This window comes from Streptomyces atratus (genome assembly GCF_040655115.1).
Taxonomy (GTDB): domain Bacteria; phylum Actinomycetota; class Actinomycetes; order Streptomycetales; family Streptomycetaceae; genus Streptomyces; species Streptomyces atratus_D.
In genome coordinates this window covers 1-53464 of record NZ_JBFAJH010000019.1, presented here as the reverse complement: position 1 = coordinate 53464, position 53464 = coordinate 1, and the positions used below count along the sequence as shown (strand labels likewise).

Genomic DNA, 53464 nt, shown 5'->3' with positions numbered 1-53464 from the left:
TGGCCACCCGCGACGCTGCGCAGCCGGGCGAGAAGGCAGACCACCTCGCCGACATTGTCGCCGTCCTCGGCGACGCCCCGCGGATGCGCACCCAGGAGGTCATCCAGCTCCTCGCCCAGCGCAACCAGGTCGAATACCGGGCGTGGACGTTCCAGAACCTCAAGGCCGTCCTGCAGCCTCTCGGGGCCGAGCCGTACAAGTCCGACGGAGTCATGACCGTCAGCCGCGACCGCGTCCTTGAGGCCATCGAAGAGCGCGCCCGCCAAGCCGAAATGGACGACAGCGAGTAGAGGGAGACGCCAGGGAGGAAGGGAGTTCTCCCTAACCGCCTCCCTAGCCCCTCACACCGCCCTTGATCAGCTAAAACGACGATTCAGGGAGGCAGGGAGCCCGCATCAGGGGCAGCCGGAAGAGGCCCGAAACGGCCCCTCCCGGCCCCCTGTACGGCCTCCCTGCCTCCAACCCGCACCGACCCGCTCAAGGAGTCTTCTGTGACCGCTATCGCCCCGCCAGAGCCTGACTCGCTAGCCGGGCACGTCGCCCGCCTGGTCGCCATTGAGACGGCGGCCGACGTGATCCAGGCATGGCACCCGACGCTCATGCCCGGGATGCTGCAGAGCGCCGCCTACGCCCGAGCAGCCATCGCCGCCTCGGCCCCGGCGCTGCCGCCGCACGACGTCACGGCCATCGCCGAGGCGCGCCTCACCCGCATCGACACCCTCGGCCAATCCGCCGGCCACCGTGCCCGGTTCGTCATCGCCGAGGAAGTCCTCACCAAGCCCGTGGGCGGCCCGGTCGTCCTCGCCGAGCAGCTCGCCCACCTCTTGGACCTTGTCGCCCTCCGGCCATCCCTGGAGGTGCGGGTCCTCCCCGCAAGCGACGACACGCACGCCGGGCTGGCAGGCGAGTTCACGATGTACACCGCGGCTGGCCGCCGGTCTGTGTTCATCGAGACGCTGATGGGCGGAACGATTCTCGATCGCCCGGAACGCACCCTGGTGTACGCGCACGCTTGCGATCATTTGGAGGAGCGGGCCGCGTCCCCTGCGGCGTCGCTGGAACTGATCGACGCCGCGAGGAGCCGACTTGAAGCAGCATGACGACGGCTTGGTCTGGCAGCTGTCCAGTTACACGAACTCCGGCAGCTGTGTCGAGGTGGCCCGCCCGCCGGGCGCCATCCTGGTCCGCGACTCGAAGCGGCGGGACGGGCCGCGGGTACGGCTGCAGCCGGCCGCGTTCGCCGCCCTGGTCGACTGGGCCAAAACGCACCCCGCGTAATCCCGTTCACCGGCGCCTCCTGTACCGGCCTTCACCGGCTGGGCAGGGGGCGCCTTCGTGCGTTCAGGATCAGGTGACGCAGCCCACAGAAAGGGCCTTGCCCCATACCCTGACAGTGACGAGCTGTTCAGAGAGGGGCAAGGCCATGCCAGTTGATGCTACCCCGGACCCATACGCCGACCCGATGGCATTCGGTCAGCGCATGCAGATCCTCCGCACCAAGCGCGGCATCAGCCGCCCCGTTGCCGCCGGCCTGCTCGGCATGTCGCCGTCCTGGGTGAAGCAAGTTGAGACAGGACAGATCGGTATGCCAAAGCTGCCCATCGTGCTGCGCATCGCCGAGCTCCTGCGCGTCCGCGACCTCTCCGACCTCACCGGCGACCAGTCCGCACCAGTGGACCTGTTCATCGGACCGGGCCACTCCCGGCTGCCCGCGGTGCGGGATGCCGTCAATGCCCTGACGCTGGGCGGGGACCGCGAAGCCCCGTCTGCCGAGCACCTGGCGGCCCGGCTCGCGAAGGCGTGGACGGCCCGGCACCAGGCGCCCAACCACCGGGAGGTCATCGGCGAGCTGCTGCCCGGCCTGATCCGGGATGCACAGCTGGCAGTGCGGCAGGCCGACACCGCGTCGGACCGGCGGGCAGCACAGGCGGTGCTGTCCGAGGTGTACAGCCTCAGCCAGTTCTTCGTGGCGTACCAGCCGGACAGTGCCCTGCTGTGGCGGGTCGCCGAGCGGGGCATGGTCGCGGCGCAGGAGTCCGAGGACCCGCACGCGATCGGCGTAGCCGCATGGCTGGCCGCGCAGGCACACCGCGACAGTGGTCCGTCACACTTCGACGCCGCGGACGCCATGACGACGGAAGCCCTCGGCTACCTCGAACGCTTCCTGCCCGAGGCGGACGACCGCACGGTGGCAATCGCCGGAGCCCTGCAGTTCGAGGCCGGGTACACCGCTGCTCGCCGCGGGGAGAACGGCACGGCGTGGGGGTGGTGGGACAAGGCGCAGGCCACCGCCCGCCGCCTGGGCCCTGGCTACTACCACCCGATCACGTCGTTTTCTCAGGCCATCATGGGCGCGCACGCCGTGACGGTGGCGGTCGAGCTGCGAGCCGGCGGGGAGTCTGTACGCCAGGCCGTTGCCGCGGACTCCGTGGCAATCCCTTCCCGGCCTCGGCTGGCCCGGCACCGCATCGAGGAGGCCCGCGCGTACCAGCTGGACGGGCAGCCGGAGACGGCGCTCGCCACGCTGGAGAAGGCGCACAAGGCCGCGCCGGAAACGATCCGCTATAACGGCTACGCGAGGCGCATCGTGTTGGAGGAGACCGAGTCCCGGTTCCCTGCCCGTCGGCAGCGGGCTGCCGTGCTGGCTGATCAGCTCGGACTGCTCGCCGCCTAATTCGAACGATTGAACGAGGGGCAGGAATCCTGCCCCTCGTTCGCTGTGCCCGCTCCTACGGTCTGATCACCGACTTCGACGACCGGGGGGACGAGCGCCCGTGATGACAATCAAGGTGTACGAGGTAGACCGGAACGGCACAACGCGCGTCTTACGGCCAGAGACTGCGGTCGTGCCCGCGACCACGGTGGATGCGGGGTCTGCGTTCCCCGACTGCCAGTGCCCGCGGTGCCGGAAAGCGGGCACGGCCGATACCTCGTACCGCGTGCTGCTAAGCCACACAACCACCTGCCCCGCGTGTCTCGATGGGTCGCCGTGTGTGACCGCGGGCGCGCTCGGCCGGGCCTGGCGTCGGGGGCGAGCGTGATCTGTGCGCGCTGCGACCAGCCGATGACGCCGGAAGAAGCGAAGCCCTACAACATCCCCGGGGCGACCGGGCCCGGCGTCACGATCCACTTCCACAAGGAGCCCTGCAAAGCCCCACCGGCGAACCAGCCCCGGACGTACCTGCAGGACCCTCACTGATCTCCTGTCCGTTCTGGTGCCGACGGCGGCCCAAGACAGACAGGGTCACCTGCGCCCGCGTACCCCCTGGGCGGGATGCAGATGACACGGAGCTCCGGCCGCACCCGAGCGGTCGGGGCTCCGTCACGCCTACTGCAGGGTCGGTGGCCAGCCGGGAACGGGGGGCGTCGTTCCCACCAAGTTGAGGACCCGCCAGCCCTCCCCTTCCTCGTACCGCATCAGCAGCGCCTGCGTTGCGTAGCGCTCCCCGGGCTGTATCGCCCCGCTGGCCGGCTTCGGCAGCAGGTGAAGCAGCTCGACGTCCAGCGCGATCGGCTCCGGGTTCACCTTCAACCCCCACGTCTCGGTGTCGACTGGCAGGTCGGCGCCCTTGATCTGCGTGCGAGCAAAGACCGGCCACAGCTCATGCCGCGGTTCGTCCTGAACCAGCGCCTCGACGACTTCCTCCGGGTCGTAGCCGTCGGCGCGCAGCTGGTCGAGGAGCGGGTAGAGCCAGGTCTGCACCCAGCAGCGCCGCATCAGCGGGTCGGTACATAGCCACGTCTCGCCCATGTCGTGGTCAACCCAGAACGCCTTAGCGAACGCCCACGCGTTCTGCATGATCGGCGCCTGCGCGGCGTACTGCTCGTCATCCTCTGGGGAAGTCATCCCGCGATTCTGCCCGTTCACCGGGTGCGGCTCCTGTTGTAGTTGCGGAGTTCCTCGTTCATTTCCCGGGCCAGCTGCTGCGCCGCACGCTTCTGGTCAGCCGGCTCGGAGAAGTCGAAGGTGCCGCTGACGGTGACGTTCAGGTTCTGGATCGTGGTGCCGCCACCGGTTGCGGCACTGTCGAGGATGGCGTCGAGCTTCGCGGTGTGGTTGGCGTCGAGGACCCGTTCGGGGCGCTTGGTGCCGTTGAACAGGCCAGGCGGCAGGATCCCGCCCTGGTCGTACTTGGTGGCGGGCTGGAACCCGTACCGGTCGGTGAACAGGGAGTCGTTGTAGCCGCGTGCCCGGGAGCCGACGAGGACGCCGGCCCCGCCACCCCGGCTCTCGACGTTGACTCCGCCGATGGTTCCCGCGGTGTGACCGACCCCGGCGTTCGTGATGCCGATCATGTAGGGGCTGTTGAGACCACGGACCCAGCCGCCTGGGGCGTTGGAGCCGGAGAATGCGCCGGTCGCCCAGCGGCGGTGAGGGGACTCGCCGCGGATGACGGACTCGATCGCGGACACGAAGCCGGAACAGTCCCAGCTGGGGTTTCCGTTGCCGCCCCACTGGTACGCCTTGCCCGCCTGTGTGCGCGCCCAGGACAGGCCTCGCTGGACCGCCGGCCCGCCAACGGCCTTCTTGTCCTCCTTGCCGAGGAAACCAAGCATCTTGTCGAGGACCGAGTTCGGTACACCCTTGGCGAGCTGCCCGTACTGGCTGCCACCGTTCGGGATGGCGTTGATCAGCGGGCGGACGATGCTGCTGATCGCGGACTGGGCGGCGGACTTGAGGCCGCCGATGACGAGGTCTTTTGCCCAGCCGATGCCGTTGCTGATGGCGCCGCCGATGCCGGAGAGGGCGCCGACGATCCCGCCCTTCGCGTAGCGCTGCATGCCCTGCGCTTGCCGGTTGTCGGGGTTGCCGCCGGTACTCCCGGAGGAGCGGTCTTTGCCGAGCATGGCGTCGATGGCGCGGTGGCCGCCGAGCTTGGATACCTGGTCGAGTGAGAGGACGCGCTCGTTGGGGGTGAGCATGGCGGGGACGGTGTCGCCGGTTCCCGTACCGGGGACGACGCCGCCCTTCGCGAACTTCAACCCGATCGAAGGCAGCGTGATCTTCGACGAGATCTTGCCTGCGATGGTGTTCCACATCTTGCGGATGCCGTCGTTGTAGACGTTGCCCACGACCCACTTGATGGGGGTCGACAGCTTCGACTTGATGCCGTCCCAGATCCTGCCGACGCCGTCACGCAGCAGTGTGAAGGCGCTGATGACCCCGGCCTTGAAGTCGCCGATCTTCGTCCGGATCGTGGTGAAGATCCCGACGGCCTTGTCGCGGGCGCCACCCCACAGGGTGTTCCAGGCGTTCGTGACGCTGGTCTTCAGTGAACCGACCTGGTCTTTGATCCACTTCCAGGCGTTGCTGAGAGCCGTCCGGAGGCCGCTGTAGAAGTTGTCCCACTTGGTACGGAGGGACGCCCACAGGTCGTTCCAGACCTTGACGACACCGTTCTTCAGGTCAACAAAGATCTTCTTGGTTCGGTCCCACAGATCCGTGAACCACTTGACGATCGCCTTTACCAGATCCGGAATGATCGAGTGCCCGACCAACACATCGAACAGCCACTGGAACTGCTCGACGATCCACTTCACCCCGGTCGTAACCAGGTCAACGAACTGGGTAATCCAGCCGATGACCGTCGTGAGGACTGGCACGAGGACACCCAGGGCGGCAGCGAACCCGCTAACAAGGACGCCGGCCAGGCTGACGAGCAGCGGCATGAGTGGCGTGATCACTTCCATCGCCAGCTTGATCAGCGACAGGATCAGGTCGCTGATCGGCGGCAGCAGAGGCAGCAGCGCCCCGATCAACATCGGGAAGATGGGCAGGAGCTGATTGAGCGCGCCCATGATCGTCCCGATGACTGGGACAAGCGCCGCCAGGATCGGCGTCAGTGCGGCTGCCAGTGCGTCGACCAGCATCACGACAACCTTCATCGTCATGTCGATCACCGGCTGCAGGGAGGTCATGAACACCTGTGCCAGCTGCAGCACCACGTCAATGATGGGGGTCAGCGACTTCATCAACTGCCCCAGGATCGGCGCCAGCGCCACCACAACACCCAGCACCGGGTTGAACGCGAACAGCAGCGCACCCAGGACTGGCAGCAGGGAGTCCGACCCGGACAGCATTTGCGTGATGACGTCCGCGATGGGGGCAAGGGCTGGGATCAGCGCCTGCAGGGCCGTACCAAGCGCTCCGGCCACTACGCCTGCGATGGCGTTGAGGGCCCGGAAGATGGACGTGAGAGCCGCCTGCATCTCCGGCATCGCGGTGATCCGGCGGAGCTCCTTGAAGACCGCGCCGATCGTCCCCAGCGCGTCCCCACCACCGGCGCTCGCGGCCTTCATGACGTTGCCGACGGTCCCGAAGATGTCGCCCAGCAGCTGCCCGAACTGCTTCGCGATGTCGATGGCGTTGTCGATGAGCTTCTCAAGGTGGCCCGACTCGAACGCCTTGGTCAGCTGCTGACTGATGCGGGTCATCGCCCCGCCAGCCGCGGTGGTAAGGCGTGTGAACGCGGGCCCGGCAGCAACCCCCAGCTGCACAAAGGCCTGGGCAAGCTGGCCCGGCACCTTCTCCAGCGGCTTCATCCCGGCGGTGAAGCCGTCGAACATCCGCTTCAGCGTGCCCTGATTACCGAGGCGGGTGAAAGTGTCCATGAGCCCGGTGCCCATGCGGTTCAGGACCCCGCCCATACCGACCAGACCGCCGCGCACGGCAGGAAGAACCGAGGTCGACATGCGGGTCAACGTTCCGCTAAGCCCACGGAACAGGGCGTCCTGTACATCCATGCGGACCGCGGACCAGGCCGGCGCGATGTCCTTCACCGCGTCCACGAAGCTGCGGGCGTTCGGCGACAGCTTGCTCATCGCGTCGCTGAACTTCGTCGCCTCCGTGCTGCCCTGCGCCATCGCTGCGGCCACGGCCCGGTTCGCATCGGCGAGAACTTCCTGGGCGCTGCGCACCTGCCGGGAAGCGGCGACCTGCGCGTCCGCCACGCCCTGCTGGGCGGCAGCTAGCGCCTCCTGCGCTTCGCGGACCTGGTCGGCGCCGGCCTTGGCTACGGCGGCAGCATTCGCCTGTGCCTCGCCCACGCCGCGGGCCTTGTCGCCCACATTGCGCTGTGCGTCAGCCACCCGCTCCTGCGCCTGCTTGACCGCATCCGAGCCCTCGACCCCGGCCTTTGCCGCCGCGGCGTTGTCCTCCTGCAGGCGCTGCGTTTCGAGCTGCTGTTCCTTCAGCCGCTGTACGGCCTTGTCGTAGGTGAGCTGGGCGCGGGCCAGGTCTTCCGCGTTGGCCGCCGCGCCCTGGGCCTTGAGGGCGTTGAGCGCGGTCTCGGCGTCGGCGACGTCCATGACCGCGTCGCGCTGGTCGAGCTCGGCGGACGCCAGCCGGTTCCCGAGGTCTTCCAGCTGGTCGGCTGCCGTCTTCCGTGCCTCGTTCAGGTCTTCCTGCGCCTGGGTGGCGTCCTTCTGTGCGTCGGCCAGATCCCGTTCGGCGTCCGCCACCCGCTGCAGGGCTGCCTTCCGGTCCGCGGCAGCCTTCACCTCGGCGTCACGAACGTCCTCGGCAGCGCCCTTCACACGCTTCTGGGCATCCACGATCTGCCGGGCCGCGTCCGTCTGCGCCTCGCGCAGCGCCCTCGCGGACCGGGCCACGTTGATCTGTGCCGACTCCACGGCACGGGCCGCAGAGACAGCCGCAGGAGCGGATGAAGCGCCGCTCTCGAAAGCCGACTTGAACGCCTCACCGACACCGTGCAGACCGACGGCCAGGGCGCCACCCATGGTGATGAGGGATCCGAGGGCGGGAACCGCTACAGCGGCAGCAGGGCCCATCTGGATCAGGCTTGACCCAAGGGACGCCACCGCAGGCAGGGCGCTCAGTGCAGCCGCGGCCATCGCGGCAAACCGGCTGCTGAGCATGCCGGCCGATGAGGCTGCCGATCCGAGGCTGCCGCCCAGGTTGCCCAGGCCGCCGCCGCTCATGTTGGTGCGGATGTGGACCGTGCGCGGGCGGGTCAGGATGGCGAGGCGAGCGGCTGCGCCGCCGGTGTCGGCGTCGGCCGTGATCCTGGCTGTGCGGGGGCGGGTCAGGATGGCGAGGTCGTCGGCGGCGCTGCGGGTGTCCGCGTCCGCTGTCAGGTGGACAGTCAGAGGGCGAACGAGGGCGTCCAGTCTGGCCCGTGCCGCCACGTCGTCAAGCTCGACGAGCAGCTTCACCGTGCGGTCCGTCGTGAGCGATGTCAGCGTTCCGCTCGTCGTCCCCTGGTTCAGCTGCAGGTCGATATTGATGCGGCGCCGCCGCGTCAGGTTGTCGATCTCGTCGGCAGCAACCCGGGTGTCGACATCGATACCAACGCTCATGCGCCGGTCCTTGATCAGCTTCGCGATCCGCTGATCAGCCTCAGTGACGTCAAGGTCTGCCTTGACCTTGAGGTCGACCTGCTTCTTTTCGAGCTTCGCGATGTCCGCATCCAGCTTGGTGCGGTCCATCCGAGCTTCCACATACGCGCCTGCCAGCCTGAACTCGCCCATCAGGCAGCCACCTTCGAATCGTCGGCGAGGAGCGCCACAAGGGGCTGGCCCACCGCGTCAGCGAGGGCATCAGCTACGGGGATGGGTGGCTGGGCCGCGCCGCGTTCGTAGGCGTACAGGGACCAGCAGGTGCGCCCGACGCGGGCGGCAACGTCGTGAACGCTCAGGCCGGCAGCGCGGCGGGCTGCGCGGAAGCGGTGACCGGAGAACGTTCGCGGCACGGTGGGGATCCCTTGCGTCGGCGGCGATCGGGCAAGGGCGTGTCCGCGGGCCCGAGTCGGCCCGCACCTCTCGCTGGCATTCGCATCACGCGATGGCACGCAGCCCGGCTCCGCTGCTCGTTCGCCTGCCTCGCCGGCCGCTTCTGGTCCGTGTGGGCATCTCGCCCTTGGCATCTCGCCTACGAATCCATGACTGCCGACTGCGCTCGGTTCGTCCTCATTGGAAGGATACTCCAATGGACCTACGATTCGAAGGTCTAGAGATCGGAATAGCCATGGAATCAAAGGCAGTCATACGGATTCGTCGCACTCCCCCACCCGAACTCGGCCCGATGCTGCGGAAAGCCCGCGAGCGGGCCGGGACTGGGCTTCGAGAACTCGCACGCCAAGCCGGCGTGGACCCGGGCTACCTCGCGCACCTCGAAGCGGGTCGCCGCTGCCCGTCCTGCACAGTGGCCCACCGCTTCGCCGAGCTGCTGCCACTCGGCGAGGACGAGCGGACGCAGCTGCTCGCCGCGTCGGTCGACGACGCTGGCCACGACCACCCCGGCCGCAGGCGGACATAACGAAGGGGTGCACGCCGACGTGCACCCCTTTGCGGACCAGCGAGCCTAGCGAGCAGTCCCCTTGCTGGGGCAGCCCTCGGGCTGGCCCGGAGCGTCGACGTGACGGACACGCGCCGCCTGGCCGTGACGGGCAGGAGAGACGGCGATGGTGCCGCCGCACTTCGAGCAGACGGTGATGGCGTCAGCCTCAGACATGGAACGACCTCTCTGGTTGGGTACTCACGCCCCTTAGCTCACCCAACAGGCACGGGACAGCAGAGCTCTACAAGGATGTTCAGCGTGTCGCGGCAGCGCCCTGCTCATCGCTGGTTGAGTAGCCGGGCGGCACGCTCCCGGCGCTGCTGCTCCTTGCGAGCGAGGCGTGCGGCTGCAGACTGCTGCCGGGCCTTCTCCCTCGCTTCAGGAGAGAGCAGCCGGGCAACCGTGGTCGGGTGCCACTTCCCCCCGCGCTTCGACGGAATCCCCTGCTCGTTCAGTCGGGCGACGATGGCACGGATGCCCAGCCCTTCCTCGTCGCGCCACCGCTCCATCAGCTGGACGTTCTGCTCTTCGGCCTCGTTCGGGGTGAGCGTCTTGTCCACGGACTGCTGCCCGTACCGCGGTGCACCGTAGGCGTAGCCGCCCTTGCTCCCCTTGGCCGTGCGTCCCTCGGTGAGGCGCTTGACGATGAGTCCACGGTCCAGCTGGTGGAAGACGCCGCGCATCTGCCGCATGGCGGTCCGCATCGGGTCGGACGCGTCGTCCTCCAAGTGCTCACCGTGGTCGGCGGTGAAGACACGGCCACCGAGCGCCCACACGTAGGACAACACCGCCTCCTGCACGGTGAGCTCACGAGCGAGCCGGTCAAGGTTCGGGGCAAGGATTCCGTCTGCCCGGCCGTCCGCGATCCACTCGACCGCTTCCATGAGCCCGGGGCGCTCGTCGAGCAGCGTGGTCCCCGACTTGCCGCCCTTCTCGTCTCCGTCGCTGACCATGTGCACGATGCGGACGCGCGGCACGGTCTGCCGCTTCGCCCACTGCCGGCCGTCCGCTTCCTGCGCGGGGAGGCCGTAGCCGTCCACGGCCTGTACGGCGGTCGAGACTCGGCGGACAAGGACCAGGCGCAGCACGGCGGTTCGCGGTGTCGTCATGGATCCAGCGTACACATCTATGTCCATAGATGTGACAGCGCAGGTCAAAGAGTTTTGGGCCTGCGAGCGGGTGTTGCCCTAGGGCAACGGAGCAGAAGCGCCCGAATTGAGCAGTCACCCTGCCAACTTCCGCCGATCTGTACGCTCATGAGATGAATCATGCAGAGATGGTACGAAGAGTCATCGGGGTACTCACCGCCGGCGAAGAGTGGGCGCGCATAGCCGAGGCCGAACCCGACCGTGCGGACGTCCGGACGCCCGACACGATGAACGTCCTCAACGAGATGATCGTCGACACGCTCCCCGCCATGGAGTTCGACGCCGACGCAACAGCCGACGAAATCACCACCCAGCTGAGCGCCGCACTCGGGCCGGCCATCACCCAGATCTGCTCAGCCTTCATGTGCGTCCACAGTGAGCTCGCCCGCGTCTACGACGACACCGACCCGGACCGCTCGTCCGGTGACGTGCTGCGCGAACTGGCCCTGGACGCGGACCGAATCTGGCCGCCCGGCAACTGACGTCGGAATTCACCGTGCGAGGAATTTCTATGCGCGGAGCCTCAACTGATCAGCGACCCCGCCCGACTCCGCTCGGCCTCGAACCAGCGGCCCACATCCTCGACCACGTCCTGCACTGCCTCTCCCTGTATCCGTGCCACGTAGCAGGCCTCACCCTTCTTGTCTTGGTGCCCACGATCGGCCGGCGGCAGGGATGCCGCGTCAACCCAACGGATCACCACCGGGAGCAGAGTGAAGGGGAGAGTGAGAGGCAGCTGGATCCCACCCGTCGCCTGCACCACCAGCGGCAACTGATGGGCGGCCCGGTTGCGGACGAACCGAAGGGCTCGCATCAGCTCGGGCCCGTCCCCGGCAAGTTGCAGGTACGACGGATCGTCGGCGCGCATCCTCAGGTCGAGGGCGTTCGCCCAGTAGGCCGCCTCCATGGCGGATATCAGTGCCAGGCCCGGATCGTGGTGGTCGGCCAGGCCTTGGTGGAGGCGAGACTTCGCGTCATGAAAGGCGGACAGTGCGAGGTGATACAGGGGCGGAGTCGGCATCCCGCGACCTTACGGGGCAACCACGCGCGTAGCGAAGGCAGTTGCGGCCGCACCTGCGCCGTTCCGCACCCGTGGGGGGCGGCAGGGCAAGGACCGAGCGGGCAGCCCCTTACGGGTGACGCGGCACCTTCCAGACCTGCACCGCGACTTCCCGGTGGGCCCGGCAGGCGCTGGGTCCCCCGAAGCTCGTCGCATGCCTCTGCAGAAAGCCCCACGCAAGCTCTGGCACTGGATCATCACCATCAGCTGGCATGACGCCACAGGAGACCGTCTTGAGACCTTCGACGGGACAGTGAACCTTCTCGCTGGAGAGAGCCGGCAGCGCCTCTTCAGCCACCTGCGCTGCACCGCCATACGAAAGGCGGCGGTAAAGGGGGACGACGCTGCTGTCGTGTTCTTCGGCCTCGAACCTGACGAGCTCTAACCGCACATGGCTGCGCCCGGCCGTCTGGTGACTGGCCGGGCGCCGGTACGCCGGGGGTCAGGCAACGTCGGGGCTGTCGCCCTCCTGCTGCTGCCCGCTGCGGGCCCTGTAGCGCTGCAGGTGGAATTCTCCTGTGTCCATGCCCTTCGGCACCCGCCGCTCCGGGGCGCTGATGCCCAGCCGTTCGGCGTGCAGCGCGGCGCTCGACCGGGTGGGCAGGTCGACCTCGGACGGCTCCTCCTTGCCAAGAGCTCGGGCCGCCAGGCGTTCCGCGGCGGTGGCCGGCCGGGTCTTCGGCTTCGGCTGCGGCTGCGGCTTGCTGGTCATACAGTGCCTCCTGCTATCAGTTCGGCTTCGTCGGCCACGACGCGGGCCTTGGCCTCAGTGAGGAGCGCGCTGTATTCGCGCTTCATCTCCTCGCGCTGTTCCGGGGGCGCGGCCTGGTGCTCGTCCAGCGGGGGGCAGTCGATGCCTTGCCGCTGCTTGGCCTCGATGATCATTCGGTAGAGCTCGGACAGGGGTTGGGCGCCCATGTCGCAGGCGTCCCCGTGATGGATGCACCACGTCTTGGGCCCGGCTGTCGGGGCGATGTGGCCAGCGAGCTTGTCGAGACGGACCTTGAGGCCACGGCTCATCCTGCTGTCTCCTTGGATTCGGCGACGGCGGCCTCAAGGGCCGTGATCCGTGCGTTGAGTTCGGCGTGTTCGGCGAAGCTGGGCAGTGCGCTGATGAGGATGCTGGCGGCCCTGATGCGGAGGGCGACGCTGTCGTCGGTGAGTGCGGAGTGCAGTACGGCTACGGCGTCCCGGGTGGCTGCTCCGAGGGCGGCGACGGATTCGCCGAGCAGGGCGGCTCGGGCGGCGGTGACGTCGGCGGTGAAGGCCGGGTCTTCCGTCCATCTGCGGACGGTTCGGCCGGTCACTCCGATGCGCTCTCCGACCTGTTCAGAGGGCATGCCGCGGGCGAGGAGCGGGACGGCTTCCTCTTTCTTTTCCGGGTCAGTTTTGGACATTGGCGGTGGCCCCCTCGTGGGTCGCAGCGGTGCCGGCCGGGCCCCGTGATGGAGCCCGGCCAGGGGCGGTTAGTCGTCGATGTTGGGTACGGCGACGCGGTCGGTGAGCTGCCCGGCGAGGAGCCGCAGCGTTGCGACGGACTTCGCCCGGGTGTCGGGGGCGAGGCCGACGCCGACGGGGTTGACGTACTGGGAGGCGTGGTCGAGGAGGAGCTGTAGGGCAGCGTCAGCCTCTTCAAGTGCCCTGTTGAGCTTGCTGGCCGCGTAGAGGTAGCCCTCTTCGTGATACTGGCGGCGGCTGACGCCGGTAGCCGCAGCCGTGTCGTACAAGTCGTTGAGCGCGGCTCGGGTGGCGTCCACAGCCGCCTGCTTGCCCTTCCGATCGTTCGGCTTTGTGTCCAGCTCGGCCTTGTACGCGGCCTCAAGGGCGTCGAAGGCTGCGCTGATCTTCGGGGGCATGGTGGCCCGGTTGCGAGGGATGGCAAAGACGTGGCCGCGGTCGCCGGGGATGACGACCTGGTAGGGCTGTCCCTTGTGATCCATGATTTCTCCTGTGGTGTTAGGCCGCGGATGCGGCGGGGGTGGCGTTGTCGAGCTGGTCGAGGTAGGCGAGCTTGACCCTGTATCGGTGGGCGAGCCCGCGCTTACGTGCGGCGGCAAGCTCTTCGCGGATTCGCTTGCGGTCGGCTACCTGTCGGCGAGCGGCCTCGATCTTGGCCGCGACGATGTCGTCGACGTTCACGGGTGTTCCTCCTATCCGAACTGCATGGCCGGGTGGCAACGGGCGCAGAGGCTCATCTCCGGGCCGTTGAACCCGTCTCGCATGCGGGTGCGGCTGTATTCGTCGCACTCGGCATCTCCGCAGTGGGGGATCCGATCGGCGCCGTCGGGGCGGGTGCCGTTGGCGACCTGCTGATTGATCGCGTCCCAGCCCGCACCGCTGTACGGCTTGTGGCCGCCCGGGTTGGTTCTGGCGTCGTGCGCGGCCTGCATGCGCCGGCCCGCCTCAATGGACTGGTGCACCCGCTGGTCGGTGAGCGACGGCTTGGGAAGCCAGGCGGTCGGCATGTGCTCGGCCTCCTGCCGCCCCAGGTTCTTGCTGAGCGCCATCCATCCGGCGACCGTGGCGTCTGTGCCCGTGAGACCCATGGCGCGGTCCCACATGCCCTCGTTGCTGCTGTCTTTTGTGCCGACGACGGACGGGTGGCAGTCAGGGCAGGGCTGGCCGTCGCGCATCCGCAGGCGCAGGTTGGTCTGTGCGGCCTCGCGGTACGTCTCGAAGCACTGAGCGCAGGGGGGCGGCAAGGGCCGTCCGCCGGCGATGATCGCAGGAGGATCCGGCAGTTCGTCCTCACCGAGCCTGTGCAGGTATAGGGCTGCAGCGGAGTTCACGGCGGCGCCGCCGAGGTCGAGGTAGTCGCCAAGGGTCTGCTCGGTCCATCCGGCCGTGAAGGCGGCAGCAACGAGAGCGACGAGCTTGAGGCGCTGCTTCTTGCTGGGCACCTTGCCGCGGAAGTCGAGGCTGTCCAGGAACGGCGAGACGCGTTCGCCGTTCTTGTTGATCTCCTGAAAAGAATCAGATCCGCCCCCGCCTCCGCCTTCTTCGATCACCACGCCTTCGAGGGCTTCTGACTCGACCTCAACCAGGGAGGTGGTGGAGGTACTTGATGAATTACTACGTGATGAAAGAACTACGTGATGGGGGAGCGTCTGGGCGCTCCCTTCAAAACTCGGATCGCTCCCTTCAAAAACTGGATCGCTCCCTTCAAAACTTCCGGACGCTCCCTTCATAGACTCGGGAAGGGAGTCCCCAGGCGCTCCCTTCGTAGGGGCGGCTGGACCGTTGAAGGGAGCACTAGGCGCTCCCTTCAAAGAGTCGGCATCCGGAAAGGAGTCCCCAGGCGCTCCCTTCGACTCGTCGGGGGAGCCCTTGGGCGCTCCCTTCAAAGGATCCGAGGCGTCCGCACCGCTCCCTTCAAAGCCCGCAGCGCGGAACGGTGGCGCCCCGAGGATCTCCATACGGCGCTCCCATACCTGCTGCGGCACGGCTGCGGCGTACACCGACGCCCGCTTGACCGTCGTCCCTCCGGGGCCACGCCGCGCGCCTCCCCGCTCGACGAGGACGAGCCATTCCTCCTCGACCGCCCATCGAAGCAACTTCGCCCAGGTCTTCTCGTGGGGTCCGAAAAGGGCCAGGCCGGCGTTGCCGGGGCGAACCCTGCCGCCGTCAGCACTCATGAAGATGCCGATGGGCAGCAACTTGAAGTTCTGCGGGTGGGGAACGCTCAGCATCATGAGCCGCTCCCACTCGAAGCGGCCGACCCGTACCGGATCTCCTGGCGTGCTCATAGGGCAGCGCCTCCGTTTTGTGGTGCGTCCTGTGCAGCGCCGGATGTGGCACGCACCTCACGGCCGTGCTCCGGCTGTGGGATGGTGGGCGCGGACCCGCCCGCCGCGAGGTTCTGGTGGTCCCTGGCAGGTACGAACTGCCAGGGACCATTTGCGTTGGCCGTCATGCCGCCTGGGGCTCCTTCTTGCGGGCCTTGTACCGGGCGACAGCGTCGGAGTTGCAGGCCCGGCACTGCCGCACTCCGTCTGAAGCAGGGGTTCGGAAGTACGTGTTGGCCGGGGTGAACTCGTGGCCGCGAATGCAGTGGGTACGTTTCGCTGGCTCGCTGCGGCGGGTGTTCTCCGCGGGCGTGACCGGCTCCAGGTGGTCCGGGTTGACGCACCCCGGGTTGCGGCACAGGTGGTCGAGGACGAGGCCGGGCGGTATCTGTCCGACGAGCTGGCTGTAGGCGTACCGGTGGGCCATGTAGGTGCGGCCCTGGACGCTGAAGCGCCCGTAGCCGTCACGGTCCCGGTAGCCGGTCCATGTCCAGCAGGGCCCGACCATCGGGGCGAGCGTTCCAACCTTGTTCACGTGCGACCAGAAGCGCCCAGCAGGCGTTGTGGTGCTCTTACGCCTCCGTTGTGCGCGACCCTGAACGTGCACTTCTTCTGCGGTCTGCGGAGCCAGTGGACGCTTGCGCTCATCCCCCTGGAGGGGGGTGTCGATCAGTGCCATGTTGATACCTCGATGGTCGTGCGCCCTGGTACCGGTCGCCGGGAGAGCGCGGTGGTGGTGACCCCGGGGTGCGGCCAGGGGGTGCTGTTCGGGGTGTTAGGCGGCTTCGAGGAGCCGCAAGAGGGATGCGGTGATCACTCGGTGCCTGTTGGGCCCGCAGGGGAGCGTCCGCACGGGGGATTCGCCGTTGCGGATCAACTGGTGCAGGTAGGACTTCGAGATGCCCATGGCCTTGGCGGCGTCGGGGACGCTGATGGTGGCCGGCCAGGCGCGGATGTCTGCGAGCGTCGGCTCGTCAGCGGTGGCCATCAGGCGGCCTCTCCGATCTGCTCGCCGTTCAGCCAGGCCATGACGTCGCCTCGGCGGTAGCGGATGCGACCCCCGCGGCCGGGCGACAGCTTGGTGAACCTCGGTCCGGTGCCACGCCAGCGCTTGTCCTTCAGCGTCGACTCGGTGAGCTTCGTCAGGCGGCCGACCTCAGCCGGGGTCAGGAGTTCGTTCGGGTCATGAGGCATGGAAGATTCCACCCCGGATTCCCTTCTTAGGAAGACTGATTCCCATGTACGGAACTGTACATGGGGGTATGTTGCAGATGCAAGAAGGGATGAGAGACTACGAAGATGGGAACCGAAGAAGGCGCAGAGGCACGCAAGCGACGAGCGAATGAGCTGGGGCCGACAGGCAAGCGAGTCGCCGAGAATCTGGCGGACATCAGGAAGGCCCGCGGGATGACGATGCCGGCGCTTCGAGAAGAGATGGCCAAGCTCGGCCGTCCTTTGCCAGCCACGGCCGTCATCAAGACTGAGCAGAAGGAGCGGCGCGTCGATGTCGATGACCTGGTCGCATTCGCCCTCGCCCTGAACGTCTCGCCCCTCACGCTGCTTCTGCCGCGCGAGTGGGACGACTCCCCCGTGGATCTCGCGCCGGACTTTGCCCTCAAGACCCGCACGGCTTGGCGTTGGGCGGAAGGACGCTCGCCGGCCAACGACTGGGGAACCAGCCCTGACGGCGACGAACTGAACGACGAAGCCGAGCAGGACTATCTCAAGGAGCGCGAGGAGTACGAGCTGCTCACGCATCCTGCGGGACGTCGACGGGCAGCCCAGCGCCCGGCAAACCGTGCGGCGGACACCCTCAGCGCCATGGTTGGCCGGCTCGTCAACGCGGTCGAGGGCGGCAACAAGGCTGCGGCCGAGCGGCAGCTACGCATCACCAAGAACCGTCTGACCCAGTTGCAGACCGAGATCGACCAGATCGAGCTGGAGCTGGGCGACTAACAGTCAGGCACCACGAAGGGGCGGGACCATGGCCGATCCGATCAAGAAGATCACGCTGCAGGACGGGACGGTCAGGTACCGCTTCGTCATCGACGTCGGCCGTGACGCCGACGGCAAGCGCAAGCAGCTGACCGTCACAGAGAACAAGCTGGCGGACGCCCGCAATGAGCTGGCCCGACTGCGCCACGAACGGCGCACGGGCCAGCTCATTCTGCCGAGCAAGATGACCGTGTCGCAGCTCCTCGATGCGTACATGGCGTCGAAGGCCGACGACCTCGAAGAGTCCACGCTCACCGGGTACCGCAACGCCCTGGTGCACGTTCACGAGTACCTCGGCCACCTGCGCCTGCAGGAGCTCACCGAGGAGCACGTCGAGTCGATGGTGGCCTGGCTGCTGGTGTCGGCGAGGCGCCGCGGCGGGACGGCCGGTACGGGCCTGCGGACGACGACCGCTGACGGAGTGTTGGGGCGCCTGCGCGCAGCCCTGCGGCTGGCCGTGAGGCGCCGTCTGGTGGCCCGGAACGTCGCCGAGTACATCACCATCCCCCGGAAGGCGCGGAAGGCCGACAGGCGGGAGAACCGGCGCGAGGAGCCGTGGGTGCTCACCGAGGTTCAGGCGTTCGTCGTCGGGATCCGTGAGGACCGCGGGTTCGCCGCCTTGCTGCTCGGCCTGATGGGGCTGCGGCCGGCCGAGGTGGCGGGCCTGCGCTGGGAGGACATCGACCTTGAAGCCGGGACGCTGGTCGTCGCGAACACCCGGACGATGGTCGGCAACGCCCGGACGCTGGAGAAGGACACCAAGACGGAGGCCGGCGAGAGGACACTGCCCCTCCCCTCCCCCGTGAGCCGCGCCCTGATGTCCGCTCAGCTGACGCAGGAGGTCGAGCAGCTGTCGATGGGCAGCTACTACCAGCGGTCGGGGTACGTGTACGTCGACCACCTAGGCCTGCCCATGGACACCCGCCAGCTGCGCGAGCACGCGTACAGCCTGATGGCGAAGCTCGGCCTGCGGAAAGTCCGGCTCTACGACGCCCGCCACAGCTGCCTGACGTTCCTGGCGATGAACGGGGTGCCGGACACGATTCTCGCCGCGTGGGCGGGGCACACGAATGCCAGCTTCACCAAGCGCGTCTACGTGCACCCGACGGCCGATGACATGCGGTCCGCATCCACGCAGTTGGAGGCCCTGCTGGGCTTCGAAGACGGGCCTTCTCAGACCGCCGTGTGAGAGATTGTGAGATTTCGGCTCTCAAGCTGAGAGCGAAACCACGTCTGACCTGTTGCTTCCTCCGGATCACTAGGCCATAGTCCCCATCATAACCTTCTGTACGTCCTGTACATTTTTTACGGATGTCCGTGCAGGCTCCATGCAGACACCGGAGGAGAGGCTTCGCCATGTTCCGCCCTGCCGCCCGTTACGTACTGCCCGAGTTCACCGAGCGCACGACCGACGGGACCCGCACCCTCGACCCGTACTCCAAGCTGCTCGCCGAGCGCATCGTCTTCCTCGGCACCCCGGTCGACGACACCGCCGCAAACGACCTGATCGCACAGTTCATGTATCTGGAGCACGCCGCACCCGACCGGCCGATCTCCCTCTACATCAACTCCCCCGGCGGCTCGTTCGGCGCCATGTCCGCCATCTACGACACGATGGGGTACCTCACCTGCGAGGTGGAGACGTTCTGTCTCGGCCAGGCCGGTTCCAGCGCGGCGGTTCTGCTCGCCGCGGGCGCCCCCGGCCGGCGGCACGCCCTGCCCGGCGCCAGGGTCGTCGTCCAGCAGCCCGAGCTGCCGGAGCCGGTACAGGGCCAGCCGTCCGACCTGGAGATCGAGGCACGGGAACTTGTCCGCGTCCGTGAGCTGCTCACCCGCATGCTGGCCCGTCACACCGGCCGCAGCGCCGAACGGATCGGCGCCGACTTCGAGCGCGATCTCATCCTCGACGCCACCGGAGCCAAGGCGTACGGGCTGGTGGACCACGTCCTGGAGAGCCGAAGGACGACGCGCCCGCCGAACAGCGCGAGGTGAGCCACCGATGAAGCCACCCCACCTCCCACCGCTGCCCGCACTGACCCGCGCCGAGGGCGAGTTCATCGACTGCTACCTGGAGGTGCTCGACCAGCTGGGCCGGATCAACCCCGCCCACGGCAGCGACACCTACGGTGCACTGCGCGCGGCCCAGGCGCTCGCCTCGCGGGCCGGCGCCCTGCGGGACGCGCTCACGTTGATGCACGAGCGCGGTGAAGCACAGATCCACGCCGCCACGTTGACACGGGCACTGCGCGTGTTGGACGGGGAACGGCGGGCCGGACGGGTCACCGTGCCCCCGGCCCCGATGAGTTGATCATCCTCCCATCAGCGACACGCCCGGCACGCTGATCGAATTATCTCGCTCGTTCGGCGCAAGGAATCCCCCGCGAGAGGGACAACTCGACTTGCGCTGTCGGCGTGGACGGCGAGCTGAATATGTCGCTCCACCGCTGGTACGGGACCAGCCGATGCAGCCTGACGAGTTCCCATATGCACCGCTTCCACCCAAACAGGTCAATAGTGACGACATTCCCATATCGCTGTTTTTCTTCGGAAATCCGGCAGCTGGTGAGTCAAGATCCGTGGGACGACAAGCCCCCGCCACCACGGCGGGGCGGTCCGGACGGACGCCGAGTCCTGCCGCCGCCCGGATGACTGGTCGACAGAAGTGGATCGGCAGGAGTGGAGGACCCGAGCGCAACGGGTCGGCCGGGCAACCGGTCGACCCTCGGGGTGAAGCCGCATCACGCGGCCGGGCAACTTCGCCTGCCCGAACCCGACAGGTCATCCTTCACAGGCGGCTGACGAAGGGTTGCGCATGACTGCGCAGGTTCATGTCCCGTCTCTGCTCACCCGGGCCGGTACGGCCACGGTTCTGACGCTCGCCGCCGTCGGTGGCTCCATGATCGCCCCCGGCGCCGTGACCGACGCCCAGGCCGCGACGCATTCGACGAAGGCCCTCAAGATCGCCGCGTCGAAGAAGGGATCCCCGTACCGGTACGGGGCCACCGGCCCCCACCGCTTCGACTGTTCCGGCCTGATGCTGTACGTGTTCAAGAAAGTGGGCAAGAGGCTCCCCCGCACCGCCCAGCAGCAGTACAACAAGACCCGCCACATCACGGCATCGAAACGCAAACGTGGCGATCTGGTCTTCTTCCACTCGGGGCGCAGCGTCTATCACGTGGGCATCTACGCCGGCAGGGGGAAGATCTGGCACTCCCCGAAGACCGGTTCCGTCGTGCGGCTGGAGAAGATCTGGACGAGGAGCGTCTGGTACGGACGGGTTCGCTGATCCCTCCGATTCGCCTCCGGCTCCCCCTCCATCACCGTGTTTCAGTGCAACAGGGGTCCGGTCACCAGCACCAGCCCCAGCGCGGTGAGCGCCGCGCCGCTGCCCCCCTCGATGGCACGGGCGGTACGCGGCCGGCGAAGCCACCGGCCCAGGCGGTCCACCAGGAGTGCCACGGCCGGGAACCAGATCAGCGCGAGCAGCACCACGACGGTGGCCAGCAGCAGGGTCCTGGGCAGGGGTGGCTGCCCGTCGGGGACGAATTGCGGCAGCAGACTGAGGAAGAGCACGGGCGCCTTGGGGTTCAGAGCGTTGGTCAGAAAGCCCTGGCGCAGGGCGCGTCGCGCGCCGGTCGCCGTCGACCCTCCGTCCGCTCCCGTGTCCGCGCCCGCGTCCTTGGCGCGGCGCCGTGCCGCGTACACTCCACTGATTCCCAGATAGAGGACGTACGCCCCGCCGAGAAGCTGCACAGTGCGGAACAGCACGGGCATCGTGACCAGGAGCGCCGCGAGCCCGGCGACGGCGAGCGCGGTGTGGATGAGCAGTCCCCCGGCAACCCCGAGCGCCGTGGCCACCCCGGCCGCGCGCGAGGCAAGTGCGTTCCGTACGACCACCGTGAAGTCCGCGCCCGGCAAGGCCACCATCCCTGCGGCGACCCCGGTGAAGGCGATCAGTTGTCCGTCCATGCGTCCACCATGGACCGATGTAGCCTTCAACATGTACGTGCAATCTTCTGGGTCCGCCAAAAGGAACGCTTAATGTTCGACCCGACGCGGCTCGCGGCGCTGGTGGCGGTCGCCGAGGCCGGTTCGATCACGCGCGCCGCCGCCCGCCTCGGCTACACCGCGCCCGCACTCTCCCAGCAGTTGGCCAAACTGGAGCGGGAGGCGGGCGCCGCGCTGCTGGTGCGCCACCACCGTGGCGCCCGACTGACGGCCGCGGGCGAGCTGCTGGTCGTACGCGCCCGGCGGGTCCTCGACGAGATGGACCGCGCGCGGCACGAACTGACCCGGCTCGCCGGGCTCTCCGGCGGACGCCTCCGGGTCGGCACGTTCACCACGGCGGGTATCCATCTGCTGCCGCCGGTGCTGAGCGCGTTCCGGCGTGCCCACCCGGATGTGGAACTGTCCGTCACGGACTACGAGCCGCCCGGCGGGATCGCCGCGGTGGCCTCGGGCGAGGTCGATCTGGCGCTGACCCATGCGTACGAGCCGGCGCCCGCGGCGCCGTTGCCGTCCGGGGTCTGCGTGGAGCCGTTGCTGGTCGAGGAGCTGGTGCTGATCACTGCGGTCGGCCAGGTGCTGTCCGAGGGAACGGGACGGCTGCCGGTGACGGAGCTGGCCGGCCGGCCGCTGATCAGCAGCGCACCGGCCCATCCGCCCCGCCGCGGGGTGGAGAACGCCCTGGCCGAGGCAGGGGCAACGCCCGCGGTGGTCTGCGAGTCGCCCGGCTACGCCTTGGTGTGCGCCCTGGTCAGCGCGGGAATCGGGATGGCGGTGGTGCCGGAGATGGTCGCCGCCATGTCGCCGGCTCCGCTGTCCGTGCGGCGACTGGAACCTGCGGCGTTCCGGCGGACGATCTCGGTGGTGCACCACGGCGAGCGCGCGAGCGCAGCGGCGGCGACGCTGTGCGCACTGCTGCGCGGCGGCTTCGGGCGGGCGAGGTCGGCGCGGTGACGTGCGGCGCCCGCCCGGGCAGTCAGGTCTGGACGGTTACGGTCCACGGGAGCGCGATCCAGACGGTCTTGCCTCCCTCAGGGGTGGGCGTGACCGTGAGCCGTCCGCCGCATTCCTCGGCCAGCCAGCGGATGATCACCATGCCGCGTCCGTTGTCCTGTTGCTCGGCTTCGGGCAGGCGCTGGGGCCAGCGGGGGTGGCTGTCCGTCACCCCGAGGTGCAGCTGCTCCTCCCGCTCCAGCCGGAGGTCCACGGTGAAGGTGGGCGACTGGCCGAAGGTGTGCTGGACGGCGTTGGTCGCGAGTTCCGAGACGATGAGCCGGATGGTGTCGGCGGTCTCGGTGTCGTCGGGCAGACCCCAGTCGGCGAGCACCCGGGCCACATGTCTCCGGGCTGCCGGGACCGAGACCGGCTCGCTCGGCAGAGTGACACGTGCTTCTTGATGGTCCGCCATGGCGAGCCGTCCCTTTCCCACCCGAACCGCGACCGGTCCGGGATGTGCTTCGCGCCAGATTGCAGTGATGCTGCCCTCTGTGACGGCGATCCAACGAGATATGCATATATCTGTCGCTCAAAGCAGTGAACTCCGGCCCGGACAGGCGTGGGTGGCGGCACACTGGCCCCTCGGTACGAGAGGGAGGGAGGCCGCCGATGCAGCACGGCCCAGCAGTACGTCACCGCAAGCTCGGGGAGGAACTGCGGAGTCTGCGCCACACGTCCGGACCGACCAGTCGGGACGCCGCACAGATCCTCGGCCGGCACCGGTCGAAGGTGAGCCGGATCGAGACCGGCGCGAGCGGGGTGAAACCGGCCGATGTGCGCCGGCTGCTTGATGCCTACGGCGTGGACGACGCACAGTTACGGGCGCTTCTGGAGCTGCTCGCGGGCTCGGCGGGCGGTGGCGGCACGGCTGGTAGCACGCCTACCGCGCTCTTATCCCGCCCCAGTACCGGGACTTCATCAGTCTGGAGTCCCAAGCTCGGACGGCCCGGACGCTGCAGACCTCGGTGGTGCCGGGCTGCTGCAGACCGCCGACTATGCGCGGGCGGTGACCCGGTCGTCCCTGGACGGGCTGCCCGCCCATCAGTTGGACTCGTTGGTGGAGGTGCGGCTCGCGCGGCAGGGCGGCTGCGGACGGATCCGCCGTTGCGGCTGACCGCGGTACTGGACGAGGCGGTGCTGCGGCGCAAGGTCGGCGGGCGCCGGGTGATGCGGGACCAACTGCGCCTCAGACCGCCCGAGGGGCCCGATGTCCGATTGCCTCGCACAGCACGAGTTACGGTGGCGGCGCAGCAGCCGCAGCACGGGTATGAACAACTGCGTGGAAGCTGCACCGTTCGGTGCGGAGCAGCTGGCCGTGCGGGACTCCAAAGATGTGTCCAGGCCCGCGCTGCGGTTCTCCGCGGCGGCCTGGATTTCGTTCGTCTCCGGTCTGAGCGACGGTCGGGTCTGCTGACTGGCCCGGTCAGGCAGGTGGCGCGGTCCGCAGGACGGTCGCCACCGCGGTCGCGATCTGCGCCTCCGTCAGGTCGGCCCGCGCGGTGAGCCGCAACCGCGAGATGCCGTCCGGGACCGACGGCGGGCGGAAACAGCCCACCGCGATGCCGGCCGCGCGGCAGTCGGCCGCCCAGCGCACCGCCGCGTCCGGCGAAGGTGCCCGCACCGAGACGACTGCGGCGTCGGGGCGTACGGCGGTCAGCCCCGCGGCGGTCAGCCGTTCGTACAGTGCGGTCGCGACCGTACGGGCCCTGCCCGCGCGTGCCGGCTCGCGGCGCAGGAGGCGCAGACTCGCAAGAGCCGCGCCCGTCGTGGCCGGCGCGAGTCCGGTGTCGAAGATGAACGTCCGGGCCGCGTTGACCAGATGGTCGATCACCCGGGCCGGCCCGAGGACCGCTCCGCCCTGGCTGCCCAGGGACTTGGAGAGGGTGAGCGTGGTGACGATCCCGTCGCCGCCCGCGAGACCGGCAGCGGCGAGGGCGCCGCGCCCGCCCTCCCCGAGCACGCCCAGACCATGCGCGTCGTCGACGAGCAGCGCGGCGCCCTCCGTACGGCAGACGTCGGCCAGTTCCGGCAGCGGCGCGGCGTCTCCGTCGACGGAGAAGACCGAGTCGGTGACGGCCAGGGCGCGGCCGCTGTGCGCGCGCAACTCCTTGGCGACGGCCTCGGGATCGGTGTGGGGTACGACGGCGGTCTCCGCCCGGGAGAGGCGGCAGCCGTCCACGATGGAGGCGTGGTTGCCCGCGTCGGAGACGATCAGGGAGCCACGGCCGGTGAGGGCGGTCAGGGCGGCGAGATTGGCCGTGTAGCCGGAGGAGAGGACGAGGGCAGCTTCGAAACCGCAGAATTCGGCGAGTTCGCGTTCGAGGTCGGCGTGCAGCGCGGTGGAACCGGTGACCAGCCGGGAGCCGGTGGCGCCCGCACCCCACCGGTGCGCGGCCTCGGCGGCGGCCGCCGTCACCTCGGGGTGCCGGGTGAGGCCCAGGTAGTCGTTGCTCGCGAGGTCCAGCAGTTCCGGTTCGGCGGGCCGGGGGCGCAGGGTACGGACGAGGCCGGCGTCCGCACGGCGGCGCGCCTCGTCATCGATCCAGTCGAACGGGGCGAAGGACATGTCGGCGGTCCCTTTTGTAGGCAGCTCACAGAGCCTAACCGGGGGCGCAGCCGGGCATGGTGTGGCAATACACACACCCTCTGTGGGGTCTGTTGTCCGGTTCCTCCTTGGCTGCGGGCAGTGGCGTAAGCCAGGATCATGCCCATGGACCTCCTGAACACGTTGGTGGACAAGGGGCTGCGGCGCGAGCTGCCGACCCGCGAAGAAGCGCTCGCCGTGCTGGCGACCTCGGACGACGACCTGCTCGAAGTGGTGGCCGCGGCCGGGAAGGTGCGCCGTCAGTGGTTCGGCCGGCGGGTGAAGCTGAACTATCTGGTCAATCTCAAGTCCGGGCTCTGCCCCGAGGACTGCTCGTACTGCTCGCAGCGGCTCGGCTCGAAGGCCGAGATCCTCAAGTACACCTGGCTGAAACCGGACGAGGCGTCGAAGGCCGCCGCCGCCGGGGTGGCGGGCGGCGCGAAGCGTGTCTGTCTGGTGGCGAGCGGCCGCGGTCCGACGGACCGGGACGTCGACCGGGTGTCGCAGACCATCGAGGCGATCAAGGAGCAGAACGAGGGCGTCGAGGTATGCGCCTGCCTCGGTCTTCTCTCCGCCGGGCAGGCCGACCGGCTGCGGTCGGCGGGCGCCGACGCGTACAACCACAACCTCAACACGTCCGAGGAGACGTACGGGGACATCACGACCACCCACACCTATGCGGACCGGGTGGAGACCGTCCAGCAGGCGCAGGCTGCGGGACTCTCGGCGTGCTCCGGGCTGATCGCCGGGATGGGTGAGAGCGACGCGGATCTGGTCGACGTCGTCTTCTCGCTGCGCGAGCTGGACCCGGACTCGGTTCCGGTGAACTTCCTGATCCCGTTCGAGGGGACCCCGCTCGCCAAGGAGTGGAACCTCACACCGCAGCGCTGTCTGCGCATTCTGGCGATGGTCCGGTTCGTCTGCCCGGATGTCGAGGTCCGGCTCGCGGGCGGCCGTGAGGTGCATCTGCGCTCGATGCAGCCGCTCGCCCTGCACCTGGTCAACTCGATCTTCCTGGGCGACTATCTGACCAGTGAGGGCCAGGCGGGGCAGGCGGATCTGGACATGATCGCGGACGCCGGTTTCGACGTGGAGGGCGCGGGTACGACGACGCTGCCCCGGCACCGTACGGACGCGGCGGCCGAGGCGGAGACCGGTGGCGACTGCGGCTCGCACGCGGGGGGCTGTGCGCCCTGCGGTGACGTGGCCGACGAGCCGGGGGTCGCCGAGGCCGGGGTTCCGGGCGCGCGTACGGATCTGGTGGCGGTCCGACGTCGTGGTGCGGGAACGGATCTCGCACCCAATGCCTGAGCCCCTCTCCCCTGCCGAACTGAGGACCCTGGACCGGGACCACGTCTGGCATCCGTACGGCCCGATGCCCGGCCGGCAGGAGCCGCTGGTCGTGGAGTCCGCGTCCGGGGTACGTCTGCGGCTCGCCGAACCGGCCTACGGGCAGAGCGAGTTGGTCGACGGCATGTCGTCCTGGTGGTCGGCGGTACACGGCTACAACCACCCGGTGCTCAACGAGGCGGCGCGTGGCCAGCTGGACCGGATGAGCCATGTGATGTTCGGCGGGCTCACCCATGAGCCCGCCGTGCGCCTGGCCGCCAGGCTGGTCGAGATCACGCCGGAGCCGCTGCGCCATGTCTTCCTCGCCGACTCGGGTTCGGTGTCGGTCGAGGTCGCGGTGAAGATGTGTCTGCAGTACTGGAACTCGATCGGAAAGCCCGCCAAACAGCGGCTGCTGACCTGGCGCGGCGGCTACCACGGGGACACCTGGCAGCCGATGTCGGTCTGCGACCCCGAGGGCGGCATGCACGAGCTGTGGTCGGGGGTGCTGCCCCGGCAGGTCTTCGCCGACGAGCCGCCGGACGGTTTCGACGAGGAACCGGATGAGTCGTACGTACAGCAGCTGCGCGAGCTGATCGCGCACCATGCCGATGAGCTGGCCGCGGTGATCGTGGAGCCGGTGGTTCAGGGCGCGGGCGGGATGCGGTTCCACTCCCCCGGTTATCTGCGAGTGCTGCGCGAGGCCTGCGACGCCCATGACGTGCTGTTGGTGTTCGACGAGATCGCGACCGGTTTCGGGCGTACGGGGAAGCTGTTCGCCGCCGGGCATGCGGGGGTCTCCCCCGACGTGATGTGCGTCGGCAAGGCGCTGACCGGCGGCTATCTGACGATGGCGGCGACCCTCTGCACCTCCCGGGTGGCGGACGGTATCTCGCGCGGCAAGGTCCCGGTGCTTGCCCACGGGCCGACCTTCATGGGCAACCCGCTGGCCGCGTCGGTGGCCCTCGCCTCGATCGATCTGCTGCTCGGCCAGGACTGGCAGCAGGAGGTCAAGCGCCTGGAGGCGGGGCTGCTGGGGGGCCTTGCGGAGGCCCGTGCGATCGCAGGTGTGCGGGATGTACGCGTTCTGGGCGCCATCGGCGTCGTGCAGCTCGATCACGACGTGAACATGGCGGCGGCCACCGAGGCCGCGGTCCGTGAGGGCGTGTGGCTGCGCCCGTTCCGGGACCTGATCTACACGATGCCGCCGTATGTGACGGGCGACGACGATCTGGCGCGCATCTGCCGTGCGGCGTGCGCGGCGGCGCGAGAGGGCTGAGATGTCGGTACTGATGGTGAGCGGTACGGGTACGGAGATCGGCAAGACGGTCGTCACGGCGGCCGTGGCCGCGGTGGCGGTCGCCGCCGGGCGTTCGGTTGCCGTGCTCAAGCCCGCTCAGACGGGCGTTGCGCCGGGTGAGCCGGGCGACGTCTTCGAGGTGCGCAGGCTTGCGGGCGAGGCGGTGACCGGCCTCGAACTGGCAAGGTTTCCCGAGCCGTTGGCGCCGGACACGGCCGCGCGGCGGGCGGGCCTGGCACCCGTGCGCCCGCAGCAGATCGCGGAGGCGGCCGAGAAGCTCGCCACCGAGCACGATCTGGTGCTGGTCGAGGGCGCGGGAGGACTGCTCGTACGGTTCGACGACGAAGGCGCCACGCTCGCGGACGCGGCGCGGCTGCTCGGTGCTCCGGTCCTGGTCGTGGTACCCGCCGGACTCGGCACGCTCAATTCCACCACACTGACCTCGGAGGCGTTGCGGGCGCGCGGACTGGAATGCCTGGGCGTGGTCGTGGGCAGCATGCCCGCCGAACCGGATCTGGCCGCGCGCTGCAATCTCGACGATCTGCCGGTGGCGGCGGGCGCGCCGCTGCTGGGCGCCGTACCGGCGGGTGCGGGAGCTCTCGCACCCGCCGAATTCCGTGCCCGGGCAGCGAGTTGGCTGACCGCGGAATTGGGCGGGGACCGAACCGCCGGCTGAACGGCTGAGCGGCCCAGTACGGGGAAGAATCAAAGGAGCCGCACTTTACCGGCCGGGTTTCTCGCGTCGGGCAGCTCCGGTCGGGCGGGGCCCGCCCGACCGAGCCGTCCGGTGCAGCCGGTCCTGTCGAGGAGGTCCGTCATGCATCTGCGGAGTACGAAGATCCCGAAGGACGCGGTGCACCACCCGGTCTTCGCCCGGTTCTACGCCCGCATGAGTGTGGCGGCGGAGACCAGGTCCGGGATGGCGGCCATTCGCTCGGAACTGCTCGCCGGCCTGTCCGGACGCATCATCGAGGTCGGTGTGGGCAACGGGCTGAACTTCGCCCACTATCCGCCCGCCGTGTCCGAGGTAGTGGCGATCGAACCCGAGCGCACCCTGCGGCAGTTGGCGGTACGGTCCGCGCTGCGTGCCGGTCTCCCGGTGGATGTCGTACCGGGTACCGCGGAGGCGCTGCCGGTGAAGAGCGAGGCATTCGACGGGGCCGTCGCGTCACTGGTGCTGTGCACCGTCCGGAATGTCGAGCGGTCGCTCGCGGAGATCGAGCGGGTGCTGCGCCCCGGCGGGGAGTTGCGCTTCTTCGAGCATGTGCGGGCCGATGACCGCGCCATGGCGACGGTGCAGCGGGCACTGGACCGCACGGTGTGGCCGCTGCTGGGCGGCGGGTGTCATACGGCGCGGGACACGCTCACCGCGATCGAGGAGGCCGGGTTCGTGGTGGAGACGTACCGCAAGGTGAAGATGCCGGACTGGGGGATCCGGCTCCCCACCTCAGCGTGCGTGCTGGGCCTGGCCCGCCGAACGACCGTGGTGGACGCCTCCTGAGACATGAGGGCCTGGCCCTCGGATCAGACCCTAGTCGTCCTGCTCCAGCCGGTCCGCGAGCGCCCGCAGCGCGTCGGCGAGGTCCTTCTTCGTGGGCAGCTCATCGATCCTCTTGTCGAGCTCGTCGATCCGCTTCTCCAGGTCGTCGAGGCTCGCCGGTTCGCTCGGTCCGGGGCCGTCGGTGGGATCCGGGGCTCCGGTCGGGCTCGGCGCCTCGCTCGGGCTGGGGTCGCCACCGCCCGATCCACTCACGCTGCCGCCGTCGGTGCTGCCTCCGACGCCGCCGGTGCCGGGGTCGGGGTCGGACGTCGCGGTGGCGACAGGGGTCGGGTCGGCCGAGCCGTCGTCCGGCGCGCCGACGGCGATCGCTCCGCCGACACCGAGCACCAGGGCCGCCACAGCGCCCACGCCCGCGACCGTCATCCGTCTCGCACGCGTGTCCCTATGTGTGTCATGCGCCGGATGTTAACGATGATTCACGGCTGAAGGGGGGACTCCAGGAATCTCGCACCAAAGGATTCACAGACTCCACTGACGCAGTTCGTCGGCGACGGCCCGGACGTCGGCCTTGCCCTGCTTGACCAGCCGGGCCAGGTCGCGCACCTGCTCGGGCGAGGTGATGACCTTCAGTCCGGAAGCGACGAGATACCCGTACGCCACGGCCGAGGCGAACATCGCGTTGGAGTGTTCGAGCGCCGGGACATGGAGCAGCAACTGCAGGAGTGCGGCAGCCCTGGAGTGCGGGTCGCTGTAGACGGGGCTGCCGAAGATCTCCGCCTCATGACGGGCGACCGCGGCAACGAGCGCGCCCCAGTCGACGACCTGTGGATCACCAGGCGTCTTGTGCTCGGCGACCATGAGCAGCCAGGAAAGGTCGATCCGGAGGTTCAACGGGTACCTTTGCGCTCCGGGCCGAACTCCTCGGCGAACACCGACTCGTACTGTTTCATGAAGTCGGCAGCGGCTTCGACAAAGGTGTGTCCGACTTCGCCCGCATCCTGTTTGACGAGCTCCTCTATGTAGCGGTTCACGCTCATCCCCCTCTGCAGCGCGCGCTGCCGCGCGGCCTCGGCGGTGGCCTCGTCCACTCGTACGTTCAGCTGTGTCTTGGGCACACCATCAAGCTAGCGCGGGACTGCTAGCACCGGCAAGAGGAGCGGTTCGGCGTACGGGCGCGGCTCGCCGTTGGCAGAGTGGGTGGACCGTCCATCGGATGTCCCGACGCGAGGAGAGTTCATGGCAAGGCCGTTTCGATTCGGAGTGAACATGCTGACGCCGGCCGGTGGGCACGAGTGGCGCGCCCGATGCCGCCGCGCGGAGGACCTCGGCTACGACGTCATCCTGGTCCCCGACTATCTGGGCATGCCGGCCCCCTTCCCCGCACTGGTGGCCGCCGCGGAGGCCACGGAGCGGCCTCGTGTCGGCACCTTCGTACTGAATGCCGCCTTCTGGAATCCGGCGCTGCTGGCCCGCGAGGCGGCCGGTACGGATGCGCTGATCGAGGGGCGCCTGGAGCTGGGGATCGGGACCGGATACGTCCGCGAGGAACACGACCGGGCGGGCATCGAGTTCCTCTCCCCCGGCGGCCGGGTGGATCATCTGCGTCATACGGTCGAGGAGTTGGACCGCCTGCTGCGCGACGACCCCCGGCTGCCGAGGTCCACGCAGAAGCCCCGGCCGCCGCTGCTGATCGGCGGGAACGGGGACCGTGTCCTACGGCTGGCGGCAGAATTCGCGGAGATCGTCGCGTTCACCGGGGCCGTCGGCGACCGGAACGGCACGCTCACACCCCTCACCGCCGAGCAACTGGACGGGCGCGTCGCCGCCTATCGGCGATTCGCCGCGGGACGGGAGAGCCCGGCCGAACTGAATCTGCTGATCCAGCACGTCCGGGCCACCCACGACCGTCGCGCCGCCGTGCGCGAGGTGCTGCCGAAGACACCACACCTCGACGAGGACCAGGCGCTGGCCCTGCCGCTGTGCACGATGGGCACGGTTCGGCAGATGGCCGAACAACTCAGGGAACAGCGGGAGCGCTACGGCTTCTCGTACCTGACGGTGCTGGAGCCGAACATGGAGGCGTTCGCCCCGGTCCTCCAGGAACTCGCGGGGAGCTGACCGCTTGGCGGAATACGTTCGACGGTGCCGCGGGTCCGGTGATGGGGTACGGGCATGAATGATCTCACTGTCCGCGCCGCGGCACCGGCCGACCTCGACGCCGTCCTCGCCTTCTGGAAAGTGGCGGCGGAAGGCACCAGCATCAGCGACGACCGGGACGGCATCGAACGGCTGGTCGCCCGCGACCCCGGAGCCCTCATCCTCGCGGAACGTTCCGGCGAGCTCGCAGGAACGGTGATCGCAGGCTTCGACGGGTGGCGGTGCCATCTCTACCGGCTCGCGGTCCATCCGAACCAGCGGCGGCGGGGCGTCGGCCGCGCGCTGCTGACGGCGGCGGAGGAACGATTCGTACAGCTGGGCGGACGGCGTGGCGATGCGATGGTGCTGAACCGCAACGAGCTCGCGCACCACGCCTGGCACGCGGCGGGGTATGCGCCACAGCCGCAGTGGAGCCGTTGGGTGAAGCACCTCAACGAGTGAGACCGCAGCCTGGGACACTCACGGAGATCACCCGCGCGCAGTACGACTTTGCTCGTCCTTTACCATGGATGTTCATATGACCACCCCCTTCTGAAAGGTGTGAGCGTCCGCCCATGGGCGAGCCTCCCAGTAGCCGATATCGCCGACGCCAGGCGAGCCTCCTTTCCCTGCCCGATCATGGGACGGAGGTGAACCGATGACCGAAGTGCTTCTGCTGCTCGTGGCGGTCCTGCTCTCGCTCGCCTGCGGTGCCTTCGTCGCCGCCGAGTTCTCTCTGACCACGGTCGAGCGCGGCCAGCTCGAACGGGCCGTGGAGCGGGGTGAACGCGGCGCGGCCAGCGCCATGAAGGCGGTGCGCAGCCTCACCTTCCAGCTCTCGGGCGCACAGCTCGGCATCACCGTCACCAATCTGGTCGTCGGCATGCTCTCCGAACCGTCGATCGCGAAGCTGATCCGCGGCCCGGTGGAGGCCGTCGGCCTCTCCCCGAGTGTCTCGTCCTCGCTCGCGCTCGTGATCGGAACGGCGCTGTCCACGGTCTTCCTGATGGTCGTGGGTGAGCTCGTCCCGAAGAACTGGGCGATCTCCTCGCCGCTCGCCGTGGCGAAGGCCGTGGCCACCCCGCAGCGTGCCTTCACCGCAGTCTTCCGGCCCTTCATCAGCCACCTCAACAACACGGCCAACCGGATCGTGCGCCGCTTCGGTCTCGAACCGGCCGAGGAGCTGGCCTCCGCCCGCAGCCCGCAGGAGCTGGTGGCGCTCGCCCGCCACTCGGCCAAGGCGGGCGCACTGGAAGCGGACACCGCGGAGCTGTTCGTCCGCACCCTCAATCTGGCCGAACTGACCGCGGAGAACGTGATGACCCCGCGGGTGCAGGTCACCGCGCTGGAACTGCAGGCGACCGCGGAGGACGTCGCCAATGCCACCCGGGCGACCGGACTGTCCCGCTTCCCCGTCTACCGGGGCAGCCTCGACACCGTCGTCGGTGTCGCACACATCAAGGACGTGCTGGCGATCCCGGCCGAGGAGAGGCACCGCAAGCGCGTGTCGGAGATCATGCGCGAGCCCCTGCTCGTACCGGAGAGCCTCACAGTGGACCGGCTGCTCGACAGGCTGTCCAGCAAGTTCCCGATGGCCGTCGTCATCGACGAGTACGGCGGCACGGCCGGTGTCGTGACGTTGGAGGACATCGTCGAGGAGGTCGTCGGCGAGGTGCGCGACGAGCACGACCCGCACGAGACGCCGGACCTCGCACCGGCCGGTGAGGACGCGGACGGGCGCACCCTGTGGTCGGCCGACGGCGCCGCCCGCATGGACCAGTTGGAGACGATCGGACTACGGGTGCCGGACGGACCGTACGAGACGCTCGCCGGACTGATCGCCACGGAAGTCGGCCGGATCCCTGTCGTCGGTGACTCCATCGAACCGGCCGGCTGGCGAATCGACGTCGTGGACGCCTCCGGGCGCCGCGCCGCGCGGGCGCTGCTGCACGCACCGCTGCCCGGCTCCGACGACGAGACGGAGGATGGGCGATGACGGCCGTCCAGCTCTTCATCGGTCTGTTGACCCTGGTCGTCAACGCATTCTTCGTCGGCGCGGAGTTCGCCCTGATCTCCGTGCGCCGCAGCCAGATCGAGCCCCAGGCGGAGGCCGGGAACCGGCGTGCCCGGAGCGTCATCTGGGGTCTGGAACATGTGTCGGCGCTCCTCGCGGCGGCGCAGCTCGGCATCACGCTCTGCACGCTGGTCCTCGGTATCGTCGCCGAACCGGCCATCGCGCATCTGCTGGAGCCGGTCTTCGACGTGGTGGGTGTACCGCACGGACTGGTCCATCCGATCTCGTTCGTGATCGCACTGTCCTTGGCGACGTATCTGCACATGCTGCTCGGCGAGATGGTGCCGAAGAACGTCGCGCTGGCCGAACCGGTACGGACCGTGCTGCTGCTCGGTCCGCCGCTGGTCACCCTCGCCAGGGCGCTGCGCCCGGTGATCTTCACGGTCAACACCTTCGCCAACACGCTGCTGAAGCTGCTGCGGGTGGAGACGAAGGACGAGGTGTCCTCGACGTTCTCCGACGACGAGCTGGCCCGGCTGGTACAGGACGCCGGGGCCGCCGGGCTGGTCGACGACCGCGCCGCCGAGCGACTGCACCACGCACTGGAGCTGGGCCGTCGCCCGGTACGGGATGTCGCGCTGCCGGTCGAGCAGGTGGTCTACGCCAGGGTCGGGACGACGCCCGAGGAGCTGGAACTGCTCTCGGCCGAGACCGGATTCTCGCGCTTCCCGGTGATGGACAGCGAGCAGCGGATCCTGGGGTACCTCCACGTGAAGGACGCCCTGGACGTCACGCCGCGCGATGTGCCGTTCCCGGTCACGGCGATGCGGCCGATCGCCCGGGTGCGGGCGGCGACACCGCTCGACGACGTACTGACCGCGATGCGCCGGAGCCGTACGCATCTGGCGGCAGTACTCGACGAGGACGACAGGCTCGCCGGAATGGTCACGATGGAGGATGTGCTGCGCGAGCTTGTGGGACGGCCACAGGCACGCTGACGGGCGGACCGGGGGCACACGGCGGGGGTACGGCCCACAGGCGCGGCCCCGCGACGGAGAGCGGGCGGCGGGGCCACGCTCGGCCTCGTCCGGTCGGCCCTGCTGGTCACCTTCGCGCAGGTCCTGCCCGGCCGGCTGCCGCGCCTGCTGGCGCGGCAGCCGGCCGGGCAGGATCACGGGGACGGCCGTCGCGGGGTCCGGGGTGCGGACGTGCCCTCGGCGCTGACCCCTCCGCCGGGCGCGGCGCCGCCCGGAAGGGGCCGGAACCCACCGCGATACGATCGCACGGCCATGGAAATGAATGCCTCCTACACCAGTCTTGTCGCGGTCGGCGACTCCTTCACCGAGGGCATGTCGGACCTGCTGCCCGACGGCTCGTACCGCGGCTGGGCCGATGTCCTCGCGAGCAGGCTCGCCACCCGCACCCCCGGGTTCCGGTACGCGAATCTCGCCGTACGCGGGAAGCTGATCCGCCAGATCGTGGCCGAGCAGGTCGATGCGGCAGCCGCCATGCAGGCGGATGTCGTCACGCTGGTCGGCGGTCTCAACGACACGCTGCGCCCCACGTGCGACATGGGCATGGTGCGCGGTCAGCTGGAAGAAGCCGTGGAGCGCCTCGCGCCGTCGTGCAAGAAACTCGTGCTGATGCGCAGCCCCGGTCGTAACGGACCGGTCATGGAGCGCTTCCGCCCCCGCATGGAGGAGCTGTTCTCCCTGGTCGACGGGTTGGCGGACCGCCACGGTGCGCTGGTCGTCGATCTGTACGGAGCACCGGCGCTGGGCGATCCCCGGCTGTGGGACGTCGACCGGCTGCATCTGACGGCCGAGGGACACCACAGGGTCGCCGAGGCGGTCTGGCAGACGCTCGGGCTGCCGCCGGAGCACGACTGGCAGACGCCGCTCCCCACCGCGCTGCCCACGCGGTGGGCGACACGGCGCGTCGACGACCTCCGCTTCGCGCGGCAGCATCTGGCGCCGTGGATAGGGCGGCGTCTGACCGGCCGGTCGTCCGGGGACGGACGGACCGGCGCTCAGTTCAGCGCCGAGCTGGGGAAGGCATTCTGGGTCACGCCTGAGGACGCCCTCGCCCCGGGCCCGGTGGCGACGTGGCGCCGTGCGGACGGCACCCGCTGATCCGTGGCCCCAGCTGCGCCCAGGGTCCTCGCTCTCGTGAAGAGCTCCACGGCCCCGGCTGTTCGCGAGGTGGCCCTGTGGACGGCTCGAAGCGCGGCACGGTACGCCGACCGAATTCGAAACGGGTCTAAGGCGTGTGTCGGAAGTCCCGCCTGACCGGCGACGCCTGGCACGCACGCTCGCTGCGTTGTCAGGGTCGTCCACGTACGTCCGGTACGGGGACGACCCTCCGCCTTGCGACCGCACACACCGGACGCCGCCGGGCCCGCCCTTCGGGCGGACGGCGGGACTTCCGACACACGCCCTAGAGGTGCTTCAGGTTCCGGTCCAGGATCGCCCGGAGCCGGTCCACGTCCGCGGGGTCCTGGGCCCCCCGCTTGGGCAGCACCGCGACTCCGGCCGCGCGCTCGCCGCCCAACAGCACGAAGAGCCCGGGCGTCTCCAGGTAATCCCGGAACACCGTCCAGTCGGTGGTGAAGGACACCCGCTCGCCGGTGCTGACCGCGCCGCGGTCGTCGGCCACCATGCGGCACTGCCCGTACGGCTCCACGATGCTGAACAACCGGCGGGCCATGGTGCGCAGCCCACGTACGGTGCCCCAGGACGCGAGTCCCACGGAGAGCACCAGCGAGATGATCCACACGGGCAGCGCGGCATCGCGGAGCGCCGCGAAGACGACCACAGCGGCCGCCGCCACCAGCGGTGCCAGCAGCGCCTGGGCCCGGCCCGCCGGTGTCCGGCGGGCTCGCGCACGGAGCGCCTCCTCGAAGTCCGCGGCCGTCGGCCGGTAGACGAACTCCACGGCCGTGCCGCGGTCTGTGTCCTGAAGTGAGAAATCCCCGCCCATGGTGTCCATGGGCGGGAATCCTAGCTTGGGGGTGTCCGGCGGATCAGGGTCGCTCGGCCATGATCCGCCGGACACACCTCCTGGTTCGGATCGGGGCGGCTACCCGTCACGACGGCCGTAGTTCTGGAACCAGTGGGCGTGGAAACATCTCTTCGCTCCAGCCCCCATCTGCGCACGGCACTCGTACAGCGCGATCGCCTTCTCCCTCTCACCGAGGTCACGCATGGTCTGGGCCAGGTGGAAGACGGTGCGGGTATGGGCGAGGTCGCGTTCGAGCCCGGCGCCGAGCAGCCGTGGGTCGCGTTGGAACTTGTCGTGCCGCGATCCTCCGTCGGCGTGGACCTCGGTGACGCGAGCGTGCGCCTCGTCGTCCTGTGCCTGGTCCGCCACCGGCCCGAGGGGCTCCGGCCATACGTGGGCGCTGACACCGCTTCGTCAACTTCGGTCTGTACGGTGCGCCTCAACGGACAGCGGCTGCGACTGAAGGCGAAGCGTGAGTGACATGGCGGGTGTGCCGGGCAATGATGCGGTCGGTGGTGGTGCGGTCGGCGCCGACGGGTCCGGCGGCGGTGCGCCGTCCGAGGTCGGTCGACTCGGACGGCGGCTGGGTGTCTTCGACGCGGTGGTCATCGGGCTGGGGTCGATGATCGGAGCCGGTGTCTTCGCCGCGCCTGCACCCGCCGCCCGAGCGGCCGGATCGGGGCTCCTGATCGGTCTGGGCGTGGCCGCGGTCGTGGCGTACTGCAATGCCACATCCTCGGCGCGGCTCGCTGCCCGCTATCCGGCCTCCGGCGGTACATACGTCTACGGGCGTGAGCGCCTGGGAGATTTCTGGGGCTACCTGGCCGGCTGGAGCTTCGTCGTCGGCAAGACCGCCTCCTGCGCAGCCATGGCTCTGACGGTCGGCGCCTACGCCTGGCCGGGCCAGGCCCATGCGGTGGCGGCCGGCGCCGTCGTGGCCCTCACCGCGGTGAACTACCGGGGCGTGCAGAAATCCGCATGGCTGACCAGGGTGATCGTGGCAGTGGTCCTCGCGGTCCTGGCCGCCGTCGTCACCACATGCCTGACCGGCGACGCGGTCGAGCCATCCCGGCTGGCGCCCGGGGCGGACGCCACGGTGGGCGGGGTGCTGCAGGCGGCGGGGCTGCTGTTCTTCGCCTTCGCCGGATACGCCCGCATCGCCACGCTGGGCGAGGAGGTCCGCGATCCGGCCCGCACGATCCCCCGTGCCATCCCCGTGGCTCTGGGCATCACCTTGGTCGTGTACGTGGCAGTGGCCGTCGCGCTGCTGTCGGTGCTCGGGCCTGCCCGGCTCGCGGGCGCCGCGGCTCCGCTGGCGGACGCGGTCCGCGCGGCCGGCGCGCCCGGTCTGGCGCCGGTGGTCCGCATCGGCGCGGCACTCGCCGCACTGGGTTCCCTGCTCGCCCTCCTCCTCGGCGTCTCCCGTACGACACTGGCGATGGCCCGCGACCACCACCTGCCCCGCGCCCTGGCTGCCGTCCACCCCCGGTTCACAGTCCCGCACCGCGCGGAACTGACCGTGGGCGCCGTCGCCGCCCTCGTGGCGGCCACCGGCGATGTCCGGGGCGCGATCGGGTTCTCCTCGTTCGGCGTCCTGCTGTATTACGCCGTCGCCAACGCGGCAGCCTGGACCCTCACGCCGTCCGAGGGCCGCCCTCCACGCGCCGTTCCGGCCCTCGGTATGGCGGGCTGTCTGGTCCTGGCATTCACGCTCCCCCTGCATTCGGTTCTGTCGGGCGCATGCGTGGTACTGATCGGCGCGGCCGCCTACGGCATCCGCAAAGGCATGCGCCGCACCGTCTGAGTCGCTGAGCGGAGGCCGACTCGGCCCCTCGGCCGGATCGCTGCGGGACGACCCCTCCCGCACAAGCGGCCGCGTTTGTCGCAAGCCACAAACTGGACCACGGCGCTGGCCTGCAGAAACCACCAGTAGAATCTGGACACGTGACTGCTGTGTCTGCGAAGCCTCGCATCCCCAATGTCCTGGCCGGCCGCTATGCCTCCACGGAGCTGGCCGTCCTCTGGTCCCCCGAGCAGAAGGTGAAGCTGGAGCGCCAGCTCTGGCTGGCGGTGCTGCGCGCTCAGAAGGACCTCGGGATCGAGGTACCCGACGCCGCCCTTGCCGATTACGAGCGTGTCCTCGACCATGTCGACCTCGCCTCCATCGCGGAACGCGAGAAGGTCACGCGACACGACGTCAAGGCGCGGATCGAAGAGTTCAACGCTCTCGCCGGGCACGAGCAGGTCCACAAGGGCATGACCTCCCGGGACCTCACCGAGAACGTCGAGCAACTGCAGATCCGGCTCTCGCTGGAGCTCATGCGCGACCGCACTGTGGCCGTCCTCGCCCGACTCGGCAGGCTTGCAGGCGAGTACGGCGAGCTGGTCATCGCGGGCCGCTCCCACAATGTCGCCGCCCAGGCGACCACTCTCGGCAAGCGTTTCGCGACCGCGGCGGACGAGCTGCTGGTGGCGTACGGCCGGCTTGAGGACCTGCTGGGCCGCTACCCGCTGCGGGGCATCAAGGGCCCCGTCGGCACGGCGCAGGACATGCTCGACCTGCTGGGCGGTGACGCAGGCAAGCTCGCCGACCTGGAGCAGCGCATCGCCGGCCACCTCGGCTTCGGACAGGCGTTCACCTCGGTCGGCCAGGTCTACCCGCGCTCGCTCGACTACGACGTCGTGACCGCACTGGTGCAGCTGGCCGCCGCGCCCTCGTCGGTCGCGAAGACGATCCGGCTGATGGCCGGGCACGAGCTGGTCACCGAGGGATTCAAGCCGGGTCAGGTCGGCTCGTCCGCGATGCCGCACAAGATGAACACCCGGTCCTGCGAGCGCGTCAACGGACTGATGGTGATCCTGCGTGGCTACGCCTCGATGACGGGCGAGCTGGCCGGCGACCAGTGGAACGAGGGCGACGTGTCCTGCTCCGTGGTCCGCCGGGTGGCGCTGCCCGACGCGTTCTTCGCGTTCGACGGTCTGCTGGAGACCTTCCTCACGGTGCTCGACGAGTTCGGGGCGTTCCCGGCGGTCGTGGCCCGCGAACTGGACAGGTATCTGCCGTTCCTCGCCACGACCAAGGTGCTGATGGGCGCGGTACGCGCCGGTGTCGGCCGCGAGATCGCCCACGAGGCCATCAAGGAGAACGCCGTCGCCGCCGCCCTGGCCATGCGCGAGCAGGGCACGGAGCGCAACGAGCTGCTCGACAAGCTCGCCGCCGACGACCGCATCCCGCTGGACCGGGAGCAGCTCGACGCGCTGATGGCCGACAAGCTCTCCTTCACGGGAGCGGCCGGCGGCCAGGTCGCCGCGCTCGTCGCTCGGATCGAGGAGATCACCAAGCAGCACCCCGAGGCTGCGGGGTACACGCCGGGCTCCATCCTCTGACAGCCGGAACCTTCGCCGGATGACACCCGAGGAGCTCGAGGCCGCCCGCGATCGCATCGTTCCCGATGTGGTGGCGGGCGGCCTGCGCGTGCTGTTCTGCGGAATCAACCCGAGCCTGATGACGGGCGCGACGGGCCACCATTTCGCCCGCCCCGGCAATCGCTTCTGGCCGGTGCTCCACCTGTCCGGATTCACTCCCCGCCAGTTGAAACCCTCGCAACAGCGCGAGTTGCTGACCTATGGTCTGGGCATCACCAATGTGGTCGCCCGGGCCACGGCGAGAGCCGACGAACTGGATGCCGAGGAGTTCCGCAAGGGCGGACTGATCCTCACGGCCAAGGTCGAGCAACTGCGACCGCAATGGCTGGCGGTGGTGGGCGTCACCGCCTACCGCACCGCGTTTGGCGAGCGTCGCGCACAGATCGGTCCGCAGGACCGGACGATCGGCGGTGCCCGGGTCTGGGCCCTGCCCAACCCCAGCGGCCTCAACGCCCACTGGACCGTTCAGAGCATGGCCGAGGAGTTCGGGCGCCTCCGGGCGGCAGTTGACTCCGCCGCCCCTGACCATTCGGGCTGAGTCGGACCACGGACGCGAGCACCAGAGGTGTCTGAGGTCCGCGGGCTTGGGGGGATTTGGCGACTGGGTGGCGGGGCTACAGATCCCGCGGCACCGGGTCCCCCATCAGAGGCTCGCCGGCACCCCGTCGATGAGACGGAAGTGCTGCGCGGCGGTCACGCAGCCAGTCAACCGCCCGGGCGCTGACAACCGATTCCCGAGCATGGGCCTTGAGGGGCTTTCAGCCTCCCTCACCCATGCCCGGCGCCATTCCCGGGCCCCTCAGCGTCCACCTCCCGATTCGCCCCCCACCAACCCACAGGAGACCGGACCGGTGCTCAGGCGTCCCTGCGACTCATCGCGCACCAGCCGACGAGCAGCGCGAGGCCTGCCCAGCCGGCGGTGACAGCCAGCCCTGCCCACGGCCCCAGATCGCCCTCCGGATTCTGGTGCAGTACCAACTGCCCAGCCCGGTCCGGCAGATAGAGCGCCACGCCGCTCGCGATGTCCCCGACCACGAAGGAGACGATCAGGACGAACGGGATGAGGAGGCTGAGTACGGCGACCGCACTGCGCAGCACTACCGTCAGGCCGGCGGCGAGCAGGGCCATGAGGGCAAGGTATATCCCGCCGCCAAAGGCGGCTCGGAGAACTCCGGGTTCCCCCAGGCCGATCGCGTACTCCCCCATGAACAGCTGGCCCACCAGGAACGCGATGAAGCTGGTGGCGAGCCCGACCACCAGGGCGAGCGTGCCGATGAGGGTCATCTTCACCGCGTAGAAGAGGCCGCGGCGCGGCACCGCCGCGAGCGATATCCGCAAGGCACCGTTCAGATACTCGGACGAGAGCGCTGTGGCACCGAAGCTGACGGCAGCGATCTGGCCGAAGTTCAGTGCGTAGAAAGCGCCGAAGACCAGATCGTCCGAGTTCTCCGCCTCGGCCTGACCAACGGTGGCGAAGGCGAGCAGGGTGACGGCGAGTGTCACCAGGAAGACCGCTATCAGGGAACCGGCCACGGACCGTACCGATCTGATCTTGATCCACTCGGAACGGAGCACTTCGGGGGTCGACATTGGTCAGGCCTCCTGACGGGTGGCGGGTGACGCTGCTGCGGACGCGAATTCCGTCGCATCGCTTGTGAGATCGAGATAGGCCTGCTCCAAAGTGGCCTGTTCGTCGGTGAGTTCAAGGATGGGGATGCCCTCGGAGGCGGCGACGGCCCCGACTTCCTCCGCCCTGACGCCCTCGACGATCCAGCGCCCGTCGTCGCTCCGTACGAGCTCGTGTCCCCTGCCGGTCAGCACGTCGCGGAGTCGATCCGACTCCGTCGTCCGAACGCGCACGCGCGGGCGGCTGCGGGAGTCGAGGAATTCCTGCATCGGCAGGTCGACCAGGAGTCTGCCCCGGCCGAGGACCACGAGGTGGTCGGCGAACGACGACGTCTCGTTCATCAGGTGGCTGGACACGAGAACCGTGCGGCCCTCTCGTGCCAGCCTTTTCATCAGCTCCCGGATCCAGATGATGCCTTCCGGATCGAGCCCGTTCGACGGTTCGTCCAGCATGACAACGTCCGGGTCGCCGAGCAGTGCAGCCGCTATACCGAGGCGCTGTCGCATACCCAGCGAGAACGTCTTGATCCGGTTGCCGCCGACCCGGCCGAGCCCCGTCTCCTCCAGAACCGCCTCAACCCTGCCGGCAGCAATGCCGTTGCTCGTCGCGAGAGCCAGAAGGTGGTTCCGCGCGGTCCGCGAACCGTGTGCGGCCTGAGCATCGAGCAATGCGCCGACCCGACGCAGCGGATGGTCGAGTGTGGCGTAGGTCTGCCCGCCAATGGTGGCCGTACCACCGGTCGGCCGGTCCAGGCCGAGGACGAGTCGCATGGTGGTGGACTTGCCGGCGCCGTTCGGGCCGAGGAAACCGGTGACCCGGCCGGGTCGCACACTGAACGTGAGACGGTCCACTGCGCGGGTCGCGCCGTATTCCTTGCTGAGCTCATGGACGTCGATGCTGGTCATGTCCCCAGCCTGCGGCCTCGCCCCATTCCCGCCCTCCCCCGCCGGAGGGGATCATCTCCCTCGCTCGGGGGAGCCGTCACGTTCGCGACGGCTGGCACGATGACGGCATGCGCCGCCTTCTCCGTCCGCTGACCGAGCCTGTCACCTACACCCGCTGGCTGCACTTGCTCATTCCGTGCGCGGTCGCCAGTGTGTGGCTGTTCATCTCCCCGGACACCTCTCCATGGGCTCCGGTGATCTTTGCCGTGCCTGTGGGCCTGGTCCCCGGTATGCGGCTCGCCGAGGGGGTTCAGGCTCAGCTGTTGCTGACGCCGTCGGAGCGCGGAAGACCCGACGCAGCGATCTCCGCGGCTCCGGCGGAAACCTGGGCAGCCCGCTGGCGGACCGTGGTCTGGCTGGACGTGCGGCTACTGCTCTCGGTGGTGACGCTGTTCGCGACGGTGTGGTTGTCCGCCACGGCAGTTGACCTCGTCCGCACCGCGTCGGGTTCGGGCCCGAGCGACGACTGGCTGATCCGCGGGGTGGAGCCGCACTGGTGGTACGCGCTGCTTGCACCCGTGCCTCTTCTCCTGCTGCTCGCAGTTGTCGTGATGTGCGGTGAGGTGATCACGGCGGCGGCGCGACGGCTGCTCGGTCCGTCACCGGTGGAGCGGTTGACCGCGCTGGAGGAGCGCACCGAGCAGTTGCTGGAGCGCAATCGCATTGCGCGCGAGCTGCACGACTCGATCGGGCACGCCCTGACCGTGGCGGTCGTCCAGGCGGGTGCTGCGCGGGCGGCGAATGATCCGGCGTTCACCGAGCGGGCCCTGGCCGCGATTGAGGAGACCGGCCGGGCGGCACTGGACGATCTGGAGCGGGTATTGCGGGTCCTGCGGGAATCGCAAGCACCGATGGGACAGCGGCCGACACTCGCCGAGGCGGACCGGCTGCTGGACTCGGCACGCGGTTCGGGGGCAAAGGTCGACGCCGAAGTCTCCGGCCCGGTGGAGCGGGTGCCGGGACCGGTGTCCCGCGAGGGGTACCGGATCCTGCAGGAGTCCCTCACCAATGTGCTGCGTCACTCCGGGTCCGTCCCCGTGCGGGTGAGGATCACGGTCAGGGGCGGCTGGCTGGAGCTCGAGGTGACCAATCCGCTCACCGGGTCGATAGGTGCTCCGGGTGGCGGCAGCGGACTGCGGGGCATACGTGAGCGGGCCGCGCTCTTGGGCGGAAAGGCCAAGACCGGTCCGTACGACGGCGAATGGAGGGTGCACGCGAGCCTCCCGCTGAACGGCCTACGCTGACCGGATGCCGGTTACCGTTCTTCTGGTCGACGACGAACCCCTCGTGCGCGCGGGACTGCGTGCGGTCCTTGAGGCGCAGCCCGATATCGAGGTGGTGGGCGAGGCGGGCGACGGTGCCGCGGTGATCCCGCTTCTGCGCCGACTGCGCCCCGATGTGGTGGCTATGGACGTGCGCATGCCGTTGATGGACGGCATCGAGGCAACCCGGGTGGTGCTGCGCACGGTGCCGGATCCGCCGAAGATCCTGGTGGTGACGACGTTCGAGAACGACGAGTACGTGTACGAGGCGCTGCGCGCCGGGGCGGACGGTTTTCTGCTCAAGCGCGCCCGGCCCTCGGAAATCGTGCATGCGGTGCGTCTGGTAGCCGAGGGCGAGTCACTGCTCTTCCCGGCCGCGGTTCGGCAGCTCGCCGCCGAGTACGGGACGAGCAAGGCCAAGGCGGCCATGGAACGCGCGGCGCTCACCGGGCGGGAGGAGGCGGTGCTCCGTTTGATGGCCCGGGGACTGTCCAATGCGGAGATCGCCGCCAAGTTGGTGGTCGGTGTCGAGACGGTGAAAACCCATGTCAGCGCCGTACTGGCCAAGTTGGGAGCCAGGGACCGGACGCAGGCGGTGATCGCCGCGTACGAGTCCGGGTTCGTGGCTCCGGGCTGACGCCGACGGAGTCCCGATCCCTGTTCCGGGTCACGGTCGCTCTGCTTCCGGGCAGCGAGTACGATCCGCCTGACATGCTCGCGAGCTGGGAGGACACACCGTGGGCCGGTTGACCGGTGGGGACCCGTCGCTGCTGCGACGGATCAATTCCGCGGTGGTACTTCATGCCCTCAGAGGCGCCCACTCCCCCACGCTCACGGACCTGACTCGTATCACGGGCCTGTCCCGGCCCACGGTCGAGGGCGTCGTCGAGGGGCTTTTCGAAGCCGGTCTGGTCGTCGAATCGGCGCCCGACGAGGGTGAGGCCCGACGTCAGGGCAGGCCGGCCCGCAGGTTCCGGTTCCGCGCCGAGGCGGGACATCTGCTCGGCATCGAGATCGGCCCGCACCGCGTCTCCGCACTTCTGTCGGGGCTGGACGGCCGGATCATCGGCGCCGGTTCACCCGAGGTGTCGGAGACGGCTTCCGCGGACGACCGGCTCGACCGGGTGAGGACCGTCGTCGCCGATCTGCTGCGGCGCTCCGGGGTGGCCCGGAGCAGTCTGCGTGCGGTCGGGGTCGGCAGTCCGGGGATCGTGGAGGCCGACGGGACCGTACGGCTGGGCACCGCACTGCCGGGCTGGACCGGTCTCGCGCTCGGTGAGCGGCTGCGGCGCTCCTTCCGCTGCCCGGTGCTCGTGGAGAACGACGCCAACGCTGCGGCGGTGGCCGAGCACTGGAAGGGTGCCGCGACCGAGTCGGACGACATCGTGTTCGTCCTGGCGGGACTGAGCCCGGGGGCCGGTTCGCTGATCGGCGGACGGCTGCATCGTGGTTTCGGCGGTGCAGCGGGCGAGATCGGCGCCCTCCATCTGCTCGGCCGCGAAGTCACCCCGGAAAAACTGCTGTCGACGACGGACACGCCGCTGGATCCGCTGGACGAGCAGGCGGTCGCCGCGGTGTTCGCGGAGGCCCGGCACGGCGATGTGCGGGCTCAGGCGGCGGTGGAGCGCTTCATCCAGCGGTTGGTGCACGATGTGGCGGCGCTGGTACTGGCGCTCGACCCGGAGCTGGTGGTCATCGGCGGCTGGGCCGCCGGGCTGGACGGAGTGCTGGATCCGCTCCGTGGTGAGCTGGCTCGATACTGTCTCCGGCCGCCGCGGGTCGCGCTGTCGCTGCTCGGCGAGGCGGCCGTGGCCACCGGCGCCCTGCGGCTGGCACTCGACCATGTCGAGGAGCAGCTCTTCGCCGTGGAGGGAACGGTGACGGCCCGCCGCTGAGCGCGACGGGCCGTTCGTTGCGTTCGAAGCCGACCGCGCTCAGGACGCGTGGCGCTCCTGGCCGGGGTGGCTGATCTCCAGGTCGCCCGAGTCACCGAAGGTCAGTCGGCACGTGTCGGCCCGGTAGGTGGCGACGGAGACCGCAGCCGTGCCGCCCGCCGCAAGGTAACGGGTGGTGACGACGAGGACGGGTGCGCCGGGGAGCCGATCGAGCTCCTTGGCGTCGTCCGCTCGCGCCGAGCCGAGCTCCACCGAGCGGTCCTGGCCCTCGAGGCCCAGACGGTGCAGTTCACGCACAACGCTGCGGGCGCGGGCGGCACTTGATGGCGTCTCGATCGCGGACAGGTCGGGCACGGACGCCGACGGCACATAGAGCAGCTCCGCAGCGATTGGCTGCCCCTGAGCGACCCGGATCCGGCGAACGATGTGCACCGGCTCGTCACTCTCCACGTCGAGCATGGCAAGAACCGGGGCGGGTGCCGTCGCGGTCGTGCAGCCGATGGGCTGCCAGGCCTCGCCGGCGCCGCCCGTCCAGTCGTGCTGCGCGGTCGAGACGGCCACACCGACGCGCGGCGGGGCGACAGTGGTCCCCACGCCGCGGCGGCGCTGCAGCCTGCCTTCGAGTTCGAGCTGTTCCAGAGCCTGCCGGAGCGTTGCCCGGGCGACACCGAACCTGGCTGCGAGCTCGCGCTCGTTGGGCAGGATCTCTCCCACCGCAAAGTCCGAGTCGAGTGCCTCACTGAGCACGGTCTTGAGGTGCCAGTACTTCGGCTCCTGTACCGATTCCAGCTGCGTGGTCCCCACCCTGTCCTCCGCAATCGCTCAGCGACTTTTTTCCGCGACGTTATTTATTAAAGGTTCCTGTCTTAATGTGGAGACCATAGGACGACACACCCCCTTGGTCAAGACCAATCCTTGCTCCGTCACGCTGCGAAACGGGGCCCTGCCGCAGAGCGTTCACATGACGTTCGTGGCCCCGTGGGGCGCGCGCAGCACAAAGCCCCACGTCCGCCGGGCGAATTCGAGGGGTCGTTGCAACACGTGGTCGGTTGTTCAGGCCGCGAGCAGTTTAGACAGGCGCTCGGCTGGGGTTTCCCAGCCGAGCGTTTTGCGCGGGCGGCTGTTGAGCTCGGCGGCGACAGCGTCCAGGTCATCGCGGCTGTGGCGGGACAGGTTGGTGCCCTTGGGGAAGTACTGGCGGAGCAGGCCGTTGGTGTTTTCGTTCGAGCCGCGTTGCCAGGGGCTGCCGGGGTTGCAGAAGTAGACCGGAATGTCGGTGGCGATGCTGAAGGCGTGGTGAGCGGCCATCTCGGAGCCCTGGTCCCAGGTGAGTGACCGTTTGAGGTGGGGCGGCAGGGTTTGCACCGTCTCGGCCAGAGCGTCGCGGAGACTCTCGGCGCTGTGGTCGCCGGGCAGGTGGACCAGCATGAGGTAGCGGGTGCTGCGTTCGACCAGGGTGCCGATCGCGGATCCGCTGTTCGCGCCGATGATGAGATCGCCTTCCCAGTGGCCGGGCACAGCCCGGTCGTCGGCTTCCGCGGGGCGGTCACTGATCATGACCATCGGCGTGGAGAAGCGGGGCTGGCGCTTGGCTGCCTGGCGGTGGGGCCGGCGACGGGCGCGTCCGGTCCGCAGGGCCCGGGTGAGTTCGCGTCGCAGTTCGCCGCGGCCTTGGACGTAGAGGGCCTGGTAGACCGTCTCGTGGGTCACATGCATCTCCGGCCGGTCGGGGAACCGTCCGCGAAGAGCGTGACAGATCTGTTCTGGGCTCCACCTCAAGGTGAGGTGGTCCTGGATGAACTCCCGCAGTTCGGGATTGTGGCCGATCTTGCCGGGCTTGGGCCGGGGTCGTCGTTGCTCGGCGCGACGCTGGGCGGCGTGCGGCCGGTAGACCCGCCGGGACTCATCCCCGCGCAGGGCCGTGCCGTTGCGGCGTATCTCCCGGCTGATGGTGGACGGGCTGCGGCCCAGCTCGGCTGCAATGGCCCGCACGGTGGCCTTCTCCCGCAGCCGGTCGGCTATGTGGATGCGTTCGTCCTCGCGCAGGTACCTGGACACGCCGGAAGCCGAAGCCTCCACCGTGATCGGAGGCTTCGGCTTCCCTGTGGGCGGCGAGTGCCAGCCGTTGCGCCATCTCTTGCCGGTTCGCACGTTGATGCCCACGATCCGGCATGCCTCTGTGCTGCTGCGTCCCTGCTGCATGAGCTGAAGGTATGCCTCCCGCTCACGCGTCAGACGGCGCCCCTTCCGGTGCCGGTCCTCCCGGATCTCGAATTCCATCGCATCCCCTGAGCTGGGGTGTTGCGACGACCACTAGAACTCAAGGAGGATCCGTGGGGCTTCGTCCCGGGGCGGCGACGGGTCGGGCGTCGCAACGGGCGACTATTCGACAGCCGGACGGTCGGACGGTCGGACAGCCAAGTCCGTCAGGGTTCCGGACGATATATACGCACTGAATGACACCGTCCCTCACGTCGACCTGACAAACGGATTCGGGCTTTCCACCAGAAAGCACCAAAAGCGCGGGGCCACCATTGAGCCCCATGAACCGGATCTCGAAGTCGGCAGGCCGATCCTGGGCCACAGCAACGAGGAAGCGGCCGACCTTGTCCTGCACTCTCGATGATCCGCAGCGGCGCCTTGGGCTTTCCGCCGCTGTCGCCGACCATGCGCACATCGGGGGCGAGGAGCATCAGCAGCTCCTCGATGTCGCCGCCTGCCACCGCGGCGAGAAACCGTTCGGTGAGGTCACGGAGCTGGGCCGGGTCGACGTCGTATCGCGGCTTGCGCTCCTCCACGTGCTGCCTCGCGCGCCCGGCGAGCCGGCACACCGCGGCCTCCGTCCTGTAGAGCGTCGTGGCGGTCTCTCCGTACGGGTAGCCGAAGGCCTCACGCAGGACAAAAACGGCGCACTCCAGCGGGGAGAGCGATTCGAGGACGACCAGAACGGCGACGGACACGGAGTCCGCGAGAACGGCCTGTTCGGCGGTGTCGGGCACGGCAGGTGCGAAGTCGGTGACAAGCGGTTCGGGCAGCCATGGTCCGACCTATGCCTCGCGCCGGGTCTGCAGTTGTCGCAGACGGTTGATGGCGAGGCGGGTGGTGGCCCGCACGAGAAACGCACGTGACTCCCGTATGTCGTCGCGTGTCGCGGCCGACCAGCGCCGCCACGTCTCCCGCACCACATCGTCGGCGTCGGTAATCCGGCCGAGCATGCGGTGGACGACTCCGGTCGGCACGGGGCGGTGTTCTCCGAAGACGTCGGTAACGGTGTCAGCTGTCACCGTCCTATCCCCAGCCGACGGACCGAGACCTGTCCAGCACGAATCGCCCGCCCCCTTGAACTGAACGCTACCGAAAGGTAATTGTTATTGACGAGACGTCTAAGTCCCTTCGAACGCGGTGTCTTTCTAAGCGACGATCGAACGGCTCTCGCGCAGCGCGGCCGGGCGTGCGGCGCTGACGACCACCATCTACGCGAGGCCCGGGCACCGTTCACCCGAGACCGTCGTCTCGGAGACTGTCGCACTGCGCGAAGCGACCGGTTTCCACGAGACCCTTGCGGTCGGACGGAGTGTCGCGATCATCGACGATGTGCCGGGGCTGCCCGTGACCATCGCCTGGGGCAGCCGCGACCGGCTGCTGCTGCGCCGTCAGGGAGTCAGGGCCAAGCACACCATTCCCGGTGCCAGGCTGGTGCGTCTGCCCGGCTGCGGTCATGTGCCGATGAATGACGATCCCGCACTCGTGGCGCGCGTCATCCTCGACACCAGTCGCTGAACAGATACCGGTCACGAAGTCGGTACCGTTCGCCGAACCGGCAAGAACCTGCGTCCTGCTGCGTCGCAGGACACCTGAGCCGAGCGCAACGCCGCCACCCACCAGCAGGCTCCCGGCGGCCTGCGCGATCCCGTACGAACCGCTGACGAGCGGCGCGGTGACGGCCGCTGAGACCGGAATCAGCCCGGAGAAGAGCGTGGCGCGCTCGGCGCCGATGCGCTGCACACCCATGTACCAACAGACGAACCCGACGACGGTGACCACGGCTGCCTGCCACAGAATCGCCGTCGTCTCCGCGGGTGTGGGCAGCCGCAGAAAGCCGCTGCCGTCGAGCAGGACACCGAGCAGTGCGGACTCGGCGGCAGCGATGGCGCAGACGACGGCCGACAGCAGTTTTGGCCCGAGCGGGCGCAGCACCGGCACGGCCAGGACGGCGAAGCCGACCTCGCCCGCGAGCGCGCCGACCGAGCAGAGTAAGCCCGCCGCGTCGGTCCTGCCCCAGCCCTGGACGGTGAAGGCCCCGGCGGCGACCAGGGCGGCCGCACACAGGACGGTGCGGGTCGGACGACGGCCGTCCAGCAGCGGTATGAGGACGGCGACAAGGATCGGGGCGCAGCCGACGAACACCCCCGGAACAGCGGGTTCCGCGGACCGTTCGGCGGCCAGGACCGCCAGGTTGAAGCCGACCATGCCGACGGCTGCGAGCAGCGCGAGCCGGGTCCACTGGCGGCTGGTGAGAGCACGGAGGGGACCGAGGCCGGAGCTCCTGCCGCCGCGGAGCAGCGGCAGGAGCAGCAACGCGGCGAGGCCGTAGCGCAGCGCCTGGCCGCCCGCGTACGGGTATGCGCCGAGAACACTGTTGGCCGTGAAGGAGGCGCCCACGAGGACGCAGGCGAAGGCCGCGAGGAGCGCTCCGCGCACGGAAGTCACGTTCATGGATCCGACGCTAGGCAGCGGGGCGGTCCGGTTTAAGGTCCACTTTCATGACATCTTCGGGGACCAATCCGCCGTCGGGCGGCGCGCAGCAAAGCACGTCCGTTTCTGCCGCCTGGGAGTTGCTGCTTCCGGCCGCGGCCGCCCCGGCCCGGGGGCGTGGGCGTGCGCTGCAGGAGGCGCTGCGCGAGGCGATCCGCTCCGGGCGCCTCGTTCCTGGGACGCGGCTGCCGTCCAGCCGTGAACTGGCCGCGGATCTGCGGGTGTCCCGCGGTCTGGTGACCGAGGCGTACGAGCAGCTCACCGCGGAGGGCTACGTGCGCAGCGATCGGGGCGCTGGTACCTGGGTGAGCGGTGCCGTCCGGGGTGCTGCGCGCGAGGCGCACGATCTCGCTCCGCGCGCCCCTGGTGCCTCGGTGGACTTCCGGCCCGGCACACCGGATCTCTCGCTCTTTCCGCGCAGTGCCTGGGCCGCCGCCCATCGCGCGGCGCTGGGCCGGTTGCCGCACAGCTCGCTCGGCTACCCCGATCCGCGGGGACTGCCCGAGCTGCGGGAGGCCTTGGCCTCGCTGCTGGCCAGGCGGCGCGGGGTGGTCGCCGATCCGGAGCGCCTGGTGGTGTGCTCCGGCGTGGCCCAGGCGACGACGCTGCTCGGGTTTGTTCTGCACGGGCGCGGCCTACGGACCGTCGGCGTCGAGGATCCCGGAAGCCCGGAACACGCCTTGCTGTTCGCCTCTGCGGGGCTGACCACCGTCTCACTGCCGCTGGACGAGGAAGGTCTGGCGCCCGCGGCGCTCACGCACTCCGGCGTGAACGCCGTGGTGACCACGCCCGCGCACCAGTTCCCCACCGGAATCGTCTACTCCGCCACGCGTCGCCGGGCACTGCTCGACTGGGCGCGGGCCACGGACGGGCTGATCGTCGAGGACGACTACGACGGGGACTTCCGCTACGACCGGACGCCGGTCGGTGCGCTGCAGGGTCTGGACCCTGAGCATGTCGCGTACACCGGTTCGGTGAGCAAGTCGCTCGCGCCCGGGCTGCGGTTGGGCTGGCTGCTCGCACCGGCGACGATGACGGACGAGATCGTGACCCGTAAACGCACGATGGATCTGGGCAATCCGGCCGTCGACCAGGCGGTGCTGGCCGACTTCGTCACCCGGGGCGGTTACGACCGGCAGCTGCGCCGCTGCCAGCGCGCCTACCGCGAGCGGCGCGATGCTCTGACCGCGGCGCTGGCGAAACATTTCCCCGGCACCGAGGTCAGCGGAATCGCCGCCGGCCTGCATATCATCGCCCGTCTGCCCGAACGGTACGGTCCCGAGCCCGTGTTCCTTCAGCGCGCGGCCGGGCGCGGCATCGCGCTGCGGCCGCTCAGCGACTGCGGCACCACGCGCGCTACGGACCGTACGGTGAACCTGGTTCTCGGATATGCGCATCTGGCGCCCCCGGACATCGCGCGCGGCGTACGGCTGCTGGCGCAGGCCCAAGGGGACAACCGCCGGACGGAACTTTGACGGGAGCCGGGCCCGGAGTTCATCTGAGGTTGGTGTGCCCGCTGCCGACGGACACAAAAGTGGGGCCGACCGACCGCCCGTACCTCAGACCTGCTGCCCCCGGAGGCACCTCGATGTCGTACCGTCCGCGCTTCCCTTCGCCCGACCGCCGCACTGTGCTGCGCGGTTCGCTCGCCGCTTCGGCCGCACTCGCGCTTCCCGTGGCGGGAGCGGCGGCCCCCGCCTTCGCCCTGTCCGGCCGCCCGCGCGCGGGCTGGGGCGTTCAGGTGGGTGATGTCACGACGTCGTCCGCCCTGGTGTGGGTGCGTGCGGACCGTCCGGCCCGGATGATCGTGGAAACGTCGGCGACGGAGTCGTTCCGGCGTGCCCGCACCTGGTACGGGCCGCTTGTCGGTCCGGGTACGGATTTCACCGGGACGACGCCGCTGTACGGGCTGCCGGCGGGCGAGCAGGTGCACTACCGGGTGACGCTCGCGGACCCGGACGATCCGCGCCGGACCGGTGAACCGGTGTACGGAACCTTCCGTACCGCCCCCGCCCGGCGCCGGGACGGGGTGCGCTTCCTGTGGTCCGGCGACATCGCGGGACAGGGCTGGGGCATCAACCCGGACATCGGCGGGTACCGGGTGTACGACGAGATGCGCCGCCTCGACCCGGATTTCTTCCTTTGCAGTGGCGACAACATCTACGCGGACGGTGTGATCGAGCCGAGCGTGACGCTGCCCGACGGCAGGGTCTGGCGGAACATCACCACTGAGGAGAAGACGAAGGTCGCCGAGACGCTCGCCGAGTACCGAGGGAACTTCCGCTACAACCTCCTTGACGACAATCTGAAGAGGTTCAACGCGCAGGTGCCGTCGATCATCCAGTGGGACGACCACGAAGTGCGCAACAATTGGTATCCCGGGCAGATCCTGGACGACGCCCGGTACACCGAGAAGAACGTGAATGTGCTGGCAGCGCGCTCGATGCAGGCATTTCGCGAGTACTTCCCGGTGTCCACGCTGCACGAATCGTCCGGCGACGGACGGGTGCACCGGGTGGTACACCACGGGCCGCTGCTCGATGTGTTCGTCCTCGACATGCGGTCGTTCCGGAACGCCAACTCCCCCGGCCGGCAGCCCGACGACACCACGGGCATCCTCGGCGCCGCGCAGCTCGACTGGCTCAAGCGCGAGCTGTCACGGTCCCACGCGGTATGGAAGGTGATCGCCGCGGACATGCCACTGGGACTGGTCGTCACGGACGGTGCGACGAACTTCGAGGCGGTGGCGCAGGGCGACCCCGGTGCCCCGCTCGGCCGTGAGCTGCAGATCGCCGAGCTGCTGCGGTTCATCAAGCACCGCCGGATCACCGGCACGGTCTGGCTGACTGCCGACGTGCACTACACATCGGCGCAGCACTACGCCCCCGAGGCTGCAGTGTTCAAGGACTTCGCGCCGTTCTGGGAGTTCGTGTCGGGGCCGTTGGCCGCCGGTGGCTTCCCTGCCAACGCCCTCGACAACACCTTCGGCCCCGACCGGGTCTTCGTGCGGGCGCCCGACCGGGCAAACGTGTCGCCGATGGAGTCGCCGCAGTTCTTCGGCGAGGTCGACATCGACGGGGACAGCGGCGAGTTGACGGTGCGGCTGCGGGCAGAGGGCGGTTCGGTGCTGTTCACCAAGGTGCTGCAGCCGGGGCGCGTCGGGCAGTGAGCGGACACCCGTAGCCGACGTCGGGCGGGGCCCCGGACAACTGTCCGGGGCCGATTGATGCTCCTATTGGCTGTCAAGCGGCGGTTAGCCAGTCGCGGTAGGCGTTGGCGAGAGTGTCGTCACGGCGGGTGCCGCGTTCGATGCAGGAGATGACTGCCGGCCAGACGTTGAAGTGGTGGGCGGCGGCGGTGAGGGTGATGTTCTTGGCCTGGCGCGCGGGTCGCAGGTCGGCGAT

At 69.3% G+C, this 53464-nt stretch carries 58 protein-coding genes, 4 pseudogenes and 1 riboswitch (1 of these 63 cut by a window edge); of the genes and pseudogenes, 33 read left to right on the top strand and 29 right to left on the bottom strand.

Annotated features, from left to right (window positions below; genetic code table 11):
• The 4 genes from AB0I23_RS21470 to AB0I23_RS21455 form a co-directional block, all read left to right on the top strand.
• Positions 1-290 carry the final stretch of an ATP-binding protein gene (locus tag AB0I23_RS21470; RefSeq protein WP_359111359.1) on the top strand. It extends 1855 nt beyond the left edge of the window, so the window shows 290 of its 2145 coding nt (coding positions 1856-2145); the start codon falls outside the window, past its left edge; it ends in the stop codon at positions 288-290.
• Between the two features lie 201 nt (positions 291-491).
• On the top strand, positions 492-1100 hold the full coding sequence (locus tag AB0I23_RS21465) for a DUF5753 domain-containing protein (RefSeq protein WP_359111358.1): 609 nt from the start codon (positions 492-494) through the stop codon (positions 1098-1100).
• Positions 1087-1278: a DUF397 domain-containing protein gene (locus tag AB0I23_RS21460; RefSeq protein ID WP_359111357.1), complete on the top strand. Its 192-nt coding sequence runs from the start codon at positions 1087-1089 to the stop codon at positions 1276-1278. Before AB0I23_RS21465 ends, AB0I23_RS21460 begins: the two co-directional genes overlap by 14 nt.
• 145 nt (positions 1279-1423) lie before the next feature.
• Positions 1424-2674, top strand: coding sequence for a helix-turn-helix domain-containing protein (locus AB0I23_RS21455; RefSeq protein ID WP_359111356.1), 1251 nt, complete (start codon positions 1424-1426; stop codon positions 2672-2674).
• A gap of 654 nt (positions 2675-3328) precedes the next feature.
• Here AB0I23_RS21455 and AB0I23_RS21450 read toward each other — a convergent pair.
• The 3 genes from AB0I23_RS21450 to AB0I23_RS21440 are packed head-to-tail and all read right to left on the bottom strand — an operon-like array spanning position 3329 to position 8711.
• On the bottom strand, positions 3329-3847 hold the full coding sequence (locus AB0I23_RS21450) for a hypothetical protein (protein ID WP_359111355.1): 519 nt from the start codon (positions 3845-3847) through the stop codon (positions 3329-3331).
• A gap of 17 nt (positions 3848-3864) precedes the next feature.
• Complete coding sequence (locus AB0I23_RS21445; RefSeq protein WP_359111354.1) at positions 3865-8490, bottom strand: hypothetical protein; 4626 nt, start codon at positions 8488-8490, stop codon at positions 3865-3867.
• Positions 8490-8711, bottom strand: a complete 222-nt coding sequence (locus AB0I23_RS21440) for a helix-turn-helix transcriptional regulator (protein WP_359111352.1) — start codon at positions 8709-8711, stop codon at positions 8490-8492. Before AB0I23_RS21440 ends, AB0I23_RS21445 begins: the two co-directional genes overlap by 1 nt.
• A 92-nt stretch (positions 8712-8803) precedes the next feature.
• Here AB0I23_RS21440 and AB0I23_RS21435 point away from each other — a divergent pair, with 92 nt between their 5' ends.
• Positions 8804-9277 (top strand): helix-turn-helix domain-containing protein, encoded by a 474-nt coding sequence (locus AB0I23_RS21435; protein ID WP_359111350.1) that lies wholly within the window; start codon positions 8804-8806, stop codon positions 9275-9277.
• A 45-nt stretch (positions 9278-9322) separates the two neighbouring features.
• On the opposite strand, the gene AB0I23_RS21430 is transcribed toward AB0I23_RS21435, so the two are convergent.
• Together AB0I23_RS21430 and AB0I23_RS21425 are read right to left on the bottom strand one after the other, a co-directional pair.
• Entirely contained in the window at positions 9323-9472 is a 150-nt protein-coding gene (locus AB0I23_RS21430; RefSeq protein ID WP_359111348.1) for a hypothetical protein, read from the bottom strand.
• Positions 9473-9576: 104 nt separating this feature from the next.
• Entirely contained in the window at positions 9577-10407 is an 831-nt protein-coding gene (locus tag AB0I23_RS21425; RefSeq protein WP_359111346.1) for a recombinase family protein, read from the bottom strand.
• A 152-nt stretch (positions 10408-10559) separates the two neighbouring features.
• Here AB0I23_RS21425 and AB0I23_RS21420 point away from each other — a divergent pair, with 152 nt between their 5' ends.
• The gene (locus AB0I23_RS21420) at positions 10560-10928 is read left to right on the top strand and encodes a hypothetical protein (RefSeq protein ID WP_359111344.1); all 369 of its coding nucleotides are present in this window, start codon (positions 10560-10562) and stop codon (positions 10926-10928) included.
• A 41-nt stretch (positions 10929-10969) separates the two neighbouring features.
• Here the strand turns inward: AB0I23_RS21420 and AB0I23_RS21415 are convergent, their stop codons facing one another.
• Complete coding sequence (locus tag AB0I23_RS21415) at positions 10970-11467, bottom strand: hypothetical protein (RefSeq protein WP_359111342.1); 498 nt, start codon at positions 11465-11467, stop codon at positions 10970-10972.
• Between the two features lie 193 nt (positions 11468-11660).
• On the opposite strand from AB0I23_RS21415, the gene AB0I23_RS21410 reads away from it, so the two are divergent.
• On the top strand, positions 11661-11891 hold the full coding sequence (locus AB0I23_RS21410) for a hypothetical protein (protein ID WP_359111340.1): 231 nt from the start codon (positions 11661-11663) through the stop codon (positions 11889-11891).
• A gap of 57 nt (positions 11892-11948) precedes the next feature.
• Here AB0I23_RS21410 and AB0I23_RS21405 read toward each other — a convergent pair whose 3' ends face one another.
• The 9 genes from AB0I23_RS21405 to AB0I23_RS21365 form a co-directional block, all read right to left on the bottom strand.
• Positions 11949-12218, bottom strand: coding sequence for a hypothetical protein (locus tag AB0I23_RS21405; protein WP_359111338.1), 270 nt, complete (start codon positions 12216-12218; stop codon positions 11949-11951).
• Positions 12215-12526 carry a hypothetical protein gene (locus AB0I23_RS21400; RefSeq protein WP_359111336.1) on the bottom strand — a complete coding sequence of 104 codons (312 nt, stop codon included), beginning with the start codon at positions 12524-12526 and terminating at the stop codon, positions 12215-12217. The genes AB0I23_RS21405 and AB0I23_RS21400 overlap by 4 nt, the downstream gene beginning before the upstream one ends.
• Entirely contained in the window at positions 12523-12903 is a 381-nt protein-coding gene (locus AB0I23_RS21395; RefSeq protein ID WP_359111334.1) for a hypothetical protein, read from the bottom strand. The genes AB0I23_RS21400 and AB0I23_RS21395 overlap by 4 nt, the downstream gene beginning before the upstream one ends.
• 69 nt (positions 12904-12972) lie before the next feature.
• Positions 12973-13446, bottom strand: coding sequence for a hypothetical protein (locus tag AB0I23_RS21390; protein ID WP_359111332.1), 474 nt, complete (start codon positions 13444-13446; stop codon positions 12973-12975).
• Between the two features lie 16 nt (positions 13447-13462).
• Positions 13463-13645: a hypothetical protein gene (locus AB0I23_RS21385; RefSeq protein WP_359111330.1), complete on the bottom strand. Its 183-nt coding sequence runs from the start codon at positions 13643-13645 to the stop codon at positions 13463-13465.
• A gap of 11 nt (positions 13646-13656) precedes the next feature.
• Complete coding sequence (locus AB0I23_RS21380; RefSeq protein ID WP_359111328.1) at positions 13657-14517, bottom strand: hypothetical protein; 861 nt, start codon at positions 14515-14517, stop codon at positions 13657-13659.
• 898 nt (positions 14518-15415) lie between these two features.
• Positions 15416-15799: an HNH endonuclease signature motif containing protein gene (locus AB0I23_RS21375; RefSeq protein WP_359111326.1), complete on the bottom strand. Its 384-nt coding sequence runs from the start codon at positions 15797-15799 to the stop codon at positions 15416-15418.
• 267 nt (positions 15800-16066) lie between these two features.
• On the bottom strand, positions 16067-16279 hold the full coding sequence (locus tag AB0I23_RS21370) for a DNA-binding protein (RefSeq protein WP_359111325.1): 213 nt from the start codon (positions 16277-16279) through the stop codon (positions 16067-16069).
• Complete coding sequence (locus tag AB0I23_RS21365) at positions 16279-16485, bottom strand: helix-turn-helix transcriptional regulator (RefSeq protein WP_359111323.1); 207 nt, start codon at positions 16483-16485, stop codon at positions 16279-16281. The genes AB0I23_RS21370 and AB0I23_RS21365 overlap by 1 nt, the downstream gene beginning before the upstream one ends.
• Positions 16486-16590: 105 nt before the next feature.
• Between AB0I23_RS21365 and AB0I23_RS21360 the strand changes: the two genes are divergently transcribed.
• The 5 genes from AB0I23_RS21360 to AB0I23_RS21340 all read left to right on the top strand — a co-directional run bounded on the left by AB0I23_RS21360 (position 16591) and on the right by AB0I23_RS21340 (position 20572).
• Positions 16591-17247 carry a helix-turn-helix domain-containing protein gene (locus AB0I23_RS21360; protein ID WP_359111322.1) on the top strand — a complete coding sequence of 219 codons (657 nt, stop codon included), beginning with the start codon at positions 16591-16593 and terminating at the stop codon, positions 17245-17247.
• A gap of 28 nt (positions 17248-17275) precedes the next feature.
• Positions 17276-18475, top strand: a complete 1200-nt coding sequence (locus AB0I23_RS21355) for a site-specific integrase (protein ID WP_359111320.1) — start codon at positions 17276-17278, stop codon at positions 18473-18475.
• A 167-nt stretch (positions 18476-18642) separates the two neighbouring features.
• Complete coding sequence (locus AB0I23_RS21350) at positions 18643-19278, top strand: ATP-dependent Clp protease proteolytic subunit (RefSeq protein ID WP_359111318.1); 636 nt, start codon at positions 18643-18645, stop codon at positions 19276-19278.
• Positions 19279-19285: 7 nt separating this feature from the next.
• Entirely contained in the window at positions 19286-19594 is a 309-nt protein-coding gene (locus tag AB0I23_RS21345) for a hypothetical protein (protein WP_359111316.1), read from the top strand.
• 336 nt (positions 19595-19930) lie between these two features.
• A riboswitch (cyclic di-AMP (ydaO/yuaA leader) is annotated at positions 19931-20095 on the top strand.
• A 3-nt stretch (positions 20096-20098) separates the two neighbouring features.
• Positions 20099-20572, top strand: a complete 474-nt coding sequence (locus tag AB0I23_RS21340) for a C40 family peptidase (protein WP_359111314.1) — start codon at positions 20099-20101, stop codon at positions 20570-20572.
• Positions 20573-20613: 41 nt separating this feature from the next.
• Here the strand turns inward: AB0I23_RS21340 and AB0I23_RS21335 are convergent, their stop codons facing one another.
• Positions 20614-21255 carry a LysE family translocator gene (locus tag AB0I23_RS21335; RefSeq protein ID WP_359111312.1) on the bottom strand — a complete coding sequence of 214 codons (642 nt, stop codon included), beginning with the start codon at positions 21253-21255 and terminating at the stop codon, positions 20614-20616.
• Between the two features lie 72 nt (positions 21256-21327).
• Here AB0I23_RS21335 and AB0I23_RS21330 point away from each other — a divergent pair, with 72 nt between their 5' ends.
• Positions 21328-22245, top strand: a complete 918-nt coding sequence (locus AB0I23_RS21330) for a LysR family transcriptional regulator (protein WP_359111311.1) — start codon at positions 21328-21330, stop codon at positions 22243-22245.
• 22 nt (positions 22246-22267) lie between these two features.
• Here AB0I23_RS21330 and AB0I23_RS21325 read toward each other — a convergent pair whose 3' ends face one another.
• The gene (locus AB0I23_RS21325) at positions 22268-22699 is read right to left on the bottom strand and encodes an ATP-binding protein (RefSeq protein ID WP_359111309.1); all 432 of its coding nucleotides are present in this window, start codon (positions 22697-22699) and stop codon (positions 22268-22270) included.
• A 197-nt stretch (positions 22700-22896) separates the two neighbouring features.
• Here AB0I23_RS21325 and AB0I23_RS21320 point away from each other — a divergent pair.
• Both AB0I23_RS21320 and AB0I23_RS21315 read left to right on the top strand, forming a co-directional pair.
• A pseudogene (locus AB0I23_RS21320) lies at positions 22897-23469 on the top strand (helix-turn-helix domain-containing protein); the annotation flags it as partial.
• A 25-nt stretch (positions 23470-23494) separates the two neighbouring features.
• A complete protein-coding gene (locus tag AB0I23_RS21315) occupies positions 23495-23701 on the top strand; it encodes a DUF397 domain-containing protein (RefSeq protein ID WP_359111307.1) in 207 nt (68 codons plus the stop codon).
• 9 nt (positions 23702-23710) lie between these two features.
• Here the strand turns inward: AB0I23_RS21315 and AB0I23_RS21310 are convergent, their stop codons facing one another.
• Entirely contained in the window at positions 23711-24853 is a 1143-nt protein-coding gene (locus tag AB0I23_RS21310; protein WP_359111305.1) for an 8-amino-7-oxononanoate synthase, read from the bottom strand.
• A 144-nt stretch (positions 24854-24997) separates the two neighbouring features.
• On the opposite strand from AB0I23_RS21310, the gene bioB reads away from it, so the two are divergent.
• The 4 genes from bioB to AB0I23_RS21290 all read left to right on the top strand — a co-directional run bounded on the left by bioB (position 24998) and on the right by AB0I23_RS21290 (position 29001).
• Positions 24998-26182, top strand: coding sequence for a biotin synthase BioB (bioB, locus tag AB0I23_RS21305; protein WP_359111304.1), 1185 nt, complete (start codon positions 24998-25000; stop codon positions 26180-26182).
• Positions 26175-27479, top strand: a complete 1305-nt coding sequence (locus tag AB0I23_RS21300) for an adenosylmethionine--8-amino-7-oxononanoate transaminase (protein WP_359111302.1) — start codon at positions 26175-26177, stop codon at positions 27477-27479. The genes bioB and AB0I23_RS21300 overlap by 8 nt, the downstream gene beginning before the upstream one ends.
• Before the next feature lies 1 nt (position 27480).
• Positions 27481-28176: a dethiobiotin synthase gene (gene bioD, locus AB0I23_RS21295; protein WP_359111300.1), complete on the top strand. Its 696-nt coding sequence runs from the start codon at positions 27481-27483 to the stop codon at positions 28174-28176.
• A 141-nt stretch (positions 28177-28317) separates the two neighbouring features.
• Positions 28318-29001: a class I SAM-dependent methyltransferase gene (locus AB0I23_RS21290; RefSeq protein WP_359111298.1), complete on the top strand. Its 684-nt coding sequence runs from the start codon at positions 28318-28320 to the stop codon at positions 28999-29001.
• Between the two features lie 30 nt (positions 29002-29031).
• On the opposite strand, the gene AB0I23_RS21285 is transcribed toward AB0I23_RS21290, so the two are convergent.
• From AB0I23_RS21285 to AB0I23_RS21275, 3 genes are all read right to left on the bottom strand, one after another.
• Entirely contained in the window at positions 29032-29409 is a 378-nt protein-coding gene (locus tag AB0I23_RS21285; RefSeq protein ID WP_359111297.1) for a hypothetical protein, read from the bottom strand.
• 111 nt (positions 29410-29520) lie between these two features.
• Entirely contained in the window at positions 29521-29892 is a 372-nt protein-coding gene (locus AB0I23_RS21280) for a hypothetical protein (protein ID WP_037690395.1), read from the bottom strand.
• Positions 29889-30116, bottom strand: coding sequence for a hypothetical protein (locus tag AB0I23_RS21275; RefSeq protein ID WP_030921856.1), 228 nt, complete (start codon positions 30114-30116; stop codon positions 29889-29891). Before AB0I23_RS21275 ends, AB0I23_RS21280 begins: the two co-directional genes overlap by 4 nt.
• A gap of 121 nt (positions 30117-30237) precedes the next feature.
• Here AB0I23_RS21275 and AB0I23_RS21270 point away from each other — a divergent pair, with 121 nt between their 5' ends.
• The 5 genes from AB0I23_RS21270 (at position 30238) to AB0I23_RS21250 (ending at position 35283) form a co-directional block, all read left to right on the top strand.
• The gene (locus AB0I23_RS21270) at positions 30238-31119 is read left to right on the top strand and encodes an LLM class F420-dependent oxidoreductase (RefSeq protein WP_359111295.1); all 882 of its coding nucleotides are present in this window, start codon (positions 30238-30240) and stop codon (positions 31117-31119) included.
• A 54-nt stretch (positions 31120-31173) separates the two neighbouring features.
• Positions 31174-31599, top strand: a complete 426-nt coding sequence (locus AB0I23_RS21265; protein ID WP_359111293.1) for a GNAT family N-acetyltransferase — start codon at positions 31174-31176, stop codon at positions 31597-31599.
• 196 nt (positions 31600-31795) lie between these two features.
• Positions 31796-33133, top strand: a complete 1338-nt coding sequence (locus AB0I23_RS21260; RefSeq protein WP_359111291.1) for a hemolysin family protein — start codon at positions 31796-31798, stop codon at positions 33131-33133.
• Entirely contained in the window at positions 33130-34149 is a 1020-nt protein-coding gene (locus AB0I23_RS21255) for a hemolysin family protein (RefSeq protein WP_359111289.1), read from the top strand. Before AB0I23_RS21260 ends, AB0I23_RS21255 begins: the two co-directional genes overlap by 4 nt.
• 291 nt (positions 34150-34440) lie before the next feature.
• Positions 34441-35283, top strand: coding sequence for an SGNH/GDSL hydrolase family protein (locus tag AB0I23_RS21250; protein WP_359111287.1), 843 nt, complete (start codon positions 34441-34443; stop codon positions 35281-35283).
• Between the two features lie 304 nt (positions 35284-35587).
• Here the strand turns inward: AB0I23_RS21250 and AB0I23_RS21245 are convergent, their stop codons facing one another.
• The gene (locus AB0I23_RS21245) at positions 35588-36139 is read right to left on the bottom strand and encodes a YcxB family protein (RefSeq protein ID WP_359111286.1); all 552 of its coding nucleotides are present in this window, start codon (positions 36137-36139) and stop codon (positions 35588-35590) included.
• A gap of 90 nt (positions 36140-36229) precedes the next feature.
• Positions 36230-36520 (bottom strand): hypothetical protein, encoded by a 291-nt coding sequence (locus tag AB0I23_RS21240; protein ID WP_359111284.1) that lies wholly within the window; start codon positions 36518-36520, stop codon positions 36230-36232.
• 103 nt (positions 36521-36623) lie between these two features.
• On the opposite strand from AB0I23_RS21240, the gene AB0I23_RS21235 reads away from it, so the two are divergent.
• From AB0I23_RS21235 to mug, 3 genes are all read left to right on the top strand, one after another.
• Positions 36624-37955 carry an APC family permease gene (locus tag AB0I23_RS21235; protein WP_359111282.1) on the top strand — a complete coding sequence of 444 codons (1332 nt, stop codon included), beginning with the start codon at positions 36624-36626 and terminating at the stop codon, positions 37953-37955.
• A 140-nt stretch (positions 37956-38095) separates the two neighbouring features.
• Positions 38096-39538 carry an adenylosuccinate lyase gene (purB, locus tag AB0I23_RS21230; protein ID WP_359111280.1) on the top strand — a complete coding sequence of 481 codons (1443 nt, stop codon included), beginning with the start codon at positions 38096-38098 and terminating at the stop codon, positions 39536-39538.
• Between the two features lie 19 nt (positions 39539-39557).
• Positions 39558-40115: a G/U mismatch-specific DNA glycosylase gene (gene mug / locus AB0I23_RS21225; protein ID WP_359111278.1), complete on the top strand. Its 558-nt coding sequence runs from the start codon at positions 39558-39560 to the stop codon at positions 40113-40115.
• 317 nt (positions 40116-40432) lie between these two features.
• Here mug and AB0I23_RS21220 read toward each other — a convergent pair whose 3' ends face one another.
• Both AB0I23_RS21220 and AB0I23_RS21215 read right to left on the bottom strand, forming a co-directional pair.
• Positions 40433-41167: an ABC transporter permease gene (locus tag AB0I23_RS21220; RefSeq protein ID WP_359111276.1), complete on the bottom strand. Its 735-nt coding sequence runs from the start codon at positions 41165-41167 to the stop codon at positions 40433-40435.
• A 3-nt stretch (positions 41168-41170) separates the two neighbouring features.
• Positions 41171-42109, bottom strand: a complete 939-nt coding sequence (locus AB0I23_RS21215; RefSeq protein WP_359111274.1) for an ABC transporter ATP-binding protein — start codon at positions 42107-42109, stop codon at positions 41171-41173.
• 107 nt (positions 42110-42216) lie between these two features.
• Between AB0I23_RS21215 and AB0I23_RS21210 the strand changes: the two genes are divergently transcribed.
• The 3 genes from AB0I23_RS21210 (at position 42217) to AB0I23_RS21200 (ending at position 45305) form a co-directional block, all read left to right on the top strand.
• On the top strand, positions 42217-43392 hold the full coding sequence (locus tag AB0I23_RS21210; protein WP_359111272.1) for a sensor histidine kinase: 1176 nt from the start codon (positions 42217-42219) through the stop codon (positions 43390-43392).
• Between the two features lie 4 nt (positions 43393-43396).
• Positions 43397-44047, top strand: a complete 651-nt coding sequence (locus AB0I23_RS21205) for a response regulator transcription factor (protein WP_359111270.1) — start codon at positions 43397-43399, stop codon at positions 44045-44047.
• A gap of 100 nt (positions 44048-44147) precedes the next feature.
• Positions 44148-45305 carry an ROK family protein gene (locus AB0I23_RS21200; RefSeq protein WP_359111268.1) on the top strand — a complete coding sequence of 386 codons (1158 nt, stop codon included), beginning with the start codon at positions 44148-44150 and terminating at the stop codon, positions 45303-45305.
• A 39-nt stretch (positions 45306-45344) separates the two neighbouring features.
• On the opposite strand, the gene AB0I23_RS21195 is transcribed toward AB0I23_RS21200, so the two are convergent.
• From AB0I23_RS21195 to AB0I23_RS21185, 3 genes and pseudogenes are all read right to left on the bottom strand, one after another.
• Positions 45345-46109, bottom strand: coding sequence for a GntR family transcriptional regulator (locus tag AB0I23_RS21195; protein ID WP_359111267.1), 765 nt, complete (start codon positions 46107-46109; stop codon positions 45345-45347).
• 249 nt (positions 46110-46358) lie between these two features.
• Complete coding sequence (locus tag AB0I23_RS21190; RefSeq protein ID WP_359111265.1) at positions 46359-47585, bottom strand: IS30 family transposase; 1227 nt, start codon at positions 47583-47585, stop codon at positions 46359-46361.
• A 40-nt stretch (positions 47586-47625) separates the two neighbouring features.
• A pseudogene (locus AB0I23_RS21185) lies at positions 47626-48589 on the bottom strand (sigma factor).
• 136 nt (positions 48590-48725) lie between these two features.
• On the opposite strand from AB0I23_RS21185, the pseudogene AB0I23_RS21180 reads away from it, so the two are divergent.
• Positions 48726-49085 (top strand): annotated as a pseudogene (locus AB0I23_RS21180) (alpha/beta fold hydrolase); the annotation flags it as partial.
• A gap of 522 nt (positions 49086-49607) precedes the next feature.
• Here AB0I23_RS21180 and AB0I23_RS41735 read toward each other — a convergent pair.
• Positions 49608-50021: pseudogene (locus AB0I23_RS41735) on the bottom strand (EamA family transporter); the annotation flags it as partial.
• Between the two features lie 47 nt (positions 50022-50068).
• On the opposite strand from AB0I23_RS41735, the gene AB0I23_RS21170 reads away from it, so the two are divergent.
• Positions 50069-51535 carry a PLP-dependent aminotransferase family protein gene (locus tag AB0I23_RS21170; RefSeq protein WP_359111263.1) on the top strand — a complete coding sequence of 489 codons (1467 nt, stop codon included), beginning with the start codon at positions 50069-50071 and terminating at the stop codon, positions 51533-51535.
• A 113-nt stretch (positions 51536-51648) separates the two neighbouring features.
• Positions 51649-53229: an alkaline phosphatase D family protein gene (locus AB0I23_RS21165; RefSeq protein WP_359111261.1), complete on the top strand. Its 1581-nt coding sequence runs from the start codon at positions 51649-51651 to the stop codon at positions 53227-53229.
• The last annotated feature ends 235 nt before the right edge of the window (positions 53230-53464 follow it).

Bases quoted from the DNA above. Each gene is read 5' to 3' on its own strand.
- AB0I23_RS21360 (WP_359111322.1), top strand. From the start codon at position 16,591: ATGGGAACCGAAGAAGGCGCAGAGGCACGCAAGCGACGAGCGAATGAG.
- AB0I23_RS21415 (WP_359111342.1), bottom strand. From the start codon at position 11,467: ATGCCGACTCCGCCCCTGTATCACCTCGCACTGTCCGCCTTTCATGAC.
- AB0I23_RS21220 (WP_359111276.1), bottom strand. From the start codon at position 41,167: ATGTCGACCCCCGAAGTGCTCCGTTCCGAGTGGATCAAGATCAGATCG.
- AB0I23_RS21270 (WP_359111295.1), top strand. From the start codon at position 30,238: ATGGCAAGGCCGTTTCGATTCGGAGTGAACATGCTGACGCCGGCCGGT.
- AB0I23_RS21425 (WP_359111346.1), bottom strand. From the start codon at position 10,407: ATGACGACACCGCGAACCGCCGTGCTGCGCCTGGTCCTTGTCCGCCGA.
- AB0I23_RS21325 (WP_359111309.1), bottom strand. From the start codon at position 22,699: ATGGCGGACCATCAAGAAGCACGTGTCACTCTGCCGAGCGAGCCGGTC.
- AB0I23_RS21310 (WP_359111305.1), bottom strand. From the start codon at position 24,853: ATGTCCTTCGCCCCGTTCGACTGGATCGATGACGAGGCGCGCCGCCGT.
- AB0I23_RS21190 (WP_359111265.1), bottom strand. From the start codon at position 47,585: ATGGAATTCGAGATCCGGGAGGACCGGCACCGGAAGGGGCGCCGTCTG.
- AB0I23_RS21435 (WP_359111350.1), top strand. From the start codon at position 8,804: ATGGCACGCAGCCCGGCTCCGCTGCTCGTTCGCCTGCCTCGCCGGCCG.
- AB0I23_RS21340 (WP_359111314.1), top strand. From the start codon at position 20,099: ATGACTGCGCAGGTTCATGTCCCGTCTCTGCTCACCCGGGCCGGTACG.
- bioB (WP_359111304.1), top strand. From the start codon at position 24,998: ATGGACCTCCTGAACACGTTGGTGGACAAGGGGCTGCGGCGCGAGCTG.
- mug (WP_359111278.1), top strand. From the start codon at position 39,558: ATGACACCCGAGGAGCTCGAGGCCGCCCGCGATCGCATCGTTCCCGAT.
- AB0I23_RS21300 (WP_359111302.1), top strand. From the start codon at position 26,175: ATGCCTGAGCCCCTCTCCCCTGCCGAACTGAGGACCCTGGACCGGGAC.
- AB0I23_RS21420 (WP_359111344.1), top strand. From the start codon at position 10,560: ATGAATCATGCAGAGATGGTACGAAGAGTCATCGGGGTACTCACCGCC.
- AB0I23_RS21395 (WP_359111334.1), bottom strand. From the start codon at position 12,903: ATGTCCAAAACTGACCCGGAAAAGAAAGAGGAAGCCGTCCCGCTCCTC.
- bioD (WP_359111300.1), top strand. From the start codon at position 27,481: ATGTCGGTACTGATGGTGAGCGGTACGGGTACGGAGATCGGCAAGACG.
- AB0I23_RS21365 (WP_359111323.1), bottom strand. From the start codon at position 16,485: ATGCCTCATGACCCGAACGAACTCCTGACCCCGGCTGAGGTCGGCCGC.
- AB0I23_RS21455 (WP_359111356.1), top strand. From the start codon at position 1,424: ATGCCAGTTGATGCTACCCCGGACCCATACGCCGACCCGATGGCATTC.
- AB0I23_RS21210 (WP_359111272.1), top strand. From the start codon at position 42,217: ATGCGCCGCCTTCTCCGTCCGCTGACCGAGCCTGTCACCTACACCCGC.
- AB0I23_RS21405 (WP_359111338.1), bottom strand. From the start codon at position 12,218: ATGACCAGCAAGCCGCAGCCGCAGCCGAAGCCGAAGACCCGGCCGGCC.
- AB0I23_RS21410 (WP_359111340.1), top strand. From the start codon at position 11,661: ATGCCTCTGCAGAAAGCCCCACGCAAGCTCTGGCACTGGATCATCACC.
- AB0I23_RS21260 (WP_359111291.1), top strand. From the start codon at position 31,796: ATGACCGAAGTGCTTCTGCTGCTCGTGGCGGTCCTGCTCTCGCTCGCC.
- AB0I23_RS21205 (WP_359111270.1), top strand. From the start codon at position 43,397: ATGCCGGTTACCGTTCTTCTGGTCGACGACGAACCCCTCGTGCGCGCG.
- AB0I23_RS21265 (WP_359111293.1), top strand. From the start codon at position 31,174: ATGAATGATCTCACTGTCCGCGCCGCGGCACCGGCCGACCTCGACGCC.
- AB0I23_RS21370 (WP_359111325.1), bottom strand. From the start codon at position 16,279: ATGGCCACCGCTGACGAGCCGACGCTCGCAGACATCCGCGCCTGGCCG.
- AB0I23_RS21335 (WP_359111312.1), bottom strand. From the start codon at position 21,255: ATGGACGGACAACTGATCGCCTTCACCGGGGTCGCCGCAGGGATGGTG.
- AB0I23_RS21255 (WP_359111289.1), top strand. From the start codon at position 33,130: ATGACGGCCGTCCAGCTCTTCATCGGTCTGTTGACCCTGGTCGTCAAC.
- AB0I23_RS21375 (WP_359111326.1), bottom strand. From the start codon at position 15,799: ATGGTCGGGCCCTGCTGGACATGGACCGGCTACCGGGACCGTGACGGC.
- AB0I23_RS21215 (WP_359111274.1), bottom strand. From the start codon at position 42,109: ATGACCAGCATCGACGTCCATGAGCTCAGCAAGGAATACGGCGCGACC.
- AB0I23_RS21330 (WP_359111311.1), top strand. From the start codon at position 21,328: ATGTTCGACCCGACGCGGCTCGCGGCGCTGGTGGCGGTCGCCGAGGCC.
- AB0I23_RS21350 (WP_359111318.1), top strand. From the start codon at position 18,643: ATGTTCCGCCCTGCCGCCCGTTACGTACTGCCCGAGTTCACCGAGCGC.
- AB0I23_RS21345 (WP_359111316.1), top strand. From the start codon at position 19,286: ATGAAGCCACCCCACCTCCCACCGCTGCCCGCACTGACCCGCGCCGAG.
- AB0I23_RS21430 (WP_359111348.1), bottom strand. From the start codon at position 9,472: ATGTCTGAGGCTGACGCCATCACCGTCTGCTCGAAGTGCGGCGGCACC.
- AB0I23_RS21315 (WP_359111307.1), top strand. From the start codon at position 23,495: ATGTCCGATTGCCTCGCACAGCACGAGTTACGGTGGCGGCGCAGCAGC.
- AB0I23_RS21400 (WP_359111336.1), bottom strand. From the start codon at position 12,526: ATGAGCCGTGGCCTCAAGGTCCGTCTCGACAAGCTCGCTGGCCACATC.
- AB0I23_RS21390 (WP_359111332.1), bottom strand. From the start codon at position 13,446: ATGGATCACAAGGGACAGCCCTACCAGGTCGTCATCCCCGGCGACCGC.
- AB0I23_RS21290 (WP_359111298.1), top strand. From the start codon at position 28,318: ATGCATCTGCGGAGTACGAAGATCCCGAAGGACGCGGTGCACCACCCG.
- AB0I23_RS21355 (WP_359111320.1), top strand. From the start codon at position 17,276: ATGGCCGATCCGATCAAGAAGATCACGCTGCAGGACGGGACGGTCAGG.
- AB0I23_RS21165 (WP_359111261.1), top strand. From the start codon at position 51,649: ATGTCGTACCGTCCGCGCTTCCCTTCGCCCGACCGCCGCACTGTGCTG.
- AB0I23_RS21450 (WP_359111355.1), bottom strand. From the start codon at position 3,847: ATGACTTCCCCAGAGGATGACGAGCAGTACGCCGCGCAGGCGCCGATC.
- AB0I23_RS21250 (WP_359111287.1), top strand. From the start codon at position 34,441: ATGGAAATGAATGCCTCCTACACCAGTCTTGTCGCGGTCGGCGACTCC.
- AB0I23_RS21245 (WP_359111286.1), bottom strand. From the start codon at position 36,139: ATGGACACCATGGGCGGGGATTTCTCACTTCAGGACACAGACCGCGGC.
- AB0I23_RS21445 (WP_359111354.1), bottom strand. From the start codon at position 8,490: ATGGGCGAGTTCAGGCTGGCAGGCGCGTATGTGGAAGCTCGGATGGAC.
- AB0I23_RS21170 (WP_359111263.1), top strand. From the start codon at position 50,069: ATGACATCTTCGGGGACCAATCCGCCGTCGGGCGGCGCGCAGCAAAGC.